The sequence below is a fragment of the Oceanicola granulosus HTCC2516 genome, from assembly GCF_000153305.1.
Taxonomy (GTDB): Bacteria; Pseudomonadota; Alphaproteobacteria; order Rhodobacterales; family Rhodobacteraceae; genus Oceanicola; species Oceanicola granulosus.
The window spans coordinates 148,753-206,423 of sequence record NZ_CH724110.1 but is presented as its reverse complement, the minus strand read 5'-3'; the positions used below and the strand labels follow the sequence as shown (position 1 = coordinate 206,423).

General features: G+C 71.1%; 48 protein-coding genes and 1 pseudogene (2 of these 49 only partly in view). 37 read left to right on the top strand and 12 right to left on the bottom strand.

The window, feature by feature from the left end; all coding sequences use genetic code 11:
• Nucleotides 1-880 carry the final stretch of a glycosyltransferase family protein gene (locus OG2516_RS17845; RefSeq protein WP_156799437.1) on the top strand. It extends 1,814 nt beyond the left edge of the window, so 880 of the gene's 2,694 nt are visible here — the last part of the coding sequence; its start codon lies beyond the left edge, outside the window; it ends in the stop codon at nt 878-880.
• A 227-nt stretch (nt 881-1,107) separates the two neighbouring features.
• Here the strand turns inward: OG2516_RS17845 and OG2516_RS17840 are convergent, their stop codons facing one another.
• The 3 genes from OG2516_RS17840 to OG2516_RS17830 are packed head-to-tail and all read right to left on the bottom strand — an operon-like array spanning nt 1,108 to nt 4,197.
• Nucleotides 1,108-2,190, bottom strand: coding sequence for an ABC transporter ATP-binding protein (locus OG2516_RS17840; protein ID WP_007257038.1), 1,083 nt, complete (start codon nt 2,188-2,190; stop codon nt 1,108-1,110).
• Between the two features lie 19 nt (nt 2,191-2,209).
• Entirely contained in the window at nt 2,210-2,986 is a 777-nt protein-coding gene (locus tag OG2516_RS17835) for an enoyl-CoA hydratase/isomerase family protein (RefSeq protein WP_007257037.1), read from the bottom strand.
• Entirely contained in the window at nt 2,983-4,197 is a 1,215-nt protein-coding gene (locus tag OG2516_RS17830; protein WP_007257036.1) for a CaiB/BaiF CoA transferase family protein, read from the bottom strand. Before OG2516_RS17830 ends, OG2516_RS17835 begins: the two co-directional genes overlap by 4 nt.
• Nucleotides 4,198-4,352: 155 nt before the next feature.
• On the opposite strand from OG2516_RS17830, the gene OG2516_RS17825 reads away from it, so the two are divergent.
• The 15 genes from OG2516_RS17825 (at nt 4,353) to OG2516_RS17755 (ending at nt 20,454) form a co-directional block, all read left to right on the top strand.
• Nucleotides 4,353-5,093 (top strand): GntR family transcriptional regulator, encoded by a 741-nt coding sequence (locus OG2516_RS17825; RefSeq protein ID WP_007257035.1) that lies wholly within the window; start codon nt 4,353-4,355, stop codon nt 5,091-5,093.
• A gap of 102 nt (nt 5,094-5,195) precedes the next feature.
• Nucleotides 5,196-5,954: an RraA family protein gene (locus OG2516_RS17820; RefSeq protein WP_007257034.1), complete on the top strand. Its 759-nt coding sequence runs from the start codon at nt 5,196-5,198 to the stop codon at nt 5,952-5,954.
• Between the two features lie 71 nt (nt 5,955-6,025).
• The gene (locus OG2516_RS17815; RefSeq protein WP_083788646.1) at nt 6,026-7,264 is read left to right on the top strand and encodes an ABC transporter substrate-binding protein; all 1,239 of its coding nucleotides are present in this window, start codon (nt 6,026-6,028) and stop codon (nt 7,262-7,264) included.
• A 92-nt stretch (nt 7,265-7,356) separates the two neighbouring features.
• Entirely contained in the window at nt 7,357-8,232 is an 876-nt protein-coding gene (locus tag OG2516_RS17810; protein ID WP_007257032.1) for a carbohydrate ABC transporter permease, read from the top strand.
• Nucleotides 8,219-9,169 carry a carbohydrate ABC transporter permease gene (locus OG2516_RS17805; RefSeq protein ID WP_007257031.1) on the top strand — a complete coding sequence of 317 codons (951 nt, stop codon included), beginning with the start codon at nt 8,219-8,221 and terminating at the stop codon, nt 9,167-9,169. Before OG2516_RS17810 ends, OG2516_RS17805 begins: the two co-directional genes overlap by 14 nt.
• Before the next feature lie 8 nt (nt 9,170-9,177).
• Nucleotides 9,178-10,077: an amidohydrolase family protein gene (locus tag OG2516_RS17800; protein WP_007257030.1), complete on the top strand. Its 900-nt coding sequence runs from the start codon at nt 9,178-9,180 to the stop codon at nt 10,075-10,077.
• A complete protein-coding gene (locus OG2516_RS17795) occupies nt 10,074-10,940 on the top strand; it encodes an NAD(P)-dependent oxidoreductase (RefSeq protein WP_007257029.1) in 867 nt (288 codons plus the stop codon). Before OG2516_RS17800 ends, OG2516_RS17795 begins: the two co-directional genes overlap by 4 nt.
• Nucleotides 10,937-12,322, top strand: a complete 1,386-nt coding sequence (locus OG2516_RS17790; RefSeq protein WP_007257028.1) for an FAD-binding oxidoreductase — start codon at nt 10,937-10,939, stop codon at nt 12,320-12,322. The genes OG2516_RS17795 and OG2516_RS17790 overlap by 4 nt, the downstream gene beginning before the upstream one ends.
• 163 nt (nt 12,323-12,485) lie before the next feature.
• Nucleotides 12,486-13,790 carry a sn-glycerol-3-phosphate ABC transporter substrate-binding protein UgpB gene (ugpB, locus tag OG2516_RS17785; protein ID WP_007257027.1) on the top strand — a complete coding sequence of 435 codons (1,305 nt, stop codon included), beginning with the start codon at nt 12,486-12,488 and terminating at the stop codon, nt 13,788-13,790.
• Between the two features lie 50 nt (nt 13,791-13,840).
• Nucleotides 13,841-14,722, top strand: a complete 882-nt coding sequence (gene ugpA, locus OG2516_RS17780) for a sn-glycerol-3-phosphate ABC transporter permease UgpA (RefSeq protein ID WP_007257026.1) — start codon at nt 13,841-13,843, stop codon at nt 14,720-14,722.
• Between the two features lie 71 nt (nt 14,723-14,793).
• The gene (ugpE, locus tag OG2516_RS17775) at nt 14,794-15,630 is read left to right on the top strand and encodes a sn-glycerol-3-phosphate ABC transporter permease UgpE (RefSeq protein ID WP_007257025.1); all 837 of its coding nucleotides are present in this window, start codon (nt 14,794-14,796) and stop codon (nt 15,628-15,630) included.
• Nucleotides 15,630-16,688, top strand: a complete 1,059-nt coding sequence (locus OG2516_RS17770; protein ID WP_007257024.1) for an ABC transporter ATP-binding protein — start codon at nt 15,630-15,632, stop codon at nt 16,686-16,688. Before ugpE ends, OG2516_RS17770 begins: the two co-directional genes overlap by 1 nt.
• Nucleotides 16,689-16,784: 96 nt before the next feature.
• Nucleotides 16,785-17,303, top strand: a complete 519-nt coding sequence (locus OG2516_RS17765) for a 2Fe-2S iron-sulfur cluster-binding protein (RefSeq protein WP_007257023.1) — start codon at nt 16,785-16,787, stop codon at nt 17,301-17,303.
• Nucleotides 17,300-18,271 carry an FAD binding domain-containing protein gene (locus OG2516_RS17760; RefSeq protein ID WP_007257022.1) on the top strand — a complete coding sequence of 324 codons (972 nt, stop codon included), beginning with the start codon at nt 17,300-17,302 and terminating at the stop codon, nt 18,269-18,271. The genes OG2516_RS17765 and OG2516_RS17760 overlap by 4 nt, the downstream gene beginning before the upstream one ends.
• The gene (locus OG2516_RS17755) at nt 18,268-20,454 is read left to right on the top strand and encodes a xanthine dehydrogenase family protein molybdopterin-binding subunit (RefSeq protein ID WP_007257021.1); all 2,187 of its coding nucleotides are present in this window, start codon (nt 18,268-18,270) and stop codon (nt 20,452-20,454) included. Before OG2516_RS17760 ends, OG2516_RS17755 begins: the two co-directional genes overlap by 4 nt.
• A 4-nt stretch (nt 20,455-20,458) precedes the next feature.
• Here OG2516_RS17755 and OG2516_RS17750 read toward each other — a convergent pair whose 3' ends face one another.
• Complete coding sequence (locus tag OG2516_RS17750) at nt 20,459-22,900, bottom strand: HWE histidine kinase domain-containing protein (RefSeq protein WP_007257020.1); 2,442 nt, start codon at nt 22,898-22,900, stop codon at nt 20,459-20,461.
• Nucleotides 22,901-23,008: 108 nt separating this feature from the next.
• Nucleotides 23,009-24,949: a 3-hydroxyacyl-CoA dehydrogenase NAD-binding domain-containing protein gene (locus tag OG2516_RS17745; protein ID WP_007257019.1), complete on the bottom strand. Its 1,941-nt coding sequence runs from the start codon at nt 24,947-24,949 to the stop codon at nt 23,009-23,011.
• A gap of 142 nt (nt 24,950-25,091) precedes the next feature.
• Here OG2516_RS17745 and OG2516_RS17740 point away from each other — a divergent pair, with 142 nt between their 5' ends.
• Genes OG2516_RS17740 through OG2516_RS17675 form a run of 14 tightly spaced genes read left to right on the top strand, consistent with a single transcriptional unit; the run spans nt 25,092 to nt 38,759 of the window.
• Nucleotides 25,092-27,383, top strand: coding sequence for a bifunctional salicylyl-CoA 5-hydroxylase/oxidoreductase (locus OG2516_RS17740; protein WP_040616320.1), 2,292 nt, complete (start codon nt 25,092-25,094; stop codon nt 27,381-27,383).
• Entirely contained in the window at nt 27,380-28,123 is a 744-nt protein-coding gene (locus OG2516_RS17735; RefSeq protein WP_007257017.1) for an SDR family NAD(P)-dependent oxidoreductase, read from the top strand. Before OG2516_RS17740 ends, OG2516_RS17735 begins: the two co-directional genes overlap by 4 nt.
• Complete coding sequence (locus OG2516_RS17730; RefSeq protein ID WP_007257016.1) at nt 28,120-28,590, top strand: MarR family winged helix-turn-helix transcriptional regulator; 471 nt, start codon at nt 28,120-28,122, stop codon at nt 28,588-28,590. The genes OG2516_RS17735 and OG2516_RS17730 overlap by 4 nt, the downstream gene beginning before the upstream one ends.
• Entirely contained in the window at nt 28,587-29,390 is an 804-nt protein-coding gene (locus tag OG2516_RS17725; protein WP_007257015.1) for an enoyl-CoA hydratase family protein, read from the top strand. The genes OG2516_RS17730 and OG2516_RS17725 overlap by 4 nt, the downstream gene beginning before the upstream one ends.
• A complete protein-coding gene (locus OG2516_RS17720) occupies nt 29,390-30,544 on the top strand; it encodes an acyl-CoA dehydrogenase family protein (RefSeq protein WP_007257014.1) in 1,155 nt (384 codons plus the stop codon). Before OG2516_RS17725 ends, OG2516_RS17720 begins: the two co-directional genes overlap by 1 nt.
• Nucleotides 30,541-32,184 carry an AMP-binding protein gene (locus tag OG2516_RS17715; protein WP_007257013.1) on the top strand — a complete coding sequence of 548 codons (1,644 nt, stop codon included), beginning with the start codon at nt 30,541-30,543 and terminating at the stop codon, nt 32,182-32,184. The genes OG2516_RS17720 and OG2516_RS17715 overlap by 4 nt, the downstream gene beginning before the upstream one ends.
• Before the next feature lie 59 nt (nt 32,185-32,243).
• Entirely contained in the window at nt 32,244-33,377 is a 1,134-nt protein-coding gene (locus tag OG2516_RS17710) for an ABC transporter substrate-binding protein (RefSeq protein WP_007257012.1), read from the top strand.
• Between the two features lie 58 nt (nt 33,378-33,435).
• Nucleotides 33,436-34,356: a branched-chain amino acid ABC transporter permease gene (locus OG2516_RS17705; RefSeq protein WP_007257011.1), complete on the top strand. Its 921-nt coding sequence runs from the start codon at nt 33,436-33,438 to the stop codon at nt 34,354-34,356.
• The gene (locus OG2516_RS17700) at nt 34,353-35,336 is read left to right on the top strand and encodes a branched-chain amino acid ABC transporter permease (RefSeq protein WP_007257010.1); all 984 of its coding nucleotides are present in this window, start codon (nt 34,353-34,355) and stop codon (nt 35,334-35,336) included. Before OG2516_RS17705 ends, OG2516_RS17700 begins: the two co-directional genes overlap by 4 nt.
• Complete coding sequence (locus OG2516_RS17695) at nt 35,329-36,078, top strand: ABC transporter ATP-binding protein (protein WP_007257009.1); 750 nt, start codon at nt 35,329-35,331, stop codon at nt 36,076-36,078. The genes OG2516_RS17700 and OG2516_RS17695 overlap by 8 nt, the downstream gene beginning before the upstream one ends.
• Nucleotides 36,075-36,761, top strand: a complete 687-nt coding sequence (locus OG2516_RS17690; protein WP_007257008.1) for an ABC transporter ATP-binding protein — start codon at nt 36,075-36,077, stop codon at nt 36,759-36,761. The genes OG2516_RS17695 and OG2516_RS17690 overlap by 4 nt, the downstream gene beginning before the upstream one ends.
• Nucleotides 36,761-37,168, top strand: coding sequence for an acyl-CoA thioesterase (locus tag OG2516_RS17685; RefSeq protein ID WP_007257007.1), 408 nt, complete (start codon nt 36,761-36,763; stop codon nt 37,166-37,168). The genes OG2516_RS17690 and OG2516_RS17685 overlap by 1 nt, the downstream gene beginning before the upstream one ends.
• Complete coding sequence (locus OG2516_RS17680) at nt 37,165-37,560, top strand: RidA family protein (protein WP_007257006.1); 396 nt, start codon at nt 37,165-37,167, stop codon at nt 37,558-37,560. Before OG2516_RS17685 ends, OG2516_RS17680 begins: the two co-directional genes overlap by 4 nt.
• Nucleotides 37,561-37,577: 17 nt before the next feature.
• Nucleotides 37,578-38,759, top strand: coding sequence for an acetyl-CoA C-acyltransferase (locus OG2516_RS17675; protein WP_007257005.1), 1,182 nt, complete (start codon nt 37,578-37,580; stop codon nt 38,757-38,759).
• A 9-nt stretch (nt 38,760-38,768) separates the two neighbouring features.
• Here OG2516_RS17675 and OG2516_RS17670 read toward each other — a convergent pair whose 3' ends face one another.
• A complete protein-coding gene (locus tag OG2516_RS17670) occupies nt 38,769-40,250 on the bottom strand; it encodes an inorganic phosphate transporter (RefSeq protein WP_007257004.1) in 1,482 nt (493 codons plus the stop codon).
• A 177-nt stretch (nt 40,251-40,427) separates the two neighbouring features.
• Here OG2516_RS17670 and OG2516_RS17665 point away from each other — a divergent pair, with 177 nt between their 5' ends.
• The 5 genes from OG2516_RS17665 to repC all read left to right on the top strand — a co-directional run bounded on the left by OG2516_RS17665 (nt 40,428) and on the right by repC (nt 45,906).
• Nucleotides 40,428-41,102 (top strand): SRPBCC family protein, encoded by a 675-nt coding sequence (locus tag OG2516_RS17665; protein ID WP_007257003.1) that lies wholly within the window; start codon nt 40,428-40,430, stop codon nt 41,100-41,102.
• A 10-nt stretch (nt 41,103-41,112) separates the two neighbouring features.
• Nucleotides 41,113-42,294: a zinc-dependent alcohol dehydrogenase gene (locus OG2516_RS17660; RefSeq protein WP_007257002.1), complete on the top strand. Its 1,182-nt coding sequence runs from the start codon at nt 41,113-41,115 to the stop codon at nt 42,292-42,294.
• Between the two features lie 190 nt (nt 42,295-42,484).
• Nucleotides 42,485-43,663, top strand: coding sequence for a plasmid partitioning protein RepA (gene repA / locus OG2516_RS17655; protein ID WP_007257001.1), 1,179 nt, complete (start codon nt 42,485-42,487; stop codon nt 43,661-43,663).
• The gene (repB, locus tag OG2516_RS17650; protein ID WP_007257000.1) at nt 43,663-44,598 is read left to right on the top strand and encodes a plasmid partitioning protein RepB; all 936 of its coding nucleotides are present in this window, start codon (nt 43,663-43,665) and stop codon (nt 44,596-44,598) included. The genes repA and repB overlap by 1 nt, the downstream gene beginning before the upstream one ends.
• A gap of 174 nt (nt 44,599-44,772) precedes the next feature.
• A complete protein-coding gene (gene repC / locus OG2516_RS17645; RefSeq protein ID WP_007256999.1) occupies nt 44,773-45,906 on the top strand; it encodes a plasmid replication protein RepC in 1,134 nt (377 codons plus the stop codon).
• Between the two features lie 31 nt (nt 45,907-45,937).
• Here the strand turns inward: repC and OG2516_RS17640 are convergent, their stop codons facing one another.
• Both OG2516_RS17640 and OG2516_RS17635 read right to left on the bottom strand, forming a co-directional pair.
• Nucleotides 45,938-47,395: a hypothetical protein gene (locus OG2516_RS17640; protein ID WP_007256998.1), complete on the bottom strand. Its 1,458-nt coding sequence runs from the start codon at nt 47,393-47,395 to the stop codon at nt 45,938-45,940.
• On the bottom strand, nt 47,388-48,197 hold the full coding sequence (locus tag OG2516_RS17635) for a TauD/TfdA family dioxygenase (protein WP_007256997.1): 810 nt from the start codon (nt 48,195-48,197) through the stop codon (nt 47,388-47,390). The genes OG2516_RS17640 and OG2516_RS17635 overlap by 8 nt, the downstream gene beginning before the upstream one ends.
• 300 nt (nt 48,198-48,497) lie before the next feature.
• Between OG2516_RS17635 and OG2516_RS21005 the strand changes: the two are divergent.
• A pseudogene (locus OG2516_RS21005) lies at nt 48,498-48,686 on the top strand (LEPR-XLL domain-containing protein); the annotation flags it as partial.
• 1,013 nt (nt 48,687-49,699) lie between these two features.
• Here OG2516_RS21005 and OG2516_RS17625 read toward each other — a convergent pair.
• From OG2516_RS17625 to OG2516_RS17605, 4 genes are all read right to left on the bottom strand, one after another.
• Nucleotides 49,700-50,638 (bottom strand): hypothetical protein, encoded by a 939-nt coding sequence (locus OG2516_RS17625; RefSeq protein WP_156799436.1) that lies wholly within the window; start codon nt 50,636-50,638, stop codon nt 49,700-49,702.
• A 204-nt stretch (nt 50,639-50,842) separates the two neighbouring features.
• Entirely contained in the window at nt 50,843-52,282 is a 1,440-nt protein-coding gene (locus OG2516_RS19190) for a hypothetical protein (protein ID WP_007256994.1), read from the bottom strand.
• Nucleotides 52,283-52,741: 459 nt separating this feature from the next.
• Complete coding sequence (locus OG2516_RS20910) at nt 52,742-52,876, bottom strand: hypothetical protein (protein WP_281004412.1); 135 nt, start codon at nt 52,874-52,876, stop codon at nt 52,742-52,744.
• A gap of 216 nt (nt 52,877-53,092) precedes the next feature.
• Nucleotides 53,093-53,458, bottom strand: coding sequence for a hypothetical protein (locus OG2516_RS17605; RefSeq protein ID WP_156799434.1), 366 nt, complete (start codon nt 53,456-53,458; stop codon nt 53,093-53,095).
• Nucleotides 53,459-53,475: 17 nt separating this feature from the next.
• Here OG2516_RS17605 and OG2516_RS17600 point away from each other — a divergent pair, with 17 nt between their 5' ends.
• On the top strand, nt 53,476-57,671 hold the 5' end (the start) of the coding sequence (locus tag OG2516_RS17600; RefSeq protein ID WP_007256989.1) for a hypothetical protein. It continues 29,665 nt past the right edge of the window; only the first 4,196 of its 33,861 coding nucleotides appear in the window; the start codon lies at nt 53,476-53,478; its stop codon lies off the right edge, out of view.

Below are 57,671 nucleotides of genomic sequence, written 5' to 3'. Positions count from 1 at the left end.
CGTCCGCCTAGCCCTGAGGGAAGCCCACCAGGTCGAACCCGCCTCTCGCCGGCCCCGTATCCACGACCTCATGTTCGGCACCCGCAGTCGATCCACCATCGCCCGATCGACCGAGCGTATCGATGTGATGATGACTACGTTCCAGCGGCCGAAGCTCTTTTCGCGCAGCTTGGAGAAGCTGGTGGACGCGATGCAGCAATCGCCGTTCGAGCACCGGCTGTTCATCGCGGCTGAAGAGCTCGATCGCGAGACAGCTGAAATCCTGCAATTCTACACCGAGCACGTCCACCAGGTGCTCTGGACTGGGCAGCGGCAGGGCCTGCCCTACTCGTGGAACATGCTCGGCTCGGCGTTGCAGCACACGATCGCGCGCACCGAGCATCGTCCCGACTACGTCTGCTATATCCAAGACGACTGCGAGATCCTCGAGCCCAGCTCCTATTTCGAGGTCATGGCCACCGTCGCGAATGCCGCGGACCCCGGATTGCTCGGCTTCGTGAGCGGCTACCACACCGACATTCACCCCGGCTTCGCCACCTCCGAGCTCGAAGGCAGGCAGATCGTTTTCAGCGACTCCGTCGACGGGAAGAACTTCATGGCCCGGCCCCGCACGCTCCAGAGCATCGGACCGCTGAGCTGGTGGTTTAAAGACGGTATGAGGCGCGGAAACCCCGGCCCCGTGCGCGGCAGCCATTTCGATCTCTGGCAATGGCAGGAATCCCCGAACTCACTGAAGGTGCAGCGCCGGGTGAACGTGGTGCTCCCCGAGCTGACCGGTCACTCCGCCGACGGCGCAGAGTTGTCCACGTGGGCGAACGACACCAGCCCGGAGGAAGTTGAGAAGCGTATCAGCGCAGGGAGAGTCTATCACACACGCTAGGTCCGTTTAGCTTTCCAGCGCCGGTGGCGCGGCTCCCTGCCCTTCTTGCTCGTCCCGCCTCTCCCCATTTGCAGACGATCGCCTGCCCGCCTCAATGCAGGTGGACATGATCGACTGCTGGCCCCTACCCGGTGCTTGCCGAGCGCCGCCAGCTGCGTGGGTCAGATCCGCGACATTGGCGACGCTCGGTCCGAACGGCGGAGGACCGCGCTGCGCCTCGGCTGCGGTCAGGCCGCGACGGCGTCGCGCAGCAGGGCCCGGCCGGTGGCGCCGTCGAAGAGGTGGACCTTCTCGGTCGCCGGCAGGAACCGCACCTCCTCGCCCGGCTGCGGCAGCACGCGCTCGCGGAAGACGCCGACGAATGGTGCCGCGCCGACCTTGCCGGTGATGTGGACCTCGGCCCCCGTCGGTTCGACCAGTTGCGCCGTCATCGGGATGCCTTGCGGATCGACGGTCACGTGCTCGGGGCGGATGCCGTAGGTGACGGGAAGGTCGGTCCCGGCAGGCGTGTCGGGAGGCAGGGGTAGCTCGACACCATCCTCCGTCTGGAACAGGTCGCGGCCGCGGGGCCGGAGGGTCCCCTCGAGGAAGTTCATCGCCGGCGAGCCGATGAAGCCGGCGACGAAGGTGTTTGCCGGGTAATCGTAGAGGTCGAGCGGCGCCCCCACCTGCTCCACCCGGCCCGCGTTCATGACCACGATCCGGTCGGCCATCGTCATCGCCTCGATCTGATCGTGGGTGACGTAGACCGTGGTGGTGCGCAGCTCCTGGTGCAGTGTCTTGATCTCGCCGCGCATCGCGACCCGCAGCTTCGCGTCGAGGTTGGACAGCGGTTCGTCGAAGAGGAACACTTCGGGATTGCGCACGATGGCCCGACCCATCGCGACACGCTGGCGCTGGCCGCCCGACAGGTTGCCGGGCAGGCGCTCGAGAAGCTGCTGCAGCCCGAGGATGCCTGCCGCCCCGTCGATCTTGCGCTTGCGCTCGGCCTCGGGCGTCCCGTTCAGGCGCAGCGAGAAGCCCATGTTCTCCTGCACCTTCATGTGCGGGTAGAGCGCGTAGTTCTGGAACACCATCGCGATGTCGCGATCCTTGGGGTGCAGGTTGTTCACCACCTTGTCGCCGATGGCGATGAGGCCCGCGCTGATCTCCTCCAGGCCGGCGATCATCCGCAGCAGCGTCGACTTCCCGCAGCCCGACGGGCCGACGAGCACCACGAACTGTCCGTCCTCGATCTCGAGCGAGACGCCGTGCATCACTTCGACCGCGCCATAGGACTTGCGAACATCCCGGATCGTCAGATTGGCCATGTGCCTCGTGTCCTTTCGCTCATTTCCCGCGCCAGGCGGGGGTGCGTTTCTCGGTGAAGGCGGCGATGCCTTCGCGGAAATCGTCGCTGTCATAACATGTCGCGATGAGATCGCGACCGTCCGGCGGTGCCACGGCTTCGATGCGCGCCAGCGCTTCCTTCGACGTGCGCAACGTCAGCGGAGCGTTGGAGCACAGTTTGTCGGTCAGCCGCGCCACGACGTGATCGAGCTCCTCCGGCGCCGCGACGCGGGTGAGAAAGCCCGTGCCGGCGAGGTCGTCGACGGTCAGAAGCTCGCCCAGTAGCAGCATCCGGCGCGCGTGCGAGCCGCCGACCATCGCCGACAGGCGCGCCGCGTTGCGCATGGAGAGGCAATTGCCGAGCGTCCGCGCGATCGGGACGCCGAAGCGGCTGTCGGGCGTCGCGATCCGCAGATCGCAGGCGGCGGCGATGTTAAGGCCGCCCCCGACGGCCAGCCCCTCGATCACGGCGAGGGTCGGACAGGGAATGGCGGCGAGGGCCTGCAGGATCCTGTCCATCTTCTGCTCGTAGGCGATACCGTCGGCGCCCCCTTCGAATTCGGCGAACTGGGCGATGTCGGAGCCGGCGACGAACGACGCTCCCCCCGCGCCGCGCAGCACCGCGCAGCGGATGCCGGGAGCGTCGGCGAGCGTGTCGCAATGCTGGGAGAGCGCGTCGTACATCTCCCAGGTCATCGCGTTGCGCGCGGCCGGACGGTCGAAGGTGATCCGCGCGACGGCGCCTTCGATCTCGAGATGAACGGCGCCGGCGCTCATCCGAAGGCCCCCCGCCGCTCGAGATCGTCGGCTTGCGTGCCGAGACCGAGCTCTTCGAGCACCTCTTGCCGGTGTTGCGCCAGAAGCGGCGCGGGATGGCGGACCTGCTGGGGCGTGTCGGACAGCTTGACCGGGAAGCCCAATGTCTTGACCGGCCCTTCGGCAGGGTGGTCGATCTCCATCACCATGTCGCGGGCGCGGGTGTGGTCGGCCTCGAAGACCTGCCGGAAGTCGTTGATCGGCCCGGCGGGGACGCCGGCGGCGAGGAAGGCGTCGACCCACTCCGCCGCCGTCCGGGTGCGGAACGTCGGCTGCAGGGTGGCAGCGAGCGCTTCGCGATTGCGTACCCTGTCGCCGTTGAGGGCGAAGGCAGGGTCCTGTCGCAGCTCGGGCCTGTCGATCACCTTGCAGAAAATCTCCCATAGCTTCTCGTTCGCGGCGCCGACGACGAACATCCCGTCAGAGGCCTCGAAGGCCTGGTAGGGGGCGCTCATCCGGTTGGCGGTGCCGAGCGGTTTCGGTGATTGGCCGGTCGCCCAGAACTCGGTCGTTTCCCAGATCGACAGGGCGAGGGCCGACTCGAAGAGGGAGGCGTCGATGTACTGGCCCTTGCCGGACGTCTGCCGTCCGATCAGGGCGCTGAGGATGCCGTAGATCGAGAACAGCCCCGCGCCGAGATCGCCGACGGAGACGCCGGACTTGACCGGCCCGGTTTCGGGATGGCCCATGGCGCTCATCACGCCCGACATGGCCTGCGCGATCAGGTCGAACCCCGGCCGCGCCGCCCATGGCCCCGTCTGCCCGAAGCCCGAGATCGACGCGTAGACCAGCTCGGGACGGATCGCCGACAGGGTGGCGTAATCGACACCGAGCCGAGCAGCCACGCCGGGGCGGAAGTTCTCGACGAGCACATCCGCCGTCCTGACCAACTCGAGGAAGACCTCGCGGCCGGCCTCGGACTTGAGGTCGAGCGCGATCGAGCGCTTGTTGCGGTTGAGCGCGAGAAAGCCGGGGCTGTCGTCCCCCTTCATGCGGAAGCCCATCGCGCCCCGGGTCTGATCGCCGCGCGGGGGCTCGACCTTGATGACGTCCGCGCCCATGTCGCCGAGCAGCATGCAGCCGAATGGGCCGGCCATGACCTGGCTGAGGTCGAGGACGCGGTATCCCGCCAGCGGCTGCGGCTTCGTCGTGGTCTGGTCAGCGTCTGGCAAAAGTGCCCCCGAAATCTGGATGGTACGATCTGCGCGCATTTTTGTATGCAAGAACGAGGCAGTCAACACCTTTCGTACAACCTGTCGAGCGGCTGAGCGATTGCGAGCCGGCGCCAGGTGGCATAGATTGAGGAAACGACAGGATTAACTACCCCATGAAAAAGCCGCACCTTGCATCCAATCATGCCGCCCGCCCCAAGGGCGCTCTGCACCAGCAGACGACGGATCGGCTGCGCGAGATGATCGTCTCGGGCGAGTTGAAGCCAGGTGAGCGGCTGCGGGAGGCGCATTACTGCGAAGAGCTCAACGTCTCGCGCACCCCCTTCCGCGAGGCGGTGCGGACCCTGATGGCCGAGGGGCTGATCGAGCAGCTCCCGAACCACTCCGCCGTCGTGGCCGGATTGGATGTCGACGACCTGAAGGAGCTCTACGAGGTGGTCGCGGCGCTCGAGGCGCTGGCCGGCGAGCTGGCCTGCCAGATGGCGACCCGCAAGGATATTTCCGATATAGTCTCGATACATAGCCAGATGCTCGACTGTTACGAGCGACGCGAGAGAAGCGCCTATCTCAAGCTGAATCACGAGATCCACAAGCGCGTGGTGGAGATATCCGGCAACCGGACACTCTTGGCGAGCTGGCAGGCACTGGTGCCGAAGGTCGAGCGGGCGCGGGCGATGGCGAACCTGGACGAAGGCCGCTGGCTGGCCGCCGTGACAGAGCATTCGCGGATGCTTTCGGCCCTCGCCAGCGGCGACGGCGCCGCGCTGGCCGACCTGACGCGCCAGCATTTCGCCAACGGCCTGCCCTACTCGCAGGCGCAGCTGCAAGGCGACGGCGCGGCCCATCCGGGCGCGCGCTCTGCGATCTTGCATCCAAAGACCCCCGACCGCGGGTAGTCCCCGCCAAAAATTCCCAAAACTCGCGCCGCGGCATTGACAGATGAGTTTTTGCATACAAGAGTTGGCGCCGAGCAACGTGAGTCATGAGAGGACGAACTAGTGACGCAGCAGGACGACATCCACGTGGATCCCTACCAGATCCGCAAACATTTCGAGCCGCTCCGCGTCGCCGACGTGTGTGACGGGCTGGACGGGCTCGGCTACTTCAATGTCGGCAACGTGAGCCAGGACATCCGGCCGCTCTTCCTGGGCATCAAGTTCTGGGGCGTCGCCGTCACCCTGCGCTGTGTGCCCGCCAACAAGCCGATGTGGCCGCTGGAGACGACCGAGGACGTCGTCAAGGCGCACGGCCACTGGTTCGACAAGCACGGCAACAAGGCGCGCTCGCTGAACGATCACGTCCAGGAAGGCAGCGTCGTGGTCTGCGACATGGGCAGCGCCGGCGAGGTGGGCTTCTGGGGCTCCGAGAACGCACTCGGCGTGGTCAACAAGGGCGGCGTCGGCATCGTGACCAACGGCTACGCCCGCGACACCGGCGAACTCGCGCTGCAAAAGACCCCGATCTGCGTCCGCTCGCGCGGCCGCACGATCATCCCCGGCCGGATCGAGGCCGTCGAGACCCAGACGCCCGTCGGCATCGGCGGCGCCCAGGTGCGCCCGGGCGACATCGTGGGCTGCGACGACGACGGCCTTGTCGTCGTCCCGATCGAGGTCGCGGCGCAGGTCGCGGCGCATGGCAAGGAAGTGCTGCTGGCCGACATGCGCGCCCGCCAGCGCCGCTATGACGACCTCGGCATGCCGCACGACGAGACGGTCGATGTGCAGGCCATGGAAGCCTACTTCGCGAAGCTCGGCTGACCCGGGCGGGCCGGCGCCGTGTACGCGGCGCCGGCTGGAAGAAAAAGAACCGATCATTGGGAGGAGAAACCATGAAGAGAATGATCTACGCCGCGACGCTCGCGACCACGGCGCTGGCCAGCGCGGCCTTCGCGCAGGACCAGGTGACGCTGGACTTCTGGGAGGGCCACAGCCTTCAGGAGGAGGGCGCCACGATCAAGATGATCGAGGCGTTCGAGGAGAGCCACCCGCACATCTCCATCAACCGGGTCAAGACCAGCTTCGGCACCAACTTCGAGGCGATCACCACCGCCCTCGCGTCCAACACCGCGCCCGACGTCAGCCCGATCTGGAGCGGGTTCCTTTCGCAATTCGCCGCCCGCGGCGCGCTCGTCGACCTGACCGAGCACGGCGTGACCGATCCCTCTGGAAGCATCTACCCCGGTGCCGTCGATTACGTGACCTGGGACGGCGGCATCTACGGGCTTCCCTATGCCTTCGATCCGCGGTTCATCGTCTACAATGCCGCCGCGCTCGAAGAAGCCGGCCTCGAGCCCGCCGAGACCTTCGACGAGATGATCTCGATGGCCGAGCAGTTGGCCGTGGTCGGCGACGACGGCACGGTCGTGCGCTATGGCTTCGGCCTGGGCAGCGCCGACGCGCTGGCCTACTTCTTCATCAACCTGCTCTACGCGCAGGGCGGTGACGTCTTCAACGAAGACGGAACGCAGGCAGCCTTCAACGACGAGGCCGGCGTCGCGGCGGGCGAAATCATCGCGCGCCTCGCGGAGCAGCCCGGCAACACGCTCAACGCCCAGGGCGACGTCGTCCGCCAGGGTGTCCTGACGGGCCGGATCGCGATGGTCTACGATGGTCCCTGGGTCTTCCACACCGCGGCCCAGGACGACACCTCGCAGGAATTCGTGGTCGGGTCCGTGCCCACGGTCGCGGAAAGCGACGATCCGCTGAACTTCGGCTCGGTCGGCGCCTACGTCGTCTACGAGCAGAGCGAGCATCCCGAGGAGGCCGCCGAGTTCGTCCGCTTCCTGGCCTCCCCCGAGGCGCAGCAGTTCCGTGTCGAGGCGCTCAAGCCCGGCGTTTCGCCGGACGTGCTCAACCAGGACGTCGCGCAGCAGACCTTCGATGAGTGGCCGGCGCTTCGCACCGCGCAGGAAGAGCTCGCCAACTCGCGGATCTTCCCCAAGCACGAGAACTGGTCGGCCGTGTACCAGGCGATCATTCCCGCGATCGAGGCGATCGTCTCGGGCGACGACGTGCAGGGCGCCCTCGACAGCGCCGCGCGTCAGGCGGACCGCGCCCTGCGCCGCTGATACAGCCTGCCCGCGCTCCGGCATCCGGAGCGCGGGCCTCGTTGCCCGGCCGACGCCGGGCGCCTCTGAGATACGCCGGGAGAGGTTTGTAGATGACGATCAAGCAGCAGCAGTTGATCCTCGGGATTGTCTTTCTCGGCATCCCTCTCCTGTGGATGCTGATCTGGGTCGTCGCCCCGATTTTCGTCGTCTTCTACATGAGCTTCACCACCTACGACGTCCTGTCACCCATGCGGTGGGCCGGCACGTGGAACTATACCGATCTCTGGTATGACGACCTGTTCTGGCGCGCGATCGGCAACACGCTCTACTTCACCGCCGTCAGCTTGCCCGCCGGGGTCTTCCTGTCGCTGATGCTCGCCGTGCTGGTGAACCGGCAGTTGCCCTTTGTGGGGCTGTTCCGGACGATCTTCTACATGCCGGTGGTGACCCCGCTGATCGCCGCGGCGCTGGCGTGGATCCTGTTCTACGAAACCTCGGCGGGCATGTTCAACTACACGCTCGACCTGCTCGGTATCTCGCCCGTGAACTGGCTGAACGACCAGTCCACGGCGATGCCCGCGATCATCATCATGAGCGTCTGGAAGAGCCTCGGCTACAACATGGTGATCTTCCTCGCGGCGCTGCAATCGGTGCCGAAGGAGCTGGGCGAGGCCGCCGCGATCGACGGCGCGGGGCCGGTGCGCCGGTTCTGGTCGATCACCCTGCCGATGCTGACCCCGGCGATGGTCTACGTGGTCATCACCTCGCTGATCGCCTCGTTCCAGGTCTTCGCCCAGGTCCGGGTGATGACCGACGGCGGGCCGAACAACTCCACGGTGACCATCGTCCACTACATCTATCGCACGGCCTTCCAGAACCTGCAGTTCGGCTATGCCTCGGCGATGGCGACGATCATGTTCTTCCTGCTGATCGTCGCCTCCTTCGTGAACCTCCGGCTTGTGGGACGACGCAATGTCTACGATTGATCCGCCCGATTTCGACCGGCGCGACCGCTTCGCCGATGCCCGCGTGCCCACCGTCCGCTCGGTGAAGCTGCGGCGATGGATGAACAACGCGCTCGGCTTCTACCTGCCGGCGACGATCATCGCCCTGGTCATGGCCTTCCCGCTGTTCTGGATGCTGTCGCTGGCGCTGAAGACGAACTCGCAGATCTTCAGCTACCCGCCGCGCCTGCTCGAGACGCCGCTCCGCTGGGAGCACTTCGTGGAGATCTGGAGCGATCCGCGCATGAACATCGGCATCCAGACGTGGAACACGCTGGTCTATGCCACGGTGCGGACCTTCATGCAGGTGCTCCTGTCGGCCATGGCGGCCTTCGTGCTGGCGCGCTACCACTTCCGCGGCCGCAACATGATCTTCTACCTGGTCCTGGCGACCGTGATGATCCCCCACGAGGTGATGCTCGTCCCGCTCTACCTGATGGTCAAGGCCGTGCCGCTGGCCGGGGGCAACGACATCTGGGGCACGGGCGGCAGCGGCTGGCTCGATACCAAGGCTGGGCTGATCCTGCCGGGGATCCTGTCGGGCTACTCGATCTTCTTCCTGCGCCAGTTCTTCCTGACGATCCCCAGGGAGGTCGAGGAAGCGGCGCGGATCGACGGCTGCAGCGAGTTCGCGATCTTCTGGCGCATCGCCATCCCGATGTCGCTGCCCGCGCTGACCGCTCTCGGCATCTTCTCGTTCCAGTTCGCCTGGTCCGACTACACTTGGCCGCTCGTCATCTCGACGAGCGAGGAAAGCCGGACCCTGCAGCTGGGCCTCGCGATGTTCTCGTCTCACGACGGCACGGACTGGGCCATGCTGCTGACGGGGGCGGCGATCTCGACACTGCCGCTGATCGCGCTCTTCGTCCTGCTGCAGCGGTTCATCGTCACCGGCATCAACTTCGGCGTCGGCAAGTAGGAAACTCCATGGATATCATCGACGCCCATCACCACTTCTGGGACCTGGACAACAACCACCTGCCCTGGCTCAAGGAGGAGCCGCCGATCAAGTTCCGCTACGGTGACTACACCGCCCTGAAGAGGAACTATCTGCCGGCCGACTATCGCCGTGACAGCGGCAGGTTCAACGTCATCGGCTCGGTCTACATCGAGACGGAATACGACCCCGCCGATCCACTGGGCGAACTGGCCTGGATCAGCGCCCTGCGCGAAGAGGCCGGCCTGCCGTCGGTGATCGTCGGTCAAGCCTGGCTCGATCGCGAGGACGTGGCCGAGGTCCTGGCCGCCTACCGCGATGCACCGCCCGTGCGCGGCATCCGCCACAAGCCGGCCGCGTCCGCCTCGCCGGAGGCGGCGGTGCGCGGGGCAGCGGGCTCGATGGACGATACCCGCTGGCGCGACGGCTTCGCCATGCTGGCCTCCCATGGCCTGTCGTTCGATCTGCAGACGCCGTGGTGGCACTTCGACGCCGCCGCCGAGCTCGCCCGCGACTTCCCGGACACGCAGATCATCATCAACCACACCGGCCTGCCGTCGGACCGCAGCCCCGAGGCGCTCGCGGCGTGGCGCGCGGCCCTGGATGCGATGGCCGGCCATGGCAACGTGGCGATCAAGATCTCGGGCATCGGCCTGCCGGGCCGGGAGTGGAGCGTCGCCGACAACCGCCCCGTCGTCGAGGCCGCCATCGCCGCCTTCGGTCCCGAGCGGGCGATGTTCGCCTCGAACTTCCCCGTCGACGGCCTCGTCGCCTCGTTCGAGACCATCTACTCGGGCTTCGACGAGATCACCCGGAACCTGCCCGAGACCGACCGCGCCGCGCTCTTCCGCGAGACGGCGCGGCGCATCTACCGGATCGGCGCGACATGAAGGTAGGGGTCATCGGGCTCGGCATCATGGGCGCGCCGATGGTGCGCCGCCTGCGCGAGCGTGGCTTCGAGACCCGCGTCTGGAACCTCGAACCCGAGCGGTTCGCACAGGTCTCGGATGCTGGCGCGCTCTGGTGCGACAGCCCGGCCGGAGTGCGCGCGGCGTCCGATATCGTCGTGCTGTGCGTCCTCGACGGCAGGGCGGTCGAAGACGTCTGCTTCGGCGCGCAGGGCCTTGCCGGGGCCGGCGGCGCCGAGATCGTCGTCGACTGCTCGACGGTGCCGCCCGAGGCCACGCGCGACATCGCCGGGCGCATGGACGCCGCCTGGATCGACGCGCCGGTCTCCGGCGGGCCGCAGCTGGCGGAGACCGGCGAGCTGACGATGCTGCTCGGAGGGCAAGAGCGCGACATCGAGCGCGCGCGCGCCGTCATCGACGCATTGGCCGCCAACGCCACCCATCTCGGCCCGCTCGGAGCCGGACAGGCCGCCAAGACGCTGAACCAGGCGATCGTCGGCGTGAACTACGTCCTGATGGCCGAGCTTCTGGCGCTGGCGCGCAAGTCGGGGATCGACCCGGCCCGCCTGCCGCAAGCGCTCGCGGGAGGCATGGCCGACAGCCAGATCCTGCAACGCATCTATCCGCAGATGGAACAGCGCGACTTCGACGATCCCAAGGCCTATGCGAGGCAGCTGCGCAAGGACCTCGACGCCGTCGCGCAGTTCGTCGAAGGACGCGGCGTCGATGCCGTCACGATCCGCGCGGCCGTCGAGCGCTACGGCGCATACGTCGATGCCGGCCACGAGATGAGCGACAGTGCCGCCATCGCGCAATTCTACGACGGCGACGACACCACCTCATGAGCGGCGCCGACCTCGGAAAGCATCTCGAAGGCATCCCCGCGCTCTTCGACCGGCACGAGATCGCGCCCTACTGCACCGACTGGCATGGCGACCGCACCACCGGGGCGCTGGCCGTGGTGCGCCCCGGCACGACCGGGGAGGTCGCCCGGACGATGCGCGCGTGCCGCGAGCTGGGGCTGGCCATGGTGCCCTCGGGCGGGCGCACCGGCCTTGTCGACGGGCACCTGCCCGACGCGCCCGACCGCACCGTCGTCATCGCGCTGGAGCGGATGAACCGGATCCGGGCGCTCGACGCCGACAACTTCGTCGCCCATGTCGATGCCGGCTGCGTGTTGCAGACGGTCAAGGACGCTGCCGCCGAGCAGGGACTGCACTTCCCGCTGGCGCTCGGAGCACAGGGCAGCTGCCAGATCGGCGGCAACGTGGCGACCAACGCCGGCGGGCTGAACGTGCTGCGCCACGGGATGATGCGCGACCTCGTGCTGGGGCTCGAGGTGGTCCTGCCGGACGGCACAATCTGGGACGGCATGTCGTCGCTGCGCAAGGACAATCGCGGACCGGCACTGCACCACCTGTTCTGCGGCGCGGAGGGCGCCTTCGGGATCGTGACCGGCGCATCCCTGAAGCTGTCGCCCCTACCCGACCGGAGCGTGACCGCTCTGTTCGCGCTCGCCACGCTCGAGGATTGCGTGACCTTCTTCCGCATGGCCCGGCGCAACTGCAGCGATCTTCTGTCGGCGTTCGAGTTTCTTCCCTCCGACGCCTTCGAGGTCGCGCGCATCGCGATGCCCGACCTGCCGCGCGCGGTCGACGAGAGCCACGGTGCCTATGCCCTGATCGAGATCGCCAGTTCCGGCTATGTCGACCCCGCCGCGCTGATGGAGCAGCTTGCCGAAGACGCCATGGCCGAGGGGCTGGTCGTGGACGGTGCCCTCGCCGCTTCGGTGGCGCAATCGCGCGAGCTTTGGCTGATGCGCGAGGCGCTGAACGAGGGTCAGGCCCGCATGGGGCCGCACCTGCGCACGGACGTCTCGGTGCCGCTGTCGGAGGTGGCCCGCTTCGTGAACGAGACCACCGCCGCGCTCGCCGCCGCCCTGCCCGCCGCGCGGGCGCTGGCTTACGGCCATCTTGGCGACGGCAACATCCACTTCAACGTCCACGCCGACCCGCCGCACCGCGCCGCCTGCCTGCCTGCGGCGAAGACGATCATCATGGAGCGGGTCGCGGCCTTCGGCGGCTCGATCAGCGCCGAGCACGGCATCGGCCGCCAGAAGCGCGAGGCGCTGCGGACAGGCGCGTCGCCGGAGCATCACCGGACGTTGCTCGCCCTCAAGCACGCACTCGATCCCGACGGCTTGATGAATCCCGGTTGTCTGCTCTGAGATCGATCGCCGCCGCGACCGGCGTCCTCACGGTCTTTCATTGATTTGTCGTGCGACCCCGTTAACCTGCCGCTCGAGATCGGGGTCGGTCACCCTCGCCGGTGGCGCGGGTGGGGCAGGCTGGCGGTCCGTGACAACTGGGAGAGCACACATGAACAAGCGAATGATGGGGGGCGCGATCGCCTCGCTCGTGGCGGCGATGCCGGTCGCCTCGCTGGCGCAGACCGAGATCGAGCTGTGGCACGCCTTTTCGGGACGGCTGCAGGAGCTCGTCGATGCCCAGGTCGCCGACTTCAACGAGATGCAGGACGACTACGAGGTCGTCTCCACGTCCAAGGGCAACTACTCCGAGACGCTGAACGCCGGCATCGCCGCCTTCCGCGCGGGTGAGCAGCCCGACATCCTGATGGTCTTCGAGGTCGGCACCGCCACGATGATGGCCGCCGAGGGCGCGGTCCGCCCGGTGCACGAGGTGCTCGGCGGGGCCGATGTCGGCTTCGACCCCGACGCCTATATCGGCGCCGTGAAGGGCTACTACACCACGCCCGAGGGCGAGATGCTGTCCCTGCCGTTCAACTCGTCGACGCCCGTCCTCTGGGTCAACCGCGACGCGCTCGAGGAGGCGGGCATCGATCCCGACACCGACCTGTCCACCTGGAGCCAGGTCGGCGACGTGCTCGACCAGCTCGCCGAGGCGGGCCACGAATGCCCGATGACCACGGCCTGGCAGAGCTGGATCCACCTGGAGAACCTCTCCGCCTACCACGACACCCCCTTCGCCACGATGGAGAACGGCTTCGCCGGGCTCGGCACCGAGCTGGCGCTGAACAACGAGGTCCAGGTCAGGCACATCGAACAGCTGGGCGAGTGGGCGCAGGAGGGCAAGTTCATCTACGCCGGCCGCCGCAACGAGGGCGGCGCCAACTTCCGCGCCGGCGAGTGCGCGCTCTTCACCGAGAGCTCCGCCGGCTACGCAGGGATTTCCGACGAGGCCGAGTTCGACTTCGAGGTCCGGCCCCTGCCCTACTGGGAAGACGCCGGGTCCGCGCCGCAGAACACCATCATCGGCGGTGCCTCGCTCTGGGTGATGGAAGGCCAGTCGGACGAGGAATACCAGGGCGTCGCCGAGTTCCTCTCCTACCTCTCCTCGCCCGAGGTGCAGGCCCAGTGGCACCAGGACACCGGCTACCTGCCGATCACCTCCGCCGCCGCCGACCTGACCCGCGAGAGCGGGTTCTACGAGGAGAACCCGGGCACCGACATCGCCGTCGAGCAGATGACGGCCAACGAGCCCACGGCGAACTCCAAGGGCATCCGCCTGGGCAACTTCGACCAGATCCGCACGATCATCGACGAGGAGCTCGAGGCGGTCTGGGCCGGTGACAAGGACGCCCAGTCCGCGCTCGACAGCGCGGCCGAGCGCGGCAACGAGCTGCTGCGCCGGTTCGAGCAGGCCAACAGCCGCTGAGGCGAGACGCCGGGCGGCCCCGCGCCGCCCGGCGCTCCACCGGGACCGGGATGGAAAAACGCGTCACCTTCAAGGGCTGGATGCTGCCGCTGCTGCTGGTGGCGCCGCAGGTCGTGATCTCGGCCGTCTTCTTCTTCTATCCGGCGGGCCAGGCGATCTGGCAGTCGCTGTTCATCCCCGATCCGTTCGGCCTGTCGATGGAATATGTCGGGCTCGGCAACTTCGAGTACCTCTTCGGCAACCGCTACTACCTCGCCTCCTTCGTCACGACGGCGCTCTTCTCCACCCTCGTCACCCTCACCTCGATGATCCCGGCCCTGTTCCTCGCGGTCATGGCCGACCGGCTCATCAAGGGCGCGGGCACCTACCGCACGCTGCTGATCTGGCCCTACGCCGTCGCGCCCGCCGTGGCGGGCGTGCTGTGGCTGTTCATGTTCAACACCCGCGTCGGCGTCGTCGCCTGGTACCTCGGCCGGCTCGGCTACGACTGGAACCACGTGCTCAACGAGACCGAGGCGATGGGCCTCGTCGTGGTCGCCTCGTCCTGGGGGCGGATCAGCTACAACTTCCTGTTCTTCTTCGCGGCGCTGCAGGCGGTGCCGAAATCGGTGATCGAGGCGGCGGCGATCGACGGCGCGCATTTCTGGCGGCGCTTCTTCACCATCGTGCTGCCGCTGATCTCGCCGACTACCTTCTTCCTGCTCGTGGTCAACGTGGTCTACGCCTTCTTCGAGACCTTCGGCGTGATCCACACGATCACCTCGGGCGGCCCCCAGCAGGCGACGACGATCCTCGTCTACAAGGTCTACGCCGACGGCTTCGTGGGGCAGGATCTCGGCTCGTCGGCGGCGCAGTCGGTGGTGCTGCTCGTCGTGGTGGGGCTGCTGACGGTGCTGCAGTTCCGGTTCGTGGAGCGGAGGGTGCATTATTGACCGCCACCCATGATATCGGCCCCGGCCCGGCGCAGCCCTCGGGCCGCCGCGCCGCCGAGCCGCCGCCCGGCATGGTCGAGCGGCGCGGCGCGAGCCTGTGGCTGACCCATGCCCTGCTGATCCTCGGCGTGCTGGTCGTGTTCTTCCCGATCTGGCTCGCCTTCGTCGCCTCCACCGTGACCCAGCCCGAGATCGCCCGGCCCCCGATGCCGCTCTGGCCCGGCGACCGGTTCTTCGAGAACTACCGCGAGGCGCTGCTGTCCGGCGTCAACGTCCCCGTCGCGACGATGCTGCTCAACAGCCTGGTGATGGCCATCGGCATCGCCGTGGGCAAGATCGTCATCTCGCTGCTGTCGGCCTTCGCGATCGTCTATTTTCGCTTCCCGGGCCGCACCTTCTTCTTCTGGACCATCTTCCTGACGCTGATGCTGCCGGTCGAGGTGCGCATCGTGCCCACCTACGAGGTGGTCGCCGGCTTCGGGATGCTCAACAGCTACTCCGGGCTGATCTTCCCGCTGATCGCCTCGGCGACGGCGACGTTCCTGTTCCGCCAGTTCTTCCTGACGATCCCCGACGAGCTCGCCGAGGCCGCCCGGGTCGACGGGGCGAAGCCGATGCGCTTCTTCTGGGACATCGTGCTGCCGATGAGCCGGACCAACATCGCGGCGCTCTTCGTCATCCTCTTCATCTACGGCTGGAACCAGTACCTCTGGCCGCTGCTCATCACCACCGACCCGTCGATGAACACCATCGTCATGGGCATCAAGCAGATGTTCCCCTCGGGCGACGACATCGCCGAATGGCCGGTGATCATGGCGACCTCGATCCTCGCGATGATCCCGCCGGTGATCGTGGTGGTCTCGATGCAGAAACTCTTCATCCGCGGATTGGTGGACAGCGAGAAATAATGGCGACCGTAGAGCTCCGGAACATCAAGAAGCGCTTCGGCAAGACCGAGGTGATCCACGGCGTCAGCACCGAGATCGACGACGGCGAGTTCATCGTCATCGTCGGCCCCTCGGGCTGCGGCAAGTCCACCCTGCTGCGCATGGTGGCCGGGCTCGAGAGCGTCAGCGACGGCGAGATCCGCATCGACGGCTCGCGGGTCAACGAGCGCGAGCCGATGGAGCGCGACATCGCGATGGTGTTCCAGAACTACGCCCTCTACCCGCACATGACGGTGCGCCAGAACATGGGCTACGGGCTCAAGATCGCCGGCACGCCGAAACGGCAGATCGCCGCCAAGGTCGACGAGGCCGCCGCGCTGCTGCAGCTCTCCGACTACCTCGACCGCCGCCCCAAGGCGCTCTCGGGCGGGCAGCGCCAGCGCGTCGCGATGGGCCGCGCCATCGTGCGCGAGCCGAAGGTGTTCCTGTTCGACGAGCCACTCTCCAACCTCGACGCCAAGCTGCGGGTGCAGATGCGGCTCGAGATCAAGGAGCTGCAGGAGCGCATCGGCGTCACCTCGCTCTACGTCACCCACGACCAGGTCGAGGCGATGACCATGGCCGACCGGATGATCGTGATGAACGCCGGCCGCGCCGAGCAGATCGGCAAGCCGCTCGACGTCTACGAGCGCCCCGCCACCCTGTTCGCCGCGCAGTTCATCGGCAGCCCGTCCATGAACGTCCTCGACGGCCGCATCGAGGCCGGCGAGATGCGCCTCGGCAGCGCCGCCCTCGGCCCCGCACCCGCCGGCCTGCCCGACGGCCCCGTCAAGCTCGGCCTGCGCCCCGAACACGCCCTGCCCGACCCCGACAGCCCCCTCCGCCTGCGCGTCCGCCTCTCCGAACCCCTCGGCGCCAACACCCTCCTCCACGGCCAGCTCGACCAGGCCGAGGCCCCCTTCACCGCCTGCCTCGCCGGTGTCCACCGGACCAACGGCAGCGGCGAGATCATCCCCCTGCGCGTCGCCCCCGAGGCGATCCACCTGTTCTCCCCCGAGACCGGCGACCGCCTGAACTGAGCCGGGACGAAGGCCGCCGCCCTTCGGTTCATCCCGAGCACGGAACGTCCCGCTCCACCCCGCGTTGTCCAACCTGTTGCTGCAGGAGGGACGCGCATGGCTGTCACGATCACCGTCAACGGGCAGGACCACACGCTCGACCTCGACCCGCGCGTCACCCTGCTCGACGCCCTGCGCGACCATCTCCACCTGACCGGGAGCAAGAAGGGCTGCGACCACGGCCAGTGCGGGGCCTGCACCGTGCTGCTCAACGGACGGCGGGTGAATTCCTGCCTCTGCCTCGCCGTGATGCACGACGGCGACGAGGTCACCACCATCGAGGGGCTGGCCGAGGGCGGCCCGTCGCCGCTGCAGGAGGCGTTCGTCGCCCATGACGGGATGCAGTGCGGCTATTGCACGCCGGGCCAGATCTGCTCGGCGACGGCGATGCTCGACGAGGTGGCCGCCGGCTGGCCGAGCCACGTCAGCGCCAGCCTCGACTGCCCGGTGGAGCTGACCCACGACGAGCTGGCGGAGCGGATGAGCGGCAACCTCTGCCGCTGCTCCTGCTACCCCGGCATCAACGCCGCGATCACCGAGGTCGCCCGCCGCGGCAAGACGGAGGCGACGGAATGAGGCCCTTCGACTACCAGCGCCCCGACGACCGCGACGCCGCCCACGCGGCGGCCCGCGACGGCGCGACCTTCATCGCCGGCGGCACCAACCTGGTCGACCTGATGAAGCTCGAGATCATGGCCCCCGACCGGCTCGTCGACGTCTCGCGCCTCGGGCTCGACGGGATCGGGGACGCCGACGGCGGGCTGCGCATCGGCGCGACCGTGACGAACTCCGACCTCGCCGCCGATCCGCGCGTGCGCCGCACCTATCCGGTCCTGTCGCGCGCCCTGCTGGCGGGCGCGTCGGGGCAGCTGCGCAACAAGGCCACCACGGCGGGCAACTTCCTGCAGCGCACGCGGTGCCCGTACTTCTACGACACCGACGCCGCCTGCAACAAGCGCGCCCCCGGCACCGGCTGTGCCGCGCTCGGCGGCGAGATGCGCAACCACGCGATCCTCGGCGGATCCCAGCATTGCGTCGCGCTGCACCCGTCCGACATGGCGGTGGCGATGCGCGCGCTCGACGCCGAGGTCGAGGTGGAGGCCGCCGACGGCACGTCGCGCGCGCTGGCCCTCGACGACCTCTACCGTCTGCCCGGCGACACCCCCCACATCGAGACGAGCCTCGCGCCGGGCGACCTGATCACCTCCGTGCGCCTGCCCGTGCCGCTGGGCGAGCGGCAGGTCTACCGCAAGGTGCGCGACCGGGCCTCCTACGCCTTCGCGCTGGTTTCCGTCGCCGCCGTGGTGCGGATGGAGGGCGGGCGTATCGCCGAGGCGGCGCTGGCGTTTGGCGGCCTCGGCACGCGGCCCTGGCGCGACGCGGAGGTCGACGCGCTGCTCGCCGGCGAGGCGCCGGGCGAGGCGCTGTTCGACAAGGCCGGCGAGGTGCTGCTGCGCGACGCGGAGCCGCCGGAGGGAACCGAGTTCAAGCTGCCGCTCGCCAGGCGCGTGCTCAAGGCGGTGCTGACGGAGGCGACGCGATGACCATCGAGATGAAGATCGACGGCCCCGAGACCGTCAACCGCACCGACGACATGGCGCAGGGCGTGCTCGGCCGCGACAGCGCCCGACCCGACGGCCTCGCCAAGGCGACCGGCCGGGCCACCTACGCCGCCGAGGCGCACCCGGAGGGGATGCTCCACGGCGTGCTCCGCCGCGCGCCCGGCATCGGCGCGGTGCGCTGCCCCAACCTCGAGGCGGTACGCGCCATGCCCGGCGTGCGCGCGGTCCTGCGCGATGCCCGGATGGTGCGCAACGCGGCGCAGGGCATGGCCGACGAGGCCCCGGTGCAGGGCGTCGACGAGGCCGCCTACGTCGGCCAGCCCATCGCGCTCGTCGTCGCCGAGACCTTCGAGCAGGCCCGCCACGCGGCGCAGCGGCTCGAAGTGGCGATCGAGCGCACCGACCTTCCCATCGACCCGGACGCCGTCGAGCCGGAGGTGCCCGAGGCCAAGCAGTCCTCGCAGGGCGATCTCGACGCCGCCATGCGCAACGCCGCGCTGACCATCGACGCGGACTACACCACCTCCTCGATGAACTCCGCCGCGATGGAGCCGCACGCCGCCGTCGCCGAATGGGACGGCACCACCCTGACCCTGCGCGGCGCCCTGCAGATGCTGCGCTTCAACCGCAACGAACTGGCCGACAGCGTCGGGCTCTCCGCCGAACACGTCCGCATCCTCGCGCCCTACGTGGGCGGCGGCTTCGGCTCCAAGCTCGGCATTTCCGCCGATTGCGTCGCCGCGGCGCTGGCGGCGATGGAGCTGGGCCAGCCGGTGCGCGTGGTGCAGCACCGCCGCAACGTGTTCGAGGTCAACACCCGCCGCTCCGAGACCCGCCAGCGCATCCGCCTCGCCGCCGACGCCGACGGCCGGCTGATCGGGCTGGGCCACGAGGCGCTGGTGTCGAACCTGCCCGAGGAGACGTTCGCCGAGCCCGTCGTGCAGGCGAGTCACTTCGCCTATCCCGGCGCGGCCCGCACCCTCGGCATCCGCATCGCCCGCATCCACCGCCCCGCCGCCGGCTCGGTGCGCGCGCCGGGCGAGGCGGTGGGCGTGACGGCCTCCGAGGTGGCGATGGACGAGCTCGCCTACGCCGCCGGGGTGGACCCGGTCGAGCTGCGGCTGCGCAACATCCCCGAGGAAGACCCCGAGCGCGGCGTGCCCTTCTCCTCGCACCGCCTGAAGGCCGCGCTGCTGGACGGCGCCGAGCGCTTCGGCTGGTCCGGGCGCCCCATGGCCCCGCGCCAGCGGCGCGAGGGCGAGTGGTGGATCGGCACCGGCATGGCGGCGGCGTTCCGCGTCAACATGGTGGTGGAGGCGCAGGCCCGCATCCGGCTCCACGGCGCGGGCGCGGTGGTCGAGACCGACATGACCGACATCGGCACCGGCAGCTACGCGATCTTCCAGCAGGTCGCCGCCGAGCTGCTCGGGCTGCCGCTCGCGCAAACCGAGGTCCGGCTCGGCGACACCGCCCTGCCCCCCGGCTCCGGCTCCGGCGGCTCCGTCGGCGCGGCCTCCACCGGCACCGCCGTCTGGCTCGCCGCCATGGAGCTGCGCCGCCAGATCGCCGCGCGGCTCGGCTGCGACGAGGCCGAGCTGACCCTCAAGGACGGCACCGCCACCGCCGGCAACACCCGCCAGGACCTCGCCGACATCCTCTCCGGCGCGGAGCTGACCGGCACGGGCCACGTCAAGCCGGGCGATGCCGCCGAGAAGGTCCGCCAGGCCACCTACGGCGCCCATTTCGCCGAGGTCGCGGTGAACGACGTGACGGGCGAGGTGCGCATGCGCCGGATGCAGGGCACCTTCTCGGCGGGCCGCATCCTCAACCGCCGCACCGCCCGCTCCCAGTGCCACGGCGGCATGATCTGGGGCATCGGCATGGCCCTGACCGAGACGATGACCCACGACCGCCGCGACGGCCACGTCGTCAACCGCGACCTCGCCGAGTACCACGTGCCGGTCAATGCCGACGTCCCGCCGCTCGACGTCCACCTCCTCGAGGAGCGCGACCCGTGGGCGGGGCCGATGCAGGCCAAGGGCATCGGCGAGCTCGGCATCTGCGGCGCCGCGGGCGCGATCCTCAACGCCATCCACCACGCCTGCGGCGCCCGCCTGCGCGACTTCCCCGCCACCCCCGACCGGGTGCTCGCGGCGCTGGAATGAGGCGCTACTCCGCCGCGCTCTCCCGGGCCACGGTGCTGGCGAGCGCGGCGAGGAGACGGTCGGGATCGAGCGGCTTCTCGATCCGGGGCGTCCCGGCGAGATCGTGCGGCGGCTCCATGGCGACGGAATAGCCCGTGGCGAAGACCAGCGGGATCATCCGGGCGCGCACGGCGCGGGCGGCGGGCCAGCTGAAGGTGCCGGCGAGATTGATGTCCATCACGGCCGCGTCGTATTCCGCGCCCACCGCCATCTCCAGCGCCTCCTGCTGCGTCGCCACGGGCCCGATCACGGCGCAGCCGGCGGCCTCCAGCGTCGCGGCGGTCTCCTCGCCGATCAGGTGCTCGTCCTCGGCCACCAGCACCCGCAGCCCCCGCAGCGACTCGCGCGCAAAGGGTGCGGGAAGCTCGCCCTCCGGCAGCGCGGGGCCGGCCTCGCCGTCTTCGCCGTCCTCCACCCGCAGCTTGTCGAGCGGCAGGTCGAACCGCGCCCGCAGCCCCTCGGGCGCATAGTCCAGCGTTACGGTGCCGCCGAGCTCGTAGGCCAGCGTGCGCTCGATCAGCCGCGAGCCGAAGCCCTTGCGCTGGGGGCGCCCCTCGATGCGCGGCCCCCCCTGCTCGCGCCAGTCGAGCACCAGCCGCCGGCCGCCCTCGCCCGCCTGCCAGCCCCAGCGTGCGCTCACCTGCCCGTCCTCGCGCGAAAGCGCGCCGTACTTGGCGGCGTTCGTCGCCAGCTCGTGCAGCGCCAGCGTCAGGGTCTGCGCGGCCTTCGGCGTCACCTTCAGCGCCGGCCCGTCCGCCACCACCCGCTCGGCGCGGGCGCCGCGATAGGGGGCGACGGCGGTGCCGATCAGCTCGGCCAGCGCCGCCCCCTGCCAGCGACTGCGCGCCAGCAGCGTGTGCGAGCGGGCCAGCGCGTCGATCCGGCCGACGAGCAGGTCGGCGGCTTCGGTGGCGTCGACGGCGGCGCGGCCGCGGCTCTGGCGGGCGATCGACTGCACCACGGCGAGGATGTTCTTCACCCGGTGATCGAGCTCGGCCATCAGCATCGTCTGGTGCGCCTCGGAGCGCTTCTGCTCGGTCACGTCGCGCACCAGCCCGGTGCCGAGCCCGGTCTCGCCGGCGACGTCGCCGCGGTAGGTGCCGGTGGCGTGGACGTGGCGCAGGCTGCCGTCGCGATGCAGGACGCGGTACTCGAGGTCGAACGGCCGCCCGTCGCTGAGGCTGTCGGAGATGATCGCGCGCGTGGCGCGGCGGTCGTCGGGGTGGATGCGGGCGAACCAGTCGGCGATCCGGCCCTCGTCGGGCCCGAGGCACATGACCTCGCGCGCCCGCGTGTCGGCGCTGATGACGCCGAGCGCGAGGTCCCAGCTGTACCAGCCGAGCTGCGACGCCTCCGTCGCCAGCGCCACCGCGTCGCGGGTGCGCCGCAGCCGGGCCTCGTTGTCGCGCCGGGCCGCCTCGGCACGCAGGTGGTCGATCGCCGCGTTGACCCGCTCGGCCGCCTCCTCGACGAGCGCGACCTCGGTCGGGTGCCAGTGCCGCGGACTCGACGAGTGGACGGCCAGCACCGCCACCAGCCGGCCGTCGCGGAGGCGGGGCACGTTGAGGAAGGCGCGGACACCGCGCGCGGCGAACGTCTCGAGCGCCTCCGTCGGGTTCGTCCGGGGGTCGTCGCGGACCTCGCCGATGGCGATGCTGCGCCCCGCGCGCAGATCGGCGACGAAGTCCGGTCCGAAGTCCATCAGCCGGTGCGCGCCGGCATTGCTCTGCATCGCGCCGGAATTCCAGTCTCTCGCGATGATGGCCGTGTCGCCGTCGGCGTCGATCTCGGCATAGCCGGCCTGCTCCACCCCGAGCACCTCGCCGAGCAGCCGGGCGGCGATATACATCACCTCGACCGGGTCCTGCACGTCGCGCAGCTGCTCCGTCAGTTCCGCGCGCAGCCGGGCGCGGCGCTTCTCGAGCACCTGCTCGGTGATCTCGAGGCAGGGGCAGAAGAACCCCTCGACCGTCCCGTCACTTCCGCGCACCGGCGTGTAGGAGAACGAGAAGTGCGTCTCCTCCGGGTAGCCCTTGCGCATCATCCGCAGCGGGATGTCGTCCATGTGGAGCCCGTTGCCGGCGTAGGCCCACTCGACGATCTCGCGCAGGTCGCTCTCCCAGATCTCGTGCCAGATCTCGTTGAACGGCAGGGCCAGCGCCGGGTGCTTGCCGGCGAGGATCTCGGCGTAGGCGTCGTTGTAGATCGTGGTGCGCTTCGGGCCCCAGACGAGGAACATCGGCTGGCTCGAGCCGAGCATCAGCGCCACCAGCGTGTGCAGCACCGGCGGCCAGCCCGCCGGATCGCCCAGCGGCGTGCCGGACCAGTCATGCGCCCGGATCAGCTCCCCCATCTCGCCCCCGCCCTCCGGCAGGACGAGCCCCTCGGCTCGATCGGCTTGCACCATCGACGTCTCCTCTTTGGGTACGGTTCGACCTAGCGCGATCTCGCGGGAAGAGGAACGTATGTTCTTGCGGATTTTTTCCAATGACGTAGCGCGACCTCGCGCCGCCGCCTAGTCCGTCCGCTCCGCCATGAACATCGGCCCGCCGCGCCAGCGCGGGAAGCCGTAGCCGTTGGCCATCACGACGTCGATGTCGCCGCTCCGCGCGGCGATGCCCTCGGCGAGCACCGCCGCGCCCTCGGCCTGCATCGCGCCGAGCAGCCGTGCCATGATGTCCTCCCTTGATACCGGCCGCGCCACGATCTCCTTGGCCGCGCGCTCTTCGGCGACGATCCGCTCGGTGGCGGGGCTCGGCGCGCGCGCGCCGGCGGCATAGTCGTACCAGCCGGCGCCCGTCTTGCGCCCGAGCCGACCCGCCTCGCAGAGGCGGTCGGCGATGGCGACGTAGCGCTCGGAGGCCGGTCGGGTGGCGGCGCGGCGCTTGCGCATCGCCCAGGCGATGTCGAGCCCGGCGAGGTCCTGCATCTCGAAGACCCCCATCGGGAAGCCGAAATCGCGCATCGCCGCGTCCACCTCCCACGGGCTCGCCCCGTCCTCCACCAGGTAGTCCGCCTCGCGCCGGTAGGCCGACATGATCCGGTTGCCGATGAACCCGTCGCAGACCCCGGCGAGCACCGCGATCTTGCCGAGCCGGCGCGCGAGGCGGGCGGCGGTGGCGACGACATCGTCGGCGACGCCGTCGGGGAGCACGATCTCCAGCAGCTTCATCACGTGCGCCGGCGAAAAGAAGTGCAGCCCGATCACCCGCGACGGATCGCGCAGGCTCCGCGCCAGCGCGGCGACGTCGAGGTAGGAGGTGTTGGTGGCGAGGATCGCGTCCGGGCGGGTGTGGCGCTCGAGCTCGGCGAAGACGGCGGCCTTCACGTCCATGTCCTCGAACACCGCCTCGATCACGAGGTCGGCCCCGGCGAGGTCGGCGGTGTCGGCGGTCGCGGCGAAGCCGGCCAGCAGCGTGGCGCGCCGCGCATCGTCGATCTTGCCCCGCGCGACGCTGGCGGCGAGGATCTCCTCGACCCGCCCCCGCGCGGCGGCGGCGGCCTCCGTGTCGCGCTCGGCGAGGGTGACGGCGAGGCCCGCGAGCAGGCAGGCGGCGGCGATGCCCGCGCCCATCGTGCCGCCCCCGACGACGCCGACTTGCTCCACCGGGCGCGGCGCGCCCTTGCAGCGCGGGTCCGACAGGGTGGCGCGCTCGGCGAAGAACAGGTGGCGCAGCGCGGCGGATTGCTCCGACGCCTTCAGCTCGAGAAACGCCGCCCGCTCCGCCGCGAGCGCCTCGTCGGGCGGCAGCGTCAGCGCGCGGTCGACCGCGTCGACGGCCGCGCCGACCGACAGCTGCCCGCGCGCCTTGCGCCGCTGCGCCTCGGCCGCCTCGTCGTACGCCGCGCGGTCCCCGAGCCGGCGCACCGGGCGCGCCAGCGTCGGCGTGCGCTCGGCGGCGTGGGCCTTCGCCGCCTCCAGCAGGTCGCCCTCGGCGAGCGCGTCCACCAGCCCCGCCGCCTGCGCCTGCCGCGCCGGCACCGGCCGGCCGCCCGCGACCATCCCGAGCGCCGTCTCCGCCGGCACCAGCCGGGGCAGCCGCACCGTGCCGCCCGCCCCGGGGATCAGCCCGAGCGTCACCTCCGGCAGGCCCAGCTTCGCGTCGGCCGCCGCGACGCGGGCATGGCAGGCCATCGCCAGCTCCAGCCCGCCGCCGAGCGCCGTGCCGTGGATCGCCGCCACCCACGGCACCGCCGCGCCCTCGATGGCCGCCAGCACGTCGGGCAGGTGCGGCGGGGCGGGGGGCTTGTCGAACTCGCGCACGTCCGCGCCCGCCACGAAGGTCCGCCCGGCACAGGCCAGCACCACCTTCGTCACGTCCATCCCGTCGCACGCCGCGACCGCGTCGAGCAGCCCGGCGCGCACTGCCTGCGAGGTCGCGTTGACCGGCGGGTTGTCGATGGTGACGACGGCGACAGCGCCCTCGCGGCGCACGCTCACGGGTCCGTCGGACATGGCTCTCGCTCCAGGCTGCGCCCGCGCGCGTGGCGGGGCCGATTGCTTCAGGTCTAAAAGTTCCAGCCTGAAGCTTCAATCTTGAAATACTTTTCCCGATGCCCGAGGATGAGGGGCGAATCGGGAGGAGAACGCGGTGGGATTGCGCATTGCATGCCTTGGCGGAGGGCCGGCCGGCCTCTACTTCGCGATCTCCATGAAGCTGCGCGACCCTTCGCACGAGGTCACCGTCTTCGAGCGCAACCGGGCCGACGACACGTTCGGCTGGGGCGTGGTGCTCTCCGACGAGACCCTCGCCAACCTCGCCGCCAACGACCCCGCCAGCGCCGAGGCGATCCGCGGCCACTTCGCCTACTGGGACGACATCGCGCTGCATTTCCGCGGCGAGCGCATCGTCTCCACCGGCCACGGCTTCTGCGGCATCGGCCGCAAGACGCTGCTGCTCCTGCTCCAGGAGCGGGCGCGCGAGCTGGGCGTGACGCTCCGCTTCGAGGCCGAAATCGCCAGCGCCGAGACCCTGCGCGAGGAGTACGACCTCGTCGTCGCCGCCGACGGGCTCAATTCGAAGACGCGCACCCTCTACGCCGACGCCTTCGAGCCCGAGATCGAGGAGCGGCGCTGCAACTTCGTCTGGCTCGGCACCCACCAGACCTTCAAGGACGCCTTCACCTTCATCTTCGAGGAGACCCGCCACGGCTGGGTCTGGGCGCACGCCTACCAGTTCGACGAGACCACCGCGACGTTCATCGTCGAATGCTCCCAGGCCACCTACGACGCCTGGGGCTTCGCCGACATGAGCAAGGAAGAGAGCATCGCCACCTGCGAGGAGATCTTCCGCGACCACCTCGGCGGTCACGCGCTGATGTCCAACGCCCACCACATCCGCGGCTCGGCCTGGCTGCGCTTCCCGCGGGTGCTGTGCAAGAGCTGGAGCACCGGCAACGTCGTGCTGCTCGGCGACGCGGCGGCGACGGCGCACTTCTCCATCGGCTCGGGCACCAAGCTGGCGCTCGAGAGCGCCATCGCGCTGGCCGGGTACCTGCACAGCGAGCCCGACATGGCCGCCGCCTTCGCCAAGTACGAGAGCGAGCGGCGGCTCGAGGTGCTGCGGCTGCAATCGGCGGCGCGCAACTCGCTGGAATGGTTCGAGGAGGTCGAGCGCTACTTCGGCCTCGACCCGGTCCAGCTCAACTACTCGATGCTCACCCGCAGCCAGCGGATCAGCCACGAGAACCTGCGCCAACGCGACCCCGCCTGGCTCGAGAGCGCCGAGCGCTGGTTCATGCGCCAGTCGGGCCTGCCCGACGACGCCCCCTTGCGCCCGCCGATGCTCACCCCGTTCCGCCTGCGCGGCATGGAGCTCGACAACCGCATCGTTGTCTCGCCCATGGCGCAGTACAAGGCCGTCGACGGCTGCCCCACCGACTGGCACCTCGTCCATTACGGCGAGCGCGCCAAGGGCGGCGCGGGGCTGGTCTTCACCGAGATGACCTGCGTCTCCCCCGAGGGCCGCATCACCCCGGGCTGCCCCGGCCTCTACGCCCCCGAGCACGAGGCGGCGTGGCGGCGGCTGACGGCGTTCGTCCATTCCGAGACCCGCGCGCGGATCTGCTGCCAGATCGGCCATTCCGGCCGCAAGGGCTCCACCGGGCTCGGCTGGGAGGGCATGGACGAGCCGCTCGCCGAGGGCAACTGGGACATCGTCAGCGCCTCCGCGATCCCCTGGACCCGCCACAATGCCGTCCCCCGCGAGATCACCCGCGGCGAGATGGACGAGGTGCGCGACCAGTTCGTCGCCGCCGCCGAGATGGCCGGGCGCGCCGGCTTCGACATGATCGAGCTGCACGCCGCCCACGGCTACCTCGTCTCGTCGTTCCTCTCCCCCGTCTCCAACAGGCGCACCGACGATTACGGCGGCAGCCTCGACAACCGCCTGCGCTGGCCGCTCGAGGTGTTCGCCGCGATGCGCGCCGCCTGGCCGGCGGACAAGCCGATGTCGGTGCGCATCTCCGCCACCGACTGGGTCGGCGAGGACGGGGTGACGCCCGAGGAGGCGGTGCTGATCGCCCGCGCCTTCAGGGAGGCCGGGGCCGATCTCGTCGACGTCTCCGCCGGCCAGACCACCCCCGACGCCCGCCCCGTCTACGGGCGCATGTTCCAGACCCCGTTCTCCGACCGCATCCGCAACGAGGCCGGCATCCGCACGATGGCCGTGGGCAACATCTACGAAGCCGACCACGCCAACTCGATCCTGATGGCGGGCCGGGCCGATCTCGTCGCCGTCGGCCGCCCGCACCTGGCCGATCCGTACTGGACGTTCCACGAGGCCGCCCGCATCGGCGACCGCCACGCCGACTGGCCCCTGCCCTACCTGCCCGGCCGCGACCAGCTCTGGCGGCTGGCCGACCGCGAAGCGGAGACCCTGCGCGCATGAGCCTCGCCGAGCGCCATATCCTCGTCACCGGCGGCGGCACCGGCGTCGGCGCGGCCACCGCCCACGCCTTCGCCGGGGCGGGCGCGCGCGTCACCATCATGGGCCGCACCGAGGCCACCCTGCGCGAGCAGGGCCTGCCCTTCGTGCTCGGCGACGTCACCGACCCCGACGCCGTCGCCCGCGCCTTCGAGACGGCCGTGGCCGAGCGCGGTCCGATCTCCGTCGTCGTCGCCAACGCCGGCGCGGCGGAGTCGGTGCCCTTCGCCAGGATGACCCCGGAGACCCTGCGCGGCATGATGGGCGTCAACCTCGAGGGCGTCGTCAACGTCTGGCAGGCCGCGCTGCCGGGGATGAAGGCCGCCGGCTGGGGCCGGATGATCGCCGTCGCCTCGACCGCCGGGCTCAGGGGCTACCCCTATGTCAGCGCCTACTGCGCTGCCAAGCACGCCGTCGTGGGGCTGACCCGCGCCCTCGCCCGCGAACTGGCGACGACCGGCATCACCGTCAACGCGCTCTGCCCCGGCTTCGTCGAGACGCCCCTGCTGGCGCGCTCCGTCGACAAGATCACCGCCACCACCGGCATGAGCCCCGACGAGGCCCGCGCCACCCTGCGGGCCGACAACCCGCAGCGACGCTTCGTCCAGCCCGGCGAGGTCGCCGACGCCGCGCTCTGGCTGGCCTCCGACGGCGCGGGCAGCGTCAACGGCCACGCGCTCAGCCTGTCGGGGGGCGAGATATGAACCCCGAGCTGCGCCCCCGCGCCGAGAGCGCGTCCAAGACCCGCCTGCGGCTCTGGCTGCGCCTGCTCAAGCTGACGGGCCGCGTCGAGTCCGACCTGCGCCGCCGGATGCGCGACGAGCACGACACCACCCTGCCCCGCTTCGACGTGATGGCCGCCCTGTCGCGCCACCCGGAGGGGCTGAAGATGAGCGAGCTGTCCCAGAGCCTGCGCGTCTCGGCGGGCAACGTCACCGGCATCGTCGACCGGCTCACCGCCGACGGCCTCGCGCTGCGCGTCGGCGTGCCCGGCGACCGCCGCGCCCAGCTCGCCCGCCTGACGCCGAAGGGCCGCGCCGCCTTCGAGGCGCTCGCCGCCCTGCACGAGGGCTGGATCGACGAGCTGCTCGGCGGCCTCGACGCCGACGAGGCCGAGACGATGATCGCGCTGCTCGAGCGGGGCACCGCGCACATGGAAGGAAGCGAATGACCCGCGCCGACACCACCCACTTCCGCTGCACCATCGAGGCCGGCATCGCGCGCATCCGCCTCGACCGGCCCGAGCGCAAGAACCCGCTGACCTTCGACAGCTACGCCGAGCTGCGCGACTGGTTCCGCGCCCTGCCCTACGCCGACGACGTCCACGCCGTCGTGCTGCTGCCCAACGGCGGCAACTTCAGCTCCGGCGGCGACGTGCACGACATCATCGGCCCGCTGACGAAGATGCCGATGAAGGAGCTGCTCGCCTTCACCCGGATGACGGGCGATCTCGTCAAGGCGATGCTCCATTGCGGCAAGCCGATCATCGCGGCGATCGACGGCGTCTGCGCCGGGGCCGGGGCGATCCTCGCGATGGCCTCCGACCTGCGCATCGCGGGGCCCGACGCCAGGGTCGCCTTCCTGTTCAACCGGGTCGGGCTCGCGGGCTGCGACATGGGGGCCTGCGCGATGCTGCCCCGGATCGTCGGCCAGGGCCGGGCGGCGGAGCTGCTGTATCTCGGCCGCTCGATGGGCGCCGAGGAGGGCGAGCGCTGGGGCTTCTTCAACGCCCTTGCCAGCGCCGACAGCCTTGAGCGCGACGCGCTGGCGCTGGCCGAGCGGATCGTCGCGGGGCCGACCTTCGCCAATTCGATGACCAAGACGATGCTGGTGCAGGAATGGTCCATGAGCCTCGACCAGGCCATCGAGGCCGAGGCGCAGGCGCAGGCGATCTGCATGCAGGGCCGCGATTTCCACCGCGCCTACGAGGCTTTCGCGGCCAAGCGCAAACCCGTGTTCGAGGGCGACTGATGGCCGACCGGAGCTACCTCGACTGGCCGTTCCTCGAGCCCCGCCACCGCGACCTCGCCGCCCGCGTCGAGGAGGTCGCCGCCGGCCTCGCCGTCGACCATGCCGACACCGACGCCGCCTGCCGCGCCCTCGTCACCACCCTCGGCGCGGCCGGGCTGCTGGAGCACACCGCCGCCCCCGACGGCCGGCTCGACGTGCGCACCCTCTGCCTCGCCCGCGAGATCCTCGCCCGCCACGACGGGCTGGCAGATTTCGCCTTCGCCATGCAGGGCCTCGGCACCGGCGCGCTGACGCTGTTCGGCACCGACGCCCAGAAGGCCCGCTGGCTCCCCGAGACCCGCGCCGGACGCGCCATCGCCGCCTTCGCGCTGACCGAGCCCGCCTCCGGCTCCGACGTCGCCAACTCCACCATGACCGCCCGCGCCGACGGCGACGGCTACGTGCTCGACGGCGAGAAGACGTGGATCTCCAACGGCGGCATCGCCGACGTCTACACGGTGTTCGCGCGCACCGGCGAGGGGCCGGGCGCCCGGGGCCTCTCCGCCTTCGTCGTCGCCGCCGGCACGCCCGGCCTCGAGATCGCCGAGCGGCTCGAGACCATCGCCCCCCACCCCCTCGCCCGGCTGCGCTTCGACGGCTGCCGCATGCCCGCCGACGCACTGGTCGGCGCGCCCGGCGCGGGCTTCAAGGTGGCGATGGCGGTGCTCGACGTGTTCCGCTCCACCGTCGCCGCCGCCGCCCTCGGCTTCGCGCGGCGCGCGCTCGACGAGTCGCTGGCGCGGGTCAGCACGCGCCACGTCCAGGGCGCGCCGCTGGCGGATCTGCAGCTCGTGCAGGGCCACCTCGCCGACATGGCGCTCGACATCGATGCCGCCGCGCTGCTCGTCTACCGCGCCGCCTGGGCCAAGGACAGCGGCGCGCCCCGCGTCACCCGCGAGGCGGCGATGGCCAAGCTGTTCGCCACCGAGCAGGCGCAGCGGGTCATCGACCAGGCGGTGCAGCTTCACGGCGGCGACGGCGTGCGCGCGGGCGGCATCGTCGAGCGGCTCTACCGCGAGATCCGGGCGCTGCGCATCTACGAGGGCGCCAGCGACGTGCAGAAGGTCATCATCGCGCGCCAGGCGCTGGCGCAGTTCGAAAGGGAGACGCCATGACGCTCCGACCGTCCGCCCACACCGACAGCTTCGCCCGCGACAACCTGCCCCCGCCCGACCAGTGGCCCGACCTGCTGCTCGACGGCTTCGACTACCCCGACCGGCTCAACGCCGCCGTCGAGCTGACCGACCGGATGGTCGCGCGCGGCTTCGGCGACCGCACCGCGCTGATCGGCAACGGCCGGCGGCGCACCTACAAGGAACTCGCCGACTGGACCAACCGCCTCGCCCACGTCCTCGTCGAAGATCTCGGCGTCAGGCCCGGCAACCGCGTCCTGATCCGCTCGGCCAACAACCCGGCCATGGTCGCCTGCTGGCTCGCCGCGACGAAGGCCGGCGCGGTGGTGGTCAACACGATGCCGATGCTGCGCGCGGGCGAGCTGCGCAAGTACGTCGACAAGGCCGAGATCTCGCACGCGCTCTGCGACACCCGGCTGATGGACGAGCTGACCGCCTGCGCCAAGGACAGCGCGTTCCTCAAGACCGTCGTCGGCTTCGACGGCACCTCCAACCACGACGCCGAGCTCGACCGGCTGGCGCTCGAGAAGCCCGTCGCCTTCGACGCCGTCGACACCGCGCAGGACGACGTCGCCCTGCTCGGCTTCACCTCCGGCTCGACGGGCGACCCCAAGGCCACGATGCACTTCCACCGCGACCTGCTGATCATCGCCGACGGCTACGCCCGCGAGGTGCTGCAGGTGACCCCCGGCGACGTGTTCGTCGGCTCGCCGCCGCTGGCCTTCACCTTCGGGCTCGGCGGGCTGGCGATCTTCCCGCTGCGCTTCGGCGCGGCGGCGACGCTGCTCGAGAACGCCTCGCCGCCCAACCTGATCGAGATCATCCAGAAGTACCGCGCCACCGTCTGCTTCACCGCCCCCGCCGCCTACCGGGTGATGCTGCAGGCGATGGAGGCGGGCAGCGACCTCACCAGCCTGCGCGCCGCCGTCTCGGCGGGCGAGACCCTGCCCGCGCCGATCTACGAGGCGTGGATGGCCGAGACCGGCAAGCCGATGCTCGACGGCATCGGCGCGACGGAGCTGCTGCACATCTTCATCACCAACCGCTTCGACGACCACCGCCCCGGCTGCACCGGCCGCCCGGTGCGCGGCTACGAGGCGAAGGTGCTCGCCGACGACGGCAGCGAGGCCCCGCGCGGCACGCTCGGCCGGCTCGCGGTGCGCGGGCCGACGGGCTGCCGCTACCTGCGCGGCGAGCGGCAGGCGGGCTACGTGGAGAACGGCTGGAACATCACCGGCGACACCTTCACCCAGGACGAGAACGGCCACTTCCACTTCGCCGCCCGCAACGACGACATCATCCTGTCGTCGGGCTACAACATCGCCGGCCCCGAGGTGGAGGCCGCCCTGCTCGCCCACCCCGACGTGCTGGAATGCGCGGTGATCGGCGCGCCCGACGAGGAGCGCGGCCACATCGTCGAGGCCCACATCGTCCTCGTCGAGGGCGCGACCCCCTGCGAGGCGCTCGCCGCCGCGCTGCAGGCCCACGTCAAGGCGACGATCGCGCCCTACAAGTACCCCCGCAGCGTAGTCTTCGCGCCCGCCCTGCCCAAGACGCCGAGCGGCAAGGTCCAGCGCTTCCGCATCGCGCCGGTCCACAGGGGCGCCAAACGCGACGCATGACAAGCCGCGAGCAAGCCGCCACAAAAGGCACAGTGAGACACACAGGGAGAGAGACCAAGATGCTCAAGACACTACTGACCGCCACGACCGCGCTGGCGCTCTGCGCCGGGGCCGCCGCCGCCGAGATCAAGGTCGGCATGATCACCACCCTCTCGGGCGGCGGGGCCGGGCTCGGCATCGACGTGCGCGACGGCTTCATGCTGGCGATGGAGCAGTCCGGCCGCGACGACATCGAGGTCGTCATCGAGGACGACCAGCGCAAGCCCGACATCGCGGTGCAGCTGGCCGACGAGATGATTCAGTCCGAGCGCGTCGACGTGCTCACCGGCATCATCTGGTCCAACCTCGCGATGGCGGTGATCCCCTCGGCGGTGAACCAGGGCGTGATCTACCTGTCGCCCAACGCCGGCCCCTCCGCCCTCGCCGGGGCGGGCTGCCACGAGAACTACTTCAACGTCGCCTGGCAGAACGACAACCTCCACGAGGCCGCCGGCGCCTACGCCAACTCGGCGGGCTACACCAACAGCTTCGTGCTCGCGCCCAACTACCCGGCGGGTCAGGATGCGCTCTCGGGCTACAAGCGCTTCTTCGAGGGCGAGCTCGCCGGCGAGCTCTACACCCAGCTCGGCCAGACCGACTACGCCGCCGAGATCGCCCAGATCCGCGCCTCGGGGGCCGACAGCGTGTTCTTCTTCCTGCCCGGCGGCATGGGGATCTCGTTCCTCAAGCAATACGCCGACAGCGGCGTCGACATCCCCGTCATCGGTCCGGCCTTCAGCTTCGACCAGGGCATCCTGCAGGCGGTCGGCGACGCGGCGCTCGGGGTGGTCAACACCTCGCAATGGTCGAAGGACCTCGACAACCCGGCCAACAACGCCTTCGTCGAGAGCTTCCAGGCCGAGTACGGCCGCCTGCCCTCGCTCTACGCCTCGCAGGGCTTCGACACCGCCAACCTGCTGCTCTCGGCGCTCGAGAGCGCCGACCCCTCCGACGCCGACGCCTTCCGCGCGGCGCTGCGCGCGGCCGACTTCGAGAGCACCCGCGGCGACTTCGAGTTCGGGCCGAACAACCACCCGATCCAGGACATCTACGCCCGCGAGGTGATCCAGGAGGGCGACGTCTACACCAACAAGGTGCTCGAGGTCGCGCTCGAGGATCACGCCGACGCCTACGCGTCCGAGTGCAACATGTAAGAGCCCGCGGCAGGGCCGGTTCTCCCGGCCCTGCCCCCTCCGGAAGAAGCCCCCGCCAATGTCATTCATCCTCGTCGCCGAGCAGATCCTCAACGGCCTCCAGTTCGGCGTGATGCTGTTCCTGATGGCCGCCGGCCTCACGCTGATCTTCGGCGTGATGGGGCTCATCAACCTCGCCCACGGCTCGCTCTACATGGTCGGCGCCTTCGCGGCGGCGGCGGTGGCGGGGGCGACGGGCTCGTTCCTGCTCGGCCTCGTGGCGGCGCTGACGGCGGCGGCGGTGGCCGGCGCGATCATCGAGGTCGCGGTGATCCGGCGGCTCTACAAGGCCGACCACCTCGACCAGGTGCTCGCCACCTTCGCGCTGATCCTGATCTTTTCCGAAGGCACCCGCTGGGCCTTCGGCTCGTTCCCGCTGTTCCTCGACATCCCCGACTGGCTTTCCGGCCCGGTCAGCCTGCCCGGCGGCATCCAGTACCCGCTCTACCGGCTGGCGCTGATCGGCGCGGGGCTGGCCGTCGCGGCGGGCCTGTGGCTGCTGATCGAGCGCACCCGCATCGGCATCCAGATCCGCGCCGGCGAGAACGACCGCGAGATGATCGCCGCCCTCGGCGTCGACATCTCCCGGCTCTACACCCTCGTCTTCGCCCTCGGCGCGGCGCTCGCCGGGCTGGCCGGGGCGCTGGTCGGGGCGATCCAGTCGGTGCAGGTCGGGATGGGCGAGCCGGTGCTGATCCTCGCCTTCGTCGTCATCGTCATCGGCGGCATCGGCTCGATCAAGGGCGCCTTCGTCGGCGCGCTGCTGGTCGGGCTGACCGACACGCTCGGCGGCATCTTCCTGCCCGAGCTGCTCAAGCTCGTCACCGACCCCTCCACCGCCTCCACCGTCGGCGCGTCGGTCGCCTCGATGGCGATCTACATCCTGATGAGCATCGTGCTGATCCTGCGGCCCACCGGCCTGTTCGGGAGCACCGCATGATCCCCGAACGCCTGCTCAACGCGCTGATCCTCGCCGGTCTGCTCGCGGTCCCGCTCTGGGCGCTCGCCGCCGACGAGCCGTTCACCATCACCCTCGCCACCCGCGTCGTGATCCTCGCGCTCGCCGCGGTGGGCCTCAACATCGCGCTCGGCATCGGCGGCCTCGTCAGCCTCGGCCACGCCGCCTTCTTCGGCATCGGCGGCTACGCCATGGGCATCCTCGCCCACCACGCCCAGACCTACACCGCGCTCGACCTCGGCCTGTTCACCGTCTCGGGCACCAAGTCGATGCCGGTGATCTGGCTCGTCGCCACCCTCGCCTCGATGCTCGCGGCGCTGCTCATCGGCCTGCTGTCGCTGCGCACCAGCGGCGTCTACTTCATCATGATCACCCTCGCCTTCGGGCAGATGTTCTACTACTTCGCCATCGGCTGGGCCGAGTACGGCGGCGAGGACGGGCTGTCGATCTACCTGCGCAACTCGTTCCCCGGCCTCAACACGCTGGTGCCGATCCACTTCTTCGGCCTCTGCTTCGCCGTCCTGTGCCTGGCGCTGTTTCTCCACGCCCGCCTCGCCGCCTCCCCCTTCGGCCTCGCGCTCAACGCCGCGCGGCAGGTGCCGGGCCGCGCCGAGGCGGTGGGGCTCGATCCCAAGCGCCTCAAGCTGCTCGCCTTCGTCGTCTCCGGCGCGATCACCGGCCTCGCCGGCGCGCTCTTCGCCGACCTCAACCGCTTCGTCAGCCCGACCATGTTCAGCTGGCACTTCTCCGGCGAGATCATGGTGCTGGTGATCCTCGGCGGCACCGCCCGGGTGATGGGACCGGTCGCGGGAGCGGCGCTCTACGTGGCGCTCGAGCACTGGCTCGGCGGGCTGACCGACTACTGGATCATCTTCCTCGGCGCGATCCTGCTGCTCATCGTGCTGTTCGCGCGCGGCGGCATCGTGGGGATGCTCTCGGGACGGAGGCAGGCCGGTGACTGACCCGATCCTCGCCACCCACGGCCTCGCCAAGAGCTTCGGCGCGCTGACGGCCACCGACGACGTCTCCGTCGAGCTGCGCCCCGGCGAGATCCACGCCATCATCGGGCCCAACGGCGCGGGCAAGTCGACGCTCATCGCCCAGATCAGCGGCGCGCTGCGCCCCGATGCCGGGCGGGTGACGCTGGCCGGGCGCGACGTCACCGCCCTCGCCACTCCGGCCCGGGCGCGCGCCGGGCTGGGGCGGACCTTCCAGATCTCGGCCCTCGCGATGGAAGACACCGTGCTCGAGAACGCCGTCCTCGGCGCCGTCGGCGCGTCGGGCCGCCCCTGGCGCTTCTGGCGCCCCGCCCTGCGCGACGCCGACCTGCGCGCCCGTGCCGAGGACGCCCTCGCCCGCGTCGGCCTCGCCGAGCACGCCGCCGCCCGCTGCGCCGACCTCAGCCACGGCCAGCGCCGCCAGCTCGAGGTCGCCGTCGCCCTGACCCTGCGCCCGCGCGCCTTCGTCATGGACGAGCCCATGGCCGGCCTCGGCGCCGAGGGCTCCAGACAGCTCACCGCCTTCCTCGACGAGCTGCGCCACGAGGCCCCGATCCTGCTCGTCGAGCACGACATGGACGCCGTCTTCGCCCTCGCCGACCGGATCAGCGTGCTCGTCTACGGCAAGATCATCGCCACCGGCACCGCCGACGAGATCCGCACCAGCCGCGAGGTGCGCGAGGCCTACCTGGGAGACGAGTCATGAGCCTGCTGACCCTCTCCGGCCTCACCGCCCGCTACGGCGCGAGCCAGGCGCTGTTCGGCGTCGACCTCGAGGTCGGCGCGGGCGAGGTGGTGGCGCTCATGGGCCGCAACGGCATGGGCAAGACCACGACGGTCAAGTCGATCTGCCGGATGATCCCCTCCGAGGGCCGCCTCGCCTTCGACGGGCGCGACCTCCACGCCCTGCCCAGCCACCGCGCCGCCCGGCTCGGGATCGGGCTGGTCCCCGAGGGCCGGCGCTGCTTCGCCGACCTCACCGTCGCCGAGAACCTGCTCGCCGCCGCCCGCCCCGGCGCGTGGGACATGGACGCCGTCACCGCCTTCCTGCCCCGCCTCGGCGAGCGCCGGCACCAGCGCGCCGCCTCGCTCTCGGGCGGGGAGCAGCAGATGCTCGCCATTGGCCGCGCCCTGATGACCAACCCGCGCCTGCTGATCCTCGACGAGGCCACCGAGGGCCTCGCGCCGATCATCCGCCAGGAGATCTGGTCGGTCATCGGCCGGCTCAAGCGCGAGACGGGGATGGCGATCCTGCTCATCGACAAGTCGCTCAGGGAGCTGCGCCAGGTCTCCGACCGCGCCGTGATCCTGGTGCGCGGCAAGACCGTCTGGAGCGGCGCGATGGACACCCTGACGGCCGACGTCTCCGAGCGGCACGTGGGCGTCTGATGGCCTTCGAGTACGCCCAGAAGGTGCTGTTCCGGCACTGCGACCCGGCCGGGATCGTGTTCTTCCCGCGCTACTTCGAGATGATGAACGATTGCGTCGAGGCGTTCTTCGACAGCGCCCTCCGCTGGCCCTTCGAGGCGCTGCACCGCGTCCAGGCCGTGCCGACCGCCGGTATCGAGACCCGGTTCCGCGCCCCCAGCCGCCACGGTGACCAGCTGACGCTGGCGCTGGAGATCGAGGCCGTCGGCCGCACCTCCTGCCGCTACCTCATGCGCGCGCGCTGCGGCGACGAGGCCCGCTTCGAGACCCGGGCGACGCTGGTGCTGGTCGGCGAGACGGGCCGGCCCGAGGCCTGGCCCGACCCGATCCGGGCGAAACTCACAGACATCAAGGAAGGACGGGGATGACACACCGCATCATTCACCCCGAGGGCTGGCTCCCGGCCAAGGGCTACGCCAACGGCATGCTCACCCGCGACGGCGTGCTCCACATCGGCGGCCAGATCGGCTGGGACGAATCCAAGCGCTTCGTCTCCGGCGGCTTCATCGGCCAGATGCGCCAGGCGCTGAAGAACATCGCCGCCATCGTCGAGGCCGCCGGCGGCGAGGTGTCGGACGTGACGCGCCTGACGTGGTTCGTCACCGACAAGCAGGAATACCTCGCCCACCAGAGCGAGATCGGCGCGGCCTACCGCGAGGTCTTCGGCAAGCACTTCCCGGCCATGTCGATGGTCGTGGTGAAGGAGCTGATCGAGGACGAGGCCGTCGTCGAGATCGAGGCCACCGCCCACCTGTCCTGACCGAGGGAGAAGCGCCGATGCGCGAAGCCGTCATCGTCTCGACCGCCCGCACCGGGATCGCCAAGGCGTTCCGCGGCGCGTTCAACGTCACCCACCCGGCGACGCTCGGCGGCCACGTCATCGCCCACGCCGTGGAGCGCGCGGGCGTCGATCCGGCCGCGATCGAGGACGTGGTGATGGGCTGCGGCATCCCCGAGGGGGCCGCCGGCTTCAACATCGCCCGCGCGTCGGCCCTGCGCGCGGGGGTGCCGGTCAGCGCCGGCGGGCAGGTCGTCGCCCGCCATTGCGGCTCGGGCCTGCAGAGCTTCATGGCCGCCGCCGGCGAGATCGTGCTGGGCGGCGCCGACATCGTCGTCGCCGGCGGGCTCGAGCACGTCACCCTGGTCCAGACCGGCCGCCGCGCGGGCTACGCCGACGAGCCGTGGCTCGCCGCGCACCGGATGGACCTGTTCATGCCGATGCTCGACACCGCCGAGGTCGTCGCCGCCCGCTACGGCATTTCCCGCGAGGCGCAGGACGAATACGCCCTCGAGAGCCAGCGCCGCACCGCCGCCGCGCAGCAGGCGGGCCGCTTCGACGCCGAGATCGTGCCGCTCGCCGTCGAGCGCGAGATCACCGACAAGGCCACTGGCGAGACCCGCCGCGAGACCGTCACCCTCGCCCGGGACGAGGGCAACCGCCCGAACACCACGCTCGAGGGCCTCGCCGCGCTCGAGCCGGTGCGCGGGCCGGGCCACACCGTCACCGCCGGCAACGCCAGCCAGCTCTCCGACGGCGCCTCGGCGGCAATCGTCATGGAGGCCCGCGCCGCCGAGCGCGCCGGGCTCGAGCCGCTCGGCATCTTCCGCGGCATGGTCGTCGCCGGGGTCGAGCCCGACGAGATGGGCATCGGCCCCGTCGCCGCCGTCCCCCGCCTGCTCGCGCGCCACGGCCTCAGCGTCGACGACATCGACCTCTGGGAGCTCAACGAGGCCTTCGCCGTCCAGACCCTCTTTTGCCGCGACCGCCTCGGCATCCCCGCCGAGCGGCTCAACGTCGACGGCGGCGCCATCTCCATCGGCCACCCGTTCGGCATGAGCGGGGCCCGCCTCGTCGGCCACGCCCTCCTCGAGGGCCGCCGGCGCGGCGCGAAGTTCGCCGTCGTCACCATGTGCATCGGCGGCGGCCAGGGCGCGGCGGGGCTGCTCCAGCTGCGCTGAGTCCCCGCCTCACCCCGCGATCAGGGCGATCAGGTAGAAGATCAGCGCCGAGAGCACCGCCGCGGCGGGCACGGTGATGATCCAGGCGGCGGCGATGGTCATGAAGTGCGAGCGCCGCACCAGCTTGCGCCGCCGCCGCTCCTCGCGCGGCACCGGCGCCTCGGGGATCGCCAGCTTCGCCGCCTTGAGCCGACGCTCGGTGTACCACTCGCGGAAGAACCCGACGCCGAAGATGCCGCCCACGGCGATGTGCGTCGAGCTCACCGGCAGGCCCAGCCAGCTCGCGAAGATCACCGTGATCGCCGCCGACAGCGCCACGCAGTAGGCGCGCATCGGGTTCAGCTTGGTGATCTCGCCGCCGACCACCCGGATCAGCCGCGGGCCGAACAGGAACAGCCCGAACGAGATCCCGAACGCGCCGATCAGCATCACCCAGATCGGGATCGCGAAGGCGTCGACGAACTCGCCGCTCTGCGACGCCTGCACGATCGCGGCGAGCGGGCCCACCGCGTTGGCCACGTCGTTGGCCCCGTGCGCGAAGCTCAGCAGCGCCGCCGAGACGATCAGCGGGATGCCGAACAGCACCTTGAGCGACTTGTTGCGGTTCTCCAGCCCGCGCGACTGGCGGCGGATCACCGGGATCATCACCGCCCAGGTCGCCACCGCCGCGACCAGCCCGAGCAGCAGCGCGCCCCCCAGGCCGATGTCGAGGACGTTCTTCAGCCCCTTCATCACCAGGTAGGCGGTGAACGCCCCGGCCATGATCCCCACCAGCATCGGCACCCAGCGGCGCGCGGCGGAGATCTTGTCGTCCTGGTAGATGATCCGCGCCTTGATGAACCACAGGAAGCCCGCGGCGATGACGCCGCCGAGGAACGGCGAGATCACCCAGCTCGCCGCGATCATCCCCATCTGCCCCCAGCTCACCGCCGCGAAGCCCGCCGCCGCGATGCCCGCGCCCATCACGCCGCCGACGACGGAGTGCGTCGTCGAGACCGGCGCGCCGACCCAGGTGGCGAGGTTGACCCACAGCGCCGACGACAGCAGCGCCGCCATCATCGCCCAGATGAACACGTCCACCGAGTCGAGGCTCGACGGCGCGACGATCCCCTTGGCGATGGTCGAGACCACGTCGCCCCCCGCCAGCAGCGCCCCCGCCGTCTCGCAGATCGCCGCGATGGCGATGGCGCCGCCCATGGTCAGCGCGTTGGCGCCCACGGCCGGGCCCATGTTGTTGGCCACGTCGTTGGCGCCGATGTTGAGCGCCATGTAGGCGCCGAAGGCGGCGGCGAGCACGATGATGATCGGGTTGCTCACGTCGCCGAAGGTCAGCGCGGCGAACAGCGCGGCGGCGAACATGAACAGCAGGGCGATGCCCTTGCCGACGATGGGCCGCCCGACGAAGGACAGCGCCCTCTCGGCACGCGCCAGCCGACCGAGATCCCGGTCGAGGGTCTCGAGGTGTCTTGCTTCCAGGTCTCTGTCTGTCACGGGCCCGCCTCGGTCGCGTCGGATGACGTCGTGGCTACCCGATGCGACGCCCGCGCACAATTCGAACCTGCGCACCGCCGGACAGGCGGCGCGCCGCCCGGGGCGCGGCATCGGCCGGAACTGCCCCCGGCGGCAAGCCGTTTCAGCCCCGACGCCCGAGAGCGAAGGAGGCCCCCGATGAGCTACATCCATCCAGAGGACGACCGCGTGGCGCGGCACGGGCCGCGCGCCCGGCGGCGCTACCCGCGCGGAACGGCGGCGGCGCTCGGCGTCGGCCTGGTGCTGCTCGGCGGGCTGGCCGCGCAGCAGTTCGCGCCGCGCCGGATGCCGCACCGCCCGCCCGACAGCGCGCCCGGCCGCACCTCGCGCCAGAGCCGCTACGGCGACTACGCCGTCACCGGCCGCAGCGTGACGATCAACAAGCCCCGGCAGGAGATCTACGACTTCTGGCGCGACTTCTCCAACCTCGCCCGCTTCATGGAGAACGTCGAGAGCGTGCACGAGGCCGGCGACGTCACCGTCTGGACCATCGCCGCGCCCGCCGGGCGGTCGGTCGAGGTCCGCACCCGCATCGTGCAGGACCGCCCCGGCGAGGAGATCGCCTGGCGCGCCACCGACGACAGCGAGATCGACACCGAGGGCAAGGTGATGTTCCGCGACGCGCCCGGCGATCGCGGCACCGTGGTCGAGGCCGTCATCGCCTACAAGCCGCCCATGGGCGAGCTCGGCCGCCTCGCCGCCAAGCTGTTCCAGGCCGAGCCCGCCGTGCAGGCGCGCCGCGACCTGAAGCGGCTGAAGATGCTGCTCGAGACCGGCGAGATCGCCACCAACCGCAACCGCACCGACTCCTGAGGAGGACGCCATGCGCGCACTGACATACCAAGGCAAGCACGACGTCCGCGTCGAGACCGTCCCCGACCCGCAGATCGTCAACCCCCGCGACGCGATCATCGAGATCACCGCCACCGCCATCTGCGGCTCCGACCTGCACCTCTACGACGGCGTGATCCCCGCCGTCATGCCCGGCGACATCCTCGGCCACGAGTTCATGGGCCGCGTCGTCGAGACCGGCCCCGGCTCGACGCTCGAGAAGGGCCAGCGCGTCGTGGTGCCGTTCACCATCTCCTGCGGCCAGTGCTTCCACTGCGCCCAGCAGCAGTTCTCGGCCTGCGACAATTCCAATCCCGCCGAGAAGCAGGACCTGACCGAGCCGCTCTACGGCCACCCGGTCTCGGGCCTGTTCGGCTACAGCCACCTCACCGGCGGCTATCCCGGCGGTCAGGCGGAGTATGTCCGCGTCCCCTTCTCCGACGTCGGCCCCATCGTCATCCCCGACGGCATGGACGACGAGGAGGTGCTGTTCCTCTCCGACATCCTGCCCACCGGCTGGATGGCCGCCGAAAACGCCGACATCACCGAGGGCGACACGGTCGCCGTCTGGGGCTGCGGGCCGGTGGGGCTGTTCGCGGTGCAGAGCGCCAGGGTCATGGGCGCGCACAAGGTCATCGCCATCGACCACTACCCCAACCGCCTCGCCCTCGCGCGGCAGATGGGGGCCGAGGTGATCGACTACACCCAGACCCACGTGCTCGAGGCGCTGATGGAGATGACCGGCGGCATCGGCCCCGACGCCGTCATCGACGCGGTCGGCATGGAGAGCCACGGCTTCGCCCCCGACAACATGCTCGACACGATCAAGCAGACGGTCGGCATGGGCGCCGACGCGCCGCACGCGCTGCGCATGGCGATCATGGCCTGCCGCAAGGGCGGGCGCATCTCGATGCCCGGCGTCTACGGCGGGATGGCCGACAAGTTCCCGCTCGGCGCGCTGATGGAGAAGGGCCTGCAGCTGCGCACCGGCCAGACCCACGTGCAGCGCTACACCTCCGACCTGCTGCGCCGCATCCAGGAGGGCGAACTCGACACGACCTTCATGATCTCCCACCGCCTGCCGCTCGAGGAGGCGGCGCGCGGCTACGCCAACTTCGCCAACAACCAGAACGACTGGACGAAGGTGGTCCTGAAGCCCGGCATGGCCGCCTGACCCGGCCCTCACGCAGCCGCCGGCCCCCGGGCTGGCGGCTGCCGTGCAACGCCTCCGCGCCCCGCCTGTGGAAAACCCCTTGCGCGACTCGGTTTGCCCGCCGATAAGTTACGCCCAAGAGCGAACAATACGTCACAAGGCGTAACCACGAAAACGTTAGCGCCCGGAAACGCACCGGGTCGAGGGCAGTATGGCGGAGCAGACACGAATCGACCACCTGGTCGGGCAGCATGCGGCGAACCTTTCCGAGCAGCTGCAGGCGCACAGGCAACAGCTTTTCCCGCCCGACACCCGCCGGGTGTTGCGCCGGTTCACCTCCGGCGAAGTCGCCGACCTGCTCGGGGTGAAGGACGCCTACCTGCGCAAGCTCCACCTCGACGGGCGCGGCCCCGAGCCCGAGATCCGCGCCGGCGGGCGGCGCTACTACTCCCCCGACGACATCAAGGCGCTGCGCGAGATGCTCGAGAAGGGCGCCAAGACGCCCGGCACCTACCTGCCCGGGCGGCGCGAGGGCGACCACCTGCAGGTGATCTCGGTCATCAACTTCAAGGGCGGCTCGGCCAAGACCACCACCTCCGCCCACCTCGCCCAGAAGCTCGCGCTCGACGGCTACCGCGTCCTCGGCATCGACCTCGACCCGCAGGCGTCGCTCTCGGCGCTGCACGGCTTCCAGCCCGAGTTCGACCTCGTCGACGGCGGCACCCTCTACGACGCGATCCGCTACGACGACCCGGTGCCGCTCTCGGAGGTGATCCAGAAGACCTACTTCAACGGCCTCGACATCGTGCCGGGCAACCTCGACCTGATGGAGTTCGAGCACGACACGCCCCGGATGCTGGTCAACCACTCGGGCGAGCTGTTCTTCACCCGCGTCGGCGAGGCGCTGTCGTCGGTCGACGCCGACTACGACATCGTCGTGATCGACTGCCCGCCGCAGCTCGGCTTTTTGTCCATGTCCGCCCTCTCGGCGGCGACGGCGGTGCTGGTGACGGTGCATCCGCAGATGCTCGACCTGATGAGCATGTGCCAGTTCCTGCTGATGACCTCCAACCTGCTCGGCATCGTCGCCGACGCGGGCGGCGACATGAGCTACGACTGGATGCGCTACCTCGTCACCCGCTACGAGCCCGGCGACGGGCCGCAGAACCAGATGGTCAGCTTCATGCGCCAGCTGTTCGGCGAGCACGTGCTCAACCACCCGGTGCTCAAGTCGACCGCCATCTCCGATGCCGGCCTCACCAAGCAGACGCTCTACGAGGTTGAGAAATCGTTGTTCGTGCGTTCGACCTATGAACGCGCCCTTGAGAGTCTCAATGCATCAAATGGCGAGATCGAGACACTGATCCAGCGTGCCTGGGGGAGGGACTGATGGCCCGCAAGAACGTCCTGCAAGGATTGATGAAGCCCGCCGGCGGCGGTGGCGAGGGCGAGCCGCCCGCCGCCCCAGCCCCGGCCCAGCCGCGGCGGCGCACCGGCGCGATCGGCGCGGTCAGCCAGTCGCTCGCCGATCTGAAGATGCGCGCCCTCGTCGAGGTGCCCGCCGACATGATCGACGACGCCGGCCTGCGCGACCGCCTCGACAGCGACCCGGCGGCGCACGAGGAGCTCATGCGCTCGCTCAAGACCTACGGCCAGCAGGTCCCGGTCATGCTGCGCCATTCGCCCAACTACGAGGGCCGCTACGACATCGTCTACGGCCGCCGCCGCGTCGCCGCGCTGAAGGCGCTGCGGATGCCGGTCAAGGCGATGATCCGCGATCTCGACGACCGCTCGCTGATCGTCGCGCAGGGCCAGGAGAACGCCGCCCGGCGCGATCTGACCTTCATCGAGAAGGCCAACTTCGCCCGCCAGATGGTGCGCGGCGGGTTCGACCGCAAGACGGTCTGCGACGCGCTGCACATCGACAAGACCGTCGTCAGCCGGATGCTGCAGGTGGCCGAGGCGGTGCCGCTCGAGGTGATCGAGGCCATCGGCGCCGCCCCCGCGGCGGGCCGCGACCGCTGGCTCGCGCTGGCCAAGCGGCTCGACGGGCGCGCCCCGGACGAGGTGGTGGCGCTGGCGCGGGGCGAGACGTCCGACGCCCGCTTCGAGGCGCTGTTCGCCGCCCTCGCCCCCGAATCCCGGCGCCAGCCCCCTGCCCCGCCGCGCGAGTTGCACGACGCCGACGGCACCCTGCTCGCCCGGATGGGCCGCAAGGGCGCCCGCGCGACGCTGACGCTCGAGACGGGCGACGGGTTCGACGAGTGGCTGGCCGAGAATTTCGACAGGATCTACCGCGACTTCCGCACGGAGCGCGGTCGGTGAGCAGAGCAACGACAACAACGAGGGAGGCACGAGCCGGATAAAAGAAGACCCCCCAGGACATGACATCCCGAAGGGCCGTTCTTACTCGCAATTCGAACTTACCTTCTCCAGTTGACAGATGTCAACTAGCGCCGTGTCCGGCGGGCGGAGAACTTTTGTCTTCGTGAACGAAACATGCAGCAGGTCTTCACGACGTCCTTCGGACGGCGGCAGTCGGACTATGCCCAGTTGGCGGCGCAGGCCCGCCACGAGCGTCCCCTGCCCCGCGCCGGGCGCGACAAGTGGGTCATCCTCAAGGACCTCACCGCCGCGCGCGCCGCCTTCGGCATCTCCGACCGCACCCTCGCGGTGCTCTCGGCGCTGGTGAGCTTCCATCCCGGCCGCGAGCTGGCCGGCGAGCGGCGGCCCGTCGTCTTCCCGTCCAACGCCACCCTCGCCGCCCGGCTCCACGGCATGGCCGAGAGCACCCTGCGCCGCCACCTCGCGGCGCTGGTCTCCGCCGGGCTGGTGCTGCGCCGAGACAGCCCCAACGGCAAGCGGTTCGCCCGCCGCGCCGACGGCATGACCGAGGCGTTCGGCTTCGACCTCTCGCCCCTGCTCCACCGCGACGCCGAGATCGCCGCCGCGGCCGAGGCCGCCCGCGAGGCCGAGGCCCGGCTCAAGGCGCTGCGCCAGGAGGTGGTGGTGCTGCTGCGCGAGGCGAGCGGGCTCGTCGCGCTCGGCCAGTCCCGCGCGCCCGACGCCTGGGACGCCGCCGCCGACAAGCTCGCCCTCGTCCGCCGCGCCCTGCGCCGCACGCTCGGCCACGACGACCTCGCCGCGCTCGCCGCCGATCTCTCCGAGGCGATCGCCCGCGCCTCCGAGCGCCTGTGCCCCGTCGCCGAAGAGCCTGCCGCGACACCGGAACCGAGCGGCAATGACAGCCGAAATGAGCGGCACATACAGGAATCAATATCAGATGAATCTATCTCTGATCCTGCCGCGCCCCCTGCCCTGCCCGCCGTCCTCGCCGCCTTCCCCGAAGCGCAGCTGTTCTCGCCCGACCCGGTGCGCAGCTGGCCCCAGCTGATCGCGCTGGCCGGACAGCTTCGGCCGATGCTGAGAATAGACTCTGCAACATGGCAAGCGGCCCTCCAGGCGATGACCCCGGCCGGGGCGACCTTGGCTCTGCTGCTGATCCTCGAACAGGCCGCCGCGATCCGCGAGCCGGGGGCCTACCTGCGGCGGCTCGCTCAGAAGGCCGGGGCCGGAAGTTTCTGTGCCTACGAGATGGCGCGGGCGCGGGTGCGGCGGGAGTTGGCGAGTTGACAGCCGTCAACCGGGCGGAAGTTGACGGCTGTCAACCGAACAGCCCGGCCCGTCGCCGGATCATCGCCTCGAACGCCTCGGTCACCCGGTCCAGATGCGGGCGCGTGTACGGAAAGGCGCGGACGTGGTCGTAATTGTGGCGCATCGCGGCGTTGGCTTCGAAGACGGTGATGCCGCCGTCGTCGTCGAGGTGGAAGTCGATCCCCATGAAGTCGAGCCCGAGCTGGTCGGCAATCCCGTGCAGCGCCGCCATCGCGCGCGCGCCCAGGTGCCCGGCAGGATCGGTGAGGTAATGCCGCTCGCGCTCCTGCGCCGCCCGGTCCTTGTCCATGACGCGGTAGCGGTCGCCCGAATGGATCTGCCAGCTGTCGCTCGTCAGGCTGGCGACGGGGAAGAACCGCCCGTCGACGAAGAAACAGCGCGTCTTGCGGAAATGGCCGTCCCCGTCGCGCAGGTCGATATACTCGATCGCGTTCAGCGTCTCGCCGGGGCGGCGCGCCTCGAGATAGGCGCGCACGGCGGCGGTGTCGTCGAGCTTCTCCATCGTCAGCCCGGTCTGCGTCCCTGCGACGCGCAGGATCACCGGATAGCCCAGCCCCTCGCCCTCGATCCGCCGCAGCGTGGCCGTGCGATCCTCGGCCACCTCGAGCGCCAGGGTGCGCGGGAAGCGGACGCCGTCGATCAGCGGCAGGCGCAGGCTGTTGGCGCGGCGCGTCGTGCCGAGCACCAGCGCGGGCGGGTTGACGACCGGCAGATCGGGGAAGCGCGCGAGGAAGGCGTCGAGGTTCTTCAGCTGCGGCCCGTTGAGGTCGGCACAGGCGATGGTGTTGAGCACCACGTCCACCTTCGGCAGCCGTTCGAGCGTGGCGAGGCTGTCGCCCCAGGCGGTGAGCACGTGCAGGTCGACGGCGCCGGGGCGCAGCAGGTCGGAGAGCGAGAAATGCCCGCTCTTGAGGCTGCGGCTCCACAGGCCGGTGCGGCGCGAGCGCGCGACCTGGTAGCGGCTGTTGTCGAAGCAGCGCGCGCGCAGCACCTGCGGGCGGTCCTTGTCGGGCGCCGGCGGGCGGCGCAGCGGCTCGAGCAGGGCGGAGCAGGCGAGCATCCGCTTCGCCGCCCGGGTCTCGCCGGCCTCGTGGAGCAGCGCCGCATAGGTCCGGTGCGGGCGCGCGGCGAGGACGCCGAGCGCGTGGGCGCGGCCGAAGACCTGTGCCGCCGCCTTGTGCTCGCCGAGCCGGAACAGCACCTCGCCGACCCGGCCGAGCCCGCCCCACTCGCGCGACGCAAGGGCCAGCGCCCGGCGCAGGTGGCGGCTGACGCGGCGGGCCTGCCGCGCGGAGAGCAGCGCCTCGGCGAGATCGACCCGCAGGTCGGGATCGCGCGGCGCGGCGCGGGCGGCGCGGTAGGCTTCGTCGAGCAGGGCCCGCACGTGCGGCGCGGTGACAGCCGGACGCGGGCGGCTGCGCTGCGGGGTCAGCCGGACCTCAACCAAGGGCGCCGCCGTGCATCCTGATGCGGTACATCAGCCGGTCGCTGTCGCCGCCGAACCCGCGCCGCCCGTGCAGGACGCGGGTGTTCTGCATGAAGACGATCTCGCCGGGCTGCGCCTTGAACTCGTAGGTCGGCACCTGCTCGAGGATCTCGTCGAGCCGGTCGAGCGCCGTGACGAGCGGCTGCGGCAGGCCGCCGGCCTCTTCGGCGGCGGTGTCGATCTGGCTGCGGTAGTAGCGCATCTGCGGCGCGCTGCGCCGGCCGAACAGGATCGGCATCGGCCCCTTGCCGAACGGAAACTGCGGCCGCGCCAGCGTCTCGACCAGCGGCGGGGGCAGGGCGGCGACGATGTCGTCGGCGCAGGCCATGGTCGAGGCGCCCCCGTCAGCGGCGGAGCGGATGAACTGGAACAGCACCAGCGGGTGGGGCTTGGCGAGGTAGGAGCTGTCAGTGTGCAGCGCGAGCGGCTGGTTGGTGCGGCTGTAGGCCGTCACCGCGCCGGCGTTCTCGGCGCGGCTCCTGTCGATGCGCACCTGGGTGAACGACACCTTGAGCAGCCGGTCGCGGTCGAAGCCGGGCGGGTGCGGCGGGGTGATCGCGATGGTGCGCGCCAGCGCGACGGCGAGGCTGCGGTCTTCCGTCGGCGCCAGCCCGGTGAGGCGCACGAAGCAGGGCGGGGTGCGCAGGGCGGCGATGATCCGGTCGGCGATCTGGCGGATCGCGGCGGCCGGATCGGCGCTGGCGCGCAGCCGCTGCTCGTCGATCGCCAGGGTGGGGCCGGGGCCGGCATCGGTCGAAGTCATGGCGTTCGGCTCCCCCTCGAGACTCGGCGGGCGTGGCGAGAATAAAGTTCCCTCCCATAGTCAAGACTTGAACAAATATTTCAAACAGGTTTTCATTTCCGCGTTACAGCGTCCTCATTTCAGCAGTTTCACGGGGGCGCGCTGCCATACGAGTGCTTTTTTTGCTTCGGAATTACCTGCGGGGGCACGCATTTTTCATCCGCCTCCGCGCAATGCGTGGTTCCCGGGAAACCTGGCACGGTTCGCGTAGCGGCGAGTCGTGATTCGCTGGTTTCCCGTGGCGCGCGGGGGGACAGAACGATGGCTTTTCCGTTTGGTGACGAGCGCGGCGACCTGAATTTCACCGGGCGCCGCGGCAGGCGAAAGCCCACGGCCGAGACCTTCGAGCCCGGATTGTTCACCAGGCTGTGGAAACGACGGCGCAAGGCGGGCGGACGCTCCGGCCCCGGCTTCCGGATGGAGGCTCTCGAGCAGCGCTACCTGCTCTCCGCCGATCCCGCGCCGTTCCTCGTCGACATGGCCGACATGGGCCAGGACTTGTCCCTGCGCTACGACAACCTCTCGCAATCGCTCGAGATCTGGGACCGGGCCAGCGGCACCAAGCTCGCGGCGAAGCTGGTGCAGGAGATCTCGCTCGTCAAGGTGACGGGCACGTCGGGCGACGACGTGCTCGAGCTGGATTTCGCGGCCGGCGACGTGTTTCCCGTCGACGTGGAGTTCGACGGCGGCGACGGGGCGGATTCCGTCCGCGTGGCGGGCGATCTTGCGGCGGTGCGCACGCTCGCCGAGGGCGGGCAGGCGGCGACGCTGGAGATGGACGACGCGGCCGGCGGCACCGGCGCGGCGCGGCTGGTGGGGGTCGAGGCGGTCGAGGATGCGAGCACCGCCGCCGACAAGCTGTTCGCCGACCGCTCGGGCGACGCCAACACGCTGCGGCTGTCGGACGCGTCGGCCGCCGACGACGGCGCGGGCCGGGTCCGCGCGGCGGGGGCGCTGATCGACTACAGCTTCTCCAGCGCGGGCGCCGAGCTGCGCATCGAGGCCGGGGCAGGGGACGACACCATCGCCCTCGACAGCGTCGACCCGGTGCTTGCCGGGCGGCTGGTGATCGACGGCGGCGAAGGCGCGGACACCCTGACCGGCCCGCCGAGCGATCTCGCCTGGAACGTGACCGGCGAGAACGCGGGCGACGTCGAGGGCGTCGCCTTCGTGCGTGTCGAGAGCCTGCAGGGGGCCGCCGACACCGACGACGTGTTCTACGTCGCCGCCGAGGGCAGCCTCGATGGCGGACTCGACGGCGGCGAGCGCGGCTACGACGTGATGGAGTTCACTTCTGGTGACTTCGACACCGTGATCTACACCGCCCACGACGCCCATTCCGGCACCGTCCAGCGCGACGACGACCTGCTCGCCTATTCCGGGCTCGAGCCGATCACCCAGTCGGGCACCGCGACGGACATCGTCATCGACCTCAACGCCGAGTCCAACGGTGCGACCCTGACCTACGACAGCGGCACCAACCAGCTGAAGCTCAGCTCCACCGGCTCGCCGACCTTCGAAGAGCATCTCTTCGCCATCCCGACGGGCAGCATCACCATCAACCTCGGCGACGACGACGCGGACCTGATCACCGACGGCGACGTGCTGACGATCTCCGGCAACATCGACCTCGGCGGCGCGAGCCTGACCGTCGACGGGCAGGACGGGACCGACCGGGTCGTCGTCGACGGCACGCTGACGACGACCGGCGCCGTCAACCTGATGGCCGAGGAAATCGCCGTGTCCGGCACCATCGACGCCGGCACGATCACCCTGACCGCCGCCGCCGACGACGAGGGGCGGATCGTCGACGAGACCCTGCCCATCGGTTCGCTCGACGAGTACCTGACGGGGCTGTTCGTCGCCCTGCCGCGGGTGTCGGTCGACCTGACCGGCGGCACGCTCGACGCGACCGGCGACGTCACCGTCTCGGCGACGGCGGACGTCTCGATTCCGGCCGCGACGCCGACGACCATCGCCAGCACCGTCGACGCCACGCTGCTGACGCTGCTGCCCGAGGCGACGGTGACGCTGGACGGCAGCACCGTGCGCGCCGGCGGCAACTTCTCGGCCGCGAGCAGCGTCGGGGTCACCGCCGCGTTCGAGGACGAGGCCGACGCGAGCGACACTGACGCGACCTCCGACGCGGCGGTCACCGTGGTCGTGGTGGTCTCGGACTCGACCGTGACAACGGCGGGCACGACCTCCATCGAGGTGGCCGGGACGGTGACGATCGACGCCGCCACCAGTCTCGACATCGCCTCGACCGCCGACGGCGGCAGCGACACCAGCAGCAAGGGCGCGACGCTCGCGGTCACCGAGATCCAGGCGACGACGAAGGTCGATATCGGCGGCGCGACGAGCATCGGCGCCCATAATGGCGACGCGACCGACTCGATCACGCTCGGCTCCGCCCTCGTCGGCGAGATCGCCACCGCGGCGACCTCCACGGCGGGCGGCGCGGAGGACGGCAGCGGCAACAACGGCGGGCAGGGGACGCAATCGACCCAGCGGCTCGAAGATCCGAACCAGGACGGCACGACCGAGGACCAGGCGCAGACCGCCGACGGCGGCACCCAGTTCGCGGGCGCGGTTGTGGTATCCGATTACCGCCCGGAGACCGTCGCGCGGATCGCGACGACGGGGACGCTCGCGACCGACGGCGCGGTGAACCTGACGGCCGGCTCGACCGACAGCGTCAGCGCCAGCGCAGACGGCTCCAACACCGGCAGCGGCGCGACCGGCGTGGGTGTCGGCGTGACGGTGGCGGTGGTCGACCCGTCGGTGCGGGCGGAGATATCCGGCGGCACGATCATGGCCGGCGGCGGCACCAGCCTCGCCGCGACGATGGCGGCGGGCGACACCTTCACCGCCGAGGCGACCTCCGGCGCGGGCGACGCGAGCTCGACCGGCGTGGCCGGGGCGCTGGCGATCCACACGGTGCTGACCGACGTGCGCGCCGAGGTGTCCGACGGCGGCGGCGTCGACCTCAGCGGGGGGGATCTGTCCCTCGCGGCGACCTCCACGAGCCGCGCGCTGACCAGCGCCGCGCCGGGCGAGGCGGCGACGGGCGAGAGCCTCGGCATCGGCGCGTCCTTCGCGCTGGCGATCCTCGACCAGGACACCTTCGCGGGCTTCGGCACCGGGGTGACGCTCGACAATGCGGGCGACGTGACGCTGGCGGCGACGACGGACCACGCCGCCGACACCAAGGCCGCGGCCTCGGCGAGCGGGGCGGGCACCGCGGCGACGCCGGTGGCGGCGATCAACGTCAACACCGGCGACACGTCGGTCGGCGTCGGCACCGGCACGGGCGCGCTGGCGATGAAGGCGCTCAGCGGCACCGCGAGCCACACCGGGCGCACCGTCGCCGAGGCCGAGGGCAACGCCGAGGGCGGCAGCACCAGCATCGGGGCGTCGTTCGCGCTGACCATCTCGGACGAGTCCGTGAGTGCCGACCTGACGCGCGACGTCACGGCGCAGTCGGTGGCGATGGAGGCGAGCGGCGCGATGCTCACCCGCGCCGGGGCGACGGCGGGGTCGGCGGGGGCCGAGGAGGGCGACGCCGAGGCCGATGGCGGCGTCAACGCCGAGAACCAGCGCCAGCAGGACCACGCCAACAGCCAGGCCGGCGACCGGGGCAACGGCGGCTCGACGCAGACCCAGTCGCCCGACGCCTCGACGGGCGAGGGCGGCGGCGGCGGAATCTCCGCAGCGGCGGCCGTGGCGCTCAATCTCGTGGACAGCGACATCACCGCCTCCGTGGCCGACGGGGTGACGGTGTCGTCCACCGGCGCGGTGGCGCTGGCCGCCCGCGCCAATGCCGACGGCTGGGCCGAGGCCGACGGCAGCGCGGCGGGCGGCGGCGGCACCACCATCGGCGCGGCGGTCGCGCTGACGGTGAGCCGGGTCGACGTGACCTCCGAGACCGGCGCGACCGCGACGGTGCAGGCCCACGATCTCGGGCTCGAGGCGGGGGCGCGGGCGGTCGAGACGGAGCTGACCGTCGAGGCGCGCAAGGTCGCCGACCCGGACGACGACAGCATCCTGATCGGCGCCGACCACGGCCTGTCGACGGGCGACGAGGTGACCTACAGCGCCGGCGGCGGCACCGCGATCGGCGGGCTGTCGGAGCAGGCGTATCACGTCATCGTCGCCGAGAACGGGCGGGTGCAGCTCGCCGAGGACGCCACCAAGGCGGCGGCCGGCGAGGCCGTCGACCTGACGGACAGCGGCGCGGGCGACGGGCACAGCCTGACGCCGGCGGGCGGCGACGCCATCGAGTTCAACCCCGACGACGATCTGCGCTTCTTCGCCTCCGACACGCCGCTGCGGACCGGCGACGAGGTGGTCTTCACCACCGGCGACAGTGCCGACTTCGGCGACCTCGAGCACGGCGCGACCTATTACGTGGTGCGCGACGCCAACGGCTACCAGTTCGCCGAGAGCCGCGACGCCGCCTTCGCGGGCGACGCGATCGAGATCGACGGCGCGGGGACGACCACCTACACGCTCACCGACGCGATCAACCGCGCCGCCGCCGACGCCACCTCGGGCGCGTCGGGGGGCAGCACCGGGATCGCCGGGGCGCTGGCGATCACCGTGGCCGAGACCCGGGCCGAGGCGGCGTTCGCCGGCACCCAGACCTCGGACGGCGCCGTCTCCGCGACGGCAACGGCGCACAACGCGGCCGACGCGCGCGCCACGGCGGCGCAGTCGGACGCGCAGTCCGGGGCGACCGGGGTGGGCGCGTCGTTCGCGCTCGTGGTGAGCGATCACGCGACGCGCGCGGCGATCGCCGACGGCGCGGTCTTCAACGGGAGCAGCGAGAGCGTCGGGCTTAGCGCGACGGGCCGCTACGACGCGCGCGCCGAGGCCAAGGGCGGCGCGGCGGGCGGCACGGCGCTGGTGCCGGTCGCGGCGCTCGTGGTGGCGGGCAACAGCACCGAGGCGACCATCGGCACCGGCGGCCTGCTGTCAGGCGGGGGCGACCTCTCGGCCATCGCGACGCACGACGCCGAAAGCGTCAGCATCGCCACCGGCGAAGCGGAGGGGACGCAGACCGCGCTCGGCCTGTCCTTCGCGCTGACGCTGGCCGACGACAGCGTGACCGCCTCGGCGAAGCGCGATCTCCAGTTCCAGGACATCACCCTCACCGCCGACGGCGCGGCCAGCAGCGACACCCGCGCCAGCGCCTCGGCGGCGGGGCAGGCGGCGGACAACGGCGGCCAGGACGTCAATGCCCAGAACGACGCGCAGGTCGAGCAGCACCGCCGCGCCGACGGCCCAGACCTCGGACGGCCCGCTCACCGTGGCCGCCGCGGTGGCGCTGGACATCTCGAAGCTGACGGTCACCGCGACCCTCGCCGGCGGCAACCACAGCGCCAGCGGAGGCGCGGTCTCGGTCAAGGCGCTCGGCAACCTCGACGGCGGCGCGAATGCGACGGGCGAGGCGGCGAACGGCGACAGCGGCTCGGTCGGCGTGGGCGTGGCGATCTCGGCGAGCACCGGGACGGTGCGGGCGCTGGTGCAGGACGCGGTGATCCAGGCGGGCAGCGTGTCGGTCGTGGCCGGCATGGCCGTGCGGGGCGACGACGAGGCGCACGTCTTCTCGGCCGGCGCGACCTCCGGCGCGAGCGGCGCGGGGACCGGCGTGGCCGGGTCGTTCGCGCTCAACCTGTCGGCGGTGACGACCGAGGCGCTGATCGCCGGGGCGTCGTCGGTGACGGTCAACGGCGGCGGCGGGGTCGACATCCTCGCCACCTCGACGATGGAGAGCGACGCGATCACCGCCGCGGCGCAGGACCGCACGGCGGCGCTCAACCAGCCCCAGCAGCAGCAGGGCCAGCAGAACACCGGCCAGCAGCAGCGCACGGGCCAGGGCAACAACCGCACCAACACCAGCCAGAGCGGCAACGCGCTCGGCGTCGGCGCGTCGGTCTCGGTGCTCGCCACCGACATGGACACGACGGCGCGGCTCGCCGACACGTCGCTGCTCTTCCGCCCGGACCACGTCACCATCGCCGCGACGGGCAGCCACGACGGCCTCGCGCAGGCGGTCGGCGGCGCGTCGGCGACGGCGGCGACCACCCAGTCGGGCGGCACCACCGGCAGCAACGCCAACACCGGCGGCAGCGCCGTCACCCCGGTCGCGGCGATCACCGCGATCCAGAACAGCGTCACCGCCGATCTCGATCCGGGCGCGAGCATCGTCGATGGCGGCGGCGACGTGGCGGTGCACGCCGAGCTGACGACCGACACGCGGGCGCTCGCCGAGGGCAGCGTCGACGGCACCAAGGCGGCCATCGGCGCGTCGCTCGGCCTCGCCATCGCCGAGGACACGGTGCTCGCCTCCATCGCCGGCAGCGTCGTCACCGGCGGCGGCGTCTCGGTGCTGAGCCGGGCGATGACCGCCTCGCGCGGGGCCGCCGAGGCGGCGGCGAAGGGCAACAAGCAGACCAGCGGCAGCGGCAACCAGACCCAGCAGCAGACGACGAGCCAGGTGAACACCGCCAACCAGGCCGGCGGCACCAACGCGCAGTCGACGCGCAACGGGCAGGGCGTGACGCAGAGCTCGAACTCGGGCGCGCCGACGGTCGCGGCGGCGATCGGGCTCAACATCTCGAGCACCAGCAGCCAGGCGATGATCGCGGGCGAGGGCACCGGCACCGCGATGATCGACGCGCAGGGCGCGGTGACGGTGGCGAGCGAGACCAACGCCGACGGCGCGGCCGACGCGGACGGGCGGGCGGTCAACAGCACCAACGGCTTCACCGTCGGCGCGGGCGTCGCGGTCAACGTGTCCGACGTGGACAACATCGGCCTGATCCGCAACGCCAGCGTCACCGGCGACGGCGTCAGCGCGACGGCCGGCATGGCGGCGCGCAGCATCGACATCAGCGCGGGCGACGCGAGCAAGGTCGACCCGGCCGAGGACACGATCGAGGTGGGCGAGCCGGAGGTGGCGTTCGTCGCGGACGAGGAGGTCGTCTACAAGGCCGATCCCGACGGCACCGCCATCGGCGGCCTGTCGGACGGAGCGACCTACCACGTGATCCTCGCCGACGACGGGAAGATCCAGCTCGCCAGCTCCGCCGGCGGCAGCGCCATCGACCTGACGAGCAGCGGCACCGGCTCCGCGCACCGGCTGATCCGGGGCGACGACGACAGCTCCACGGCCGTCTCGGCGACCAACAAGGAAGACATCACCTTCGCCGGGGAGTCCTTCGAGATCACGCTCGAGAGCCGGCAGGGCCTCGTGACGGGCGACGCGGTCGTCTACTCCGCCGGCAGCAGCCCGATCGGCGGGTTGTCCGACGGGACGACCTACTTCGTCAACCTCGGCGGGGACGGCAAGCTCGGCCTCGCGGCGAGCTACGAGGACGCGATGCGCGGCGAGCTCGTGGAGCTGTCGAGCGCCGGGACCGGCACCCTCGTCAACGCCACCCACGCCTACGGGGTGCGCACCATCTCGGGCGCGTCGGGCGGCGAGACGGCGGTGTCGGGGTCGATCTCCGTCAACTACGCCGACGGCACGACCCGCGGCGCGTTCGACACCGGGGCGATCATCACCGTGCGCGACGGCGACGACGCGGGCACCGACATCGGCGCGAGCCGGGTCGGGGCGGACGCCGAGACCTACACGCTGACCACCTCGGTGCCGGCGCGGGCGACGACGGGGACGTCGACGGGCGTCGGCATCGGCTTCGCGCTGACCATCGCGGGCCACGATGCGACGGCCGAGATCGTGGGCGACGCGACGGTGAGCGGCGCGGGCGACCTCGCGGTCGACGCCGACGGCGGGCACCGGGCGGTGACGCTGGCGCAGGCCGGCGTGGTCGGCGCGAGCGGCACCACCAATGTCGGCGGCGCGGTGGCGCTGGCGGTGTCGGAGAACACCACGACGGCGCAGGTGCTGGCGGGGACCGCCGCGCTCGGCGTGGCGGGCGACCTCGAGGTCACCGCCGACACGACGCTGGCGATGCAGACCGAGGCCGACGCCGACACCAAGGGCGGCAAGACCGGCGTGGGCGCCGCGGTGGCGCTCGGCTGGGCCGAGGACGACGCGGGCGCGCTGCTCGACCGCGACGTCTCGACCGGCGCGGAGCGGGCGAACGACGTCACCGTCCGGGCCACCAACGCGACCGTCTCCGTCACGCTCGTCACCGGCAGCGCCGAGGGCGAGAAGCAGAAATCCTCCTCCAGTCAGACCGGCGCGAGCCAGCGGACGCAGAAGGAGAAGGACTTTGTCGACACCCGCTCCGACAATTCGCTGTCGGATCCGAATCCGGGCGGGCGCGCTGCGACGCAGAACCAGACCGCCAACAACCGCACCCAGAACCCGACGGGGCAGGGCGGGCAGGCGCAGCAGGGATCCGTCCAGCAGCAGGGCGCGCAGATCCAGGCCGCGGCGGCGCTCGGCGCGGTGGTGATCAACACCGCCGCCATCGCGACCATCGCCAACGGCCGCACCATCGACTCCACCGGCGCGCTCACCGTCGAGGCGCTCAACGACGCCGACGGGCGCACCGAGGCGACGGGCCTGGCGCTGGTCAAGGGCGGCAGCTCGTCCTCGAGCGGCTCCGGCGGCGGCGGCGGCAGCTCCAGCGGGTCGACCACCGCGGTCGGCGCGGCGGTGTCGGTCGTCGTGGCGGTGACGACGGCCGAGGCGACGCTGGGCGACGGCGACACCACGGCGGGCTCGGTCACGGTCGAGGCCGGGACCAGCGACGGCGAGGTCAACGAGCTGCGCGCGCTGGCGCTGTCGGGCGCGGGCGCCAAGCAGAGCGGCGGGACCAACAGCTCGGGCAAGACCGTGGCCGTCGCCGGGGCGGCGGGGATCGTGGTCGGCGACTTCACCACGAAGGCGACGATCGCCGACGGCGCGACCGTCACCGCCGAGACCGGCGACGTCGACGTCACCGCGCGCACCCAGAGTGGGCTGAGCAACACCGCCGGCGGCGGCTCCATCGTGCAGGCCAAGGGCGGCGGCTCGAGCCAGGGCAGCGGCACCTCGGTGGGCGCGGCGCTGGTCGTCAACGTGATCGACGCCGACACCGAGGCCAGCATCGGCGCCGACAGCACCGTCGCGGCCAAGGGCAGCGTGGGCGTGGACGCCGATTTCGGCGTCGCGGCGCTGAAGCTCGACGTGCCGCTGTTCGGCGACATCGAGTATGTCGGCGACATCGTCGACGACGTCATCACCAGCATCGAGGCCACCGGCATCGCCATCGGCGCGTCGGTCGGGCTCGGCGGCGGGCAGGACAGCGGCACCGACGCGGGAGCCGGATCGGGCGTCATCAACGTGGTGCTCGCGACGACGACGGCCGAGATCGGCGGCGGCGCGTCGGTCACCGCGACGGACGGCGACATCGCGGTCACCGCCGACGACGCGGTGGAGATCGTGAACTTCGCCGGCTCGCTCGCCTTCTCGCA

What these genes read in the sequence shown, in the direction of transcription:
- repA (WP_007257001.1), top strand. Translation starts at nt 42,485, where the DNA reads ATGGCGGAGCAGACACGAATCGACCACCTGGTCGGGCAGCATGCGGCG.
- OG2516_RS17800 (WP_007257030.1), top strand. Translation starts at nt 9,178, where the DNA reads ATGGATATCATCGACGCCCATCACCACTTCTGGGACCTGGACAACAAC.
- OG2516_RS17730 (WP_007257016.1), top strand. Translation starts at nt 28,120, where the DNA reads ATGAACCCCGAGCTGCGCCCCCGCGCCGAGAGCGCGTCCAAGACCCGC.
- OG2516_RS17745 (WP_007257019.1), bottom strand. Translation starts at nt 24,949, where the DNA reads ATGTCCGACGGACCCGTGAGCGTGCGCCGCGAGGGCGCTGTCGCCGTC.
- OG2516_RS17735 (WP_007257017.1), top strand. Translation starts at nt 27,380, where the DNA reads ATGAGCCTCGCCGAGCGCCATATCCTCGTCACCGGCGGCGGCACCGGC.
- ugpE (WP_007257025.1), top strand. Translation starts at nt 14,794, where the DNA reads ATGGTCGAGCGGCGCGGCGCGAGCCTGTGGCTGACCCATGCCCTGCTG.
- OG2516_RS17765 (WP_007257023.1), top strand. Translation starts at nt 16,785, where the DNA reads ATGGCTGTCACGATCACCGTCAACGGGCAGGACCACACGCTCGACCTC.
- ugpA (WP_007257026.1), top strand. Translation starts at nt 13,841, where the DNA reads ATGGAAAAACGCGTCACCTTCAAGGGCTGGATGCTGCCGCTGCTGCTG.
- OG2516_RS17700 (WP_007257010.1), top strand. Translation starts at nt 34,353, where the DNA reads ATGATCCCCGAACGCCTGCTCAACGCGCTGATCCTCGCCGGTCTGCTC.
- OG2516_RS19190 (WP_007256994.1), bottom strand. Translation starts at nt 52,282, where the DNA reads ATGCTGTCGTCGTCCGGGTCGGCGACCTTGCGCGCCTCGACGGTCAGC.
- OG2516_RS17680 (WP_007257006.1), top strand. Translation starts at nt 37,165, where the DNA reads ATGACACACCGCATCATTCACCCCGAGGGCTGGCTCCCGGCCAAGGGC.
- OG2516_RS17750 (WP_007257020.1), bottom strand. Translation starts at nt 22,900, where the DNA reads ATGGTGCAAGCCGATCGAGCCGAGGGGCTCGTCCTGCCGGAGGGCGGG.
- OG2516_RS17825 (WP_007257035.1), top strand. Translation starts at nt 4,353, where the DNA reads ATGAAAAAGCCGCACCTTGCATCCAATCATGCCGCCCGCCCCAAGGGC.
- OG2516_RS17690 (WP_007257008.1), top strand. Translation starts at nt 36,075, where the DNA reads ATGAGCCTGCTGACCCTCTCCGGCCTCACCGCCCGCTACGGCGCGAGC.
- OG2516_RS17665 (WP_007257003.1), top strand. Translation starts at nt 40,428, where the DNA reads ATGAGCTACATCCATCCAGAGGACGACCGCGTGGCGCGGCACGGGCCG.
- OG2516_RS17760 (WP_007257022.1), top strand. Translation starts at nt 17,300, where the DNA reads ATGAGGCCCTTCGACTACCAGCGCCCCGACGACCGCGACGCCGCCCAC.
- OG2516_RS17710 (WP_007257012.1), top strand. Translation starts at nt 32,244, where the DNA reads ATGCTCAAGACACTACTGACCGCCACGACCGCGCTGGCGCTCTGCGCC.
- OG2516_RS17795 (WP_007257029.1), top strand. Translation starts at nt 10,074, where the DNA reads ATGAAGGTAGGGGTCATCGGGCTCGGCATCATGGGCGCGCCGATGGTG.
- repB (WP_007257000.1), top strand. Translation starts at nt 43,663, where the DNA reads ATGGCCCGCAAGAACGTCCTGCAAGGATTGATGAAGCCCGCCGGCGGC.
- OG2516_RS17770 (WP_007257024.1), top strand. Translation starts at nt 15,630, where the DNA reads ATGGCGACCGTAGAGCTCCGGAACATCAAGAAGCGCTTCGGCAAGACC.
- ugpB (WP_007257027.1), top strand. Translation starts at nt 12,486, where the DNA reads ATGATGGGGGGCGCGATCGCCTCGCTCGTGGCGGCGATGCCGGTCGCC.
- OG2516_RS17815 (WP_083788646.1), top strand. Translation starts at nt 6,026, where the DNA reads ATGAAGAGAATGATCTACGCCGCGACGCTCGCGACCACGGCGCTGGCC.
- OG2516_RS17790 (WP_007257028.1), top strand. Translation starts at nt 10,937, where the DNA reads ATGAGCGGCGCCGACCTCGGAAAGCATCTCGAAGGCATCCCCGCGCTC.
- OG2516_RS17685 (WP_007257007.1), top strand. Translation starts at nt 36,761, where the DNA reads ATGGCCTTCGAGTACGCCCAGAAGGTGCTGTTCCGGCACTGCGACCCG.
- OG2516_RS17715 (WP_007257013.1), top strand. Translation starts at nt 30,541, where the DNA reads ATGACGCTCCGACCGTCCGCCCACACCGACAGCTTCGCCCGCGACAAC.
- OG2516_RS17810 (WP_007257032.1), top strand. Translation starts at nt 7,357, where the DNA reads ATGACGATCAAGCAGCAGCAGTTGATCCTCGGGATTGTCTTTCTCGGC.
- repC (WP_007256999.1), top strand. Translation starts at nt 44,773, where the DNA reads ATGCAGCAGGTCTTCACGACGTCCTTCGGACGGCGGCAGTCGGACTAT.
- OG2516_RS17705 (WP_007257011.1), top strand. Translation starts at nt 33,436, where the DNA reads ATGTCATTCATCCTCGTCGCCGAGCAGATCCTCAACGGCCTCCAGTTC.
- OG2516_RS17835 (WP_007257037.1), bottom strand. Translation starts at nt 2,986, where the DNA reads ATGAGCGCCGGCGCCGTTCATCTCGAGATCGAAGGCGCCGTCGCGCGG.
- OG2516_RS17675 (WP_007257005.1), top strand. Translation starts at nt 37,578, where the DNA reads ATGCGCGAAGCCGTCATCGTCTCGACCGCCCGCACCGGGATCGCCAAG.
- OG2516_RS17635 (WP_007256997.1), bottom strand. Translation starts at nt 48,197, where the DNA reads ATGACTTCGACCGATGCCGGCCCCGGCCCCACCCTGGCGATCGACGAG.
- OG2516_RS17720 (WP_007257014.1), top strand. Translation starts at nt 29,390, where the DNA reads ATGGCCGACCGGAGCTACCTCGACTGGCCGTTCCTCGAGCCCCGCCAC.
- OG2516_RS17805 (WP_007257031.1), top strand. Translation starts at nt 8,219, where the DNA reads ATGTCTACGATTGATCCGCCCGATTTCGACCGGCGCGACCGCTTCGCC.
- OG2516_RS17660 (WP_007257002.1), top strand. Translation starts at nt 41,113, where the DNA reads ATGCGCGCACTGACATACCAAGGCAAGCACGACGTCCGCGTCGAGACC.
- OG2516_RS17755 (WP_007257021.1), top strand. Translation starts at nt 18,268, where the DNA reads ATGACCATCGAGATGAAGATCGACGGCCCCGAGACCGTCAACCGCACC.
- OG2516_RS17725 (WP_007257015.1), top strand. Translation starts at nt 28,587, where the DNA reads ATGACCCGCGCCGACACCACCCACTTCCGCTGCACCATCGAGGCCGGC.
- OG2516_RS17840 (WP_007257038.1), bottom strand. Translation starts at nt 2,190, where the DNA reads ATGGCCAATCTGACGATCCGGGATGTTCGCAAGTCCTATGGCGCGGTC.